Source organism: Olsenella sp. An270 (assembly GCF_002159735.1).
GTDB lineage: Bacteria > Actinomycetota > Coriobacteriia > Coriobacteriales > Atopobiaceae > Thermophilibacter.
In genome coordinates this window covers 1-57671 of record NZ_NFJF01000007.1, presented here as the reverse complement: position 1 = coordinate 57671, position 57671 = coordinate 1, and the positions used below count along the sequence as shown (strand labels likewise).

Below are 57671 nucleotides of genomic sequence, written 5' to 3'. Positions count from 1 at the left end.
GCCTTCTCGGCGGCCTTGGCCTCCTTGGCGGCCTTCTTGGCGGCGGCCTCCTCGGCAGCCTTGGCAGCCTTGGCAGCCTTGGCCTCCTCGGCCTTCTTCAGCTGGGCGGCAGCGGCGCCACCAAACTTGTCGGCGAAGCGCTGGACGCGGCCGCCGGTGTCAACGAGCTTCTGGGTGCCGGTGTAGAACGGGTGGCACTTGTCGCAGAGGTCGACGCGCATCTCGCTCTTGGTGGAGCGGGTGGTCCAGGTGTTGCCGCAGGAGCAGCGAACGTTGCACTCCACGTACTCGGGGTGGATACCTTGCTTCATGGCAGGACTCCTCTTCTTCGGCCCTGGTTTCCGACCAGGGCAGGGGTTCGTCTTGGTTCCGACCAAGACACAATAGCCGTATGACTATATCAGAACGTCCGTGACGCGTCTGTGGAGATTTCCCGTCCGCCGCGCGCTAAGATGGGCGAGAAGAACCGCGGACCGGAGGTGACCCATGTTCCTCGCCATAGACGTCGGCAACACGCAGTCCACGCTCGGCCTCTTTGACGAGGACGGCCGGCTCGTGCGCGGATGGCGCATGTCCACCAACGCCACGGACACCTCCGACATGCTGCACTCGCGCCTCTGGGGCTACTTCGGCAAGGACGGCCTCGACCTCGCCGCCGTCACCGATGCGGGCGTGGCCAGCGTGGTGCCCGCGCTCGAGCGCGCGTGGCGGCGCTGCCTGGAGACGCACCTCGGGCACGACCCGCTCGTCGTGAGCGCCGGGCGCGACTACGGCATGGAGGTCGCCATGCCCGACCCGCGCCAGGTCGGCGCCGACCGCATCGCCAACGCCATCGCGGCGCGCAGCACGTATGGCGCGCCGGTCATCGTGGTGGACTTTGGGACCGCGACGAACATCGACGTGGTTGACGCGACGGGCGCCTACCGTGGCGGCGCCATCTCGCCGGGCCTCATGCTCTCGGCGAACGCGCTCTTCTCGCGCGCGGCCAAGCTCGCGAGCATCCCCGTGGAGGCGCCGGGGCGGGCGCTCGGCGACAGCACCGAGGCGGCGCTGCAGTCGGGCCTCGTGATCGGTGCGGCGGCGCAGGCGGAGGGGCTCGTGGCGCGCATCCGCGCGGAGCTCGGCGCGCCGGGTGCCACCGTCGTGGGGACGGGTGGGCTCGCGCGCACCGTCGCGCGGGCGACGGACCTCTTCGACGCGATCGACCCCGACCTCACCCTGCGCGGCATCCGCGAGATCTGGCTCCGCGAGCGCGACCGCGCATAGCGAGCGCGAGGTTTGGGTTCGCCCGCTGGGAGGCAGGATGCCGACAATTTGCGAATGCGCACGTAAATGGCCATGCCGCAAAATGGGTGCCCACCGTTTGGCAAAACGGTGAACCCAAACCTCGGAAAGGGGTCGTTCAGACGTAGCGCAGGCGCGCCTGCTCGGGGGCGACCTCGAGCTCCTGGGTGCCGTTCGCCAGACGCACCGTGGCGCGCCCCCACACGTCCACGGCCACGAGCGTGCCCTCGCCGATCACGCGGTCGCCGCGCAGGACCTCGACCTGCTCGCCCGTGCCGAGAAGGGCGTCAAAGTAGTCGGAGAGCACCGGCGCGAGCGGCCCGGCCGCGGCACGGCCCTCCGCGACGCCCTGCGCCCATGCGCCGACGGCCTCGCTGGCGGCGCGCTCGAGCACGGCGGCGTCGAAGCCCCGCTCCGCGTCCCATGCAAGGTCGCAGCGGACGAAGACGCCCTCGTCGTCGTAGCCGGCGCGGGCGTCGACGCTCACGAGCGGCTCCCCGCTCGCCGTGACCACCTCGTGCGGCCAGCGCACGCGGGCGCCCAGCTCGCGGGCGACGCCGAGCGCACACACGTGCGGCACGCCCGTCACGTGGCCCATAGGCACCGCCGGGCGCAGCGCGAACGACGTCCCTACTCCCACGCGACCTCCCCCAGGTCGGCCGTCACCTGGCCCACGCGCTCCTCGCGCGGGGTCACGGCCACGCCGGCGTGCGTGAGGAAGCGCTCCGGGTCGTGCATGAGGTCCTCCATCGGCACGATCACGTAGTCGCGCTCGCCGAGGCGGGGGTGCGGCAGCGTGAGGCGGGCGCCGGCATGGGACTCCCCGTCGACCCAGACGAGGTCGCAGTCGATGGTGCGCGGGCCGCTGCCCGGCTTCTTGGCGCCGGCGCGGGAGGCGTCGTCCTTCTCGCCCTTGGGACGGATGCGCCCGAGCTGGTCCTCCACCTCGAGCAGCTTGCCCATGAGCACAAGCGGGTGCAGCTCAGTGCGGATCTCTGCCACGGCGTTGGCCACCGGCGTGGCGATGCCGTAGGCGGGCTCGGTCTCGTAGGCGTGGCTCACGCTGACCACGCAGGTGAGCGGGATCTCATCGATGAGCTGGGCGGCGCGCGCGAGGTTGGCCACGCGGTTGCCCACGTTGGAGCCCAGGCTCACAAAGCCCTGGCGCGCGTCCTTGTGCGAGACGGCCCAGTAGGCGTTCACGGCCTGCGCGACCTCGGCGACGTTGTGGACGCGCAGGATCCGGGCGCCGTTCTCGATCGCGGAGATGCACACGCCCGCCGTGGCCGCGTCGCGCGCCGCAGGGTCGGCCTCGCCGCCGAGCGCGCCCACGAAGCGCTTGCGCGAGACGGCGCACATGAGCGGGTAGCCCATCGACGCCATGGAGCGCGTGGCGCGCTGGATGACCACGTCCTCGTCGGCGTACTTGTCGAAGCCCGCGCCCGGGTCCATGCAGATGCGGTCGCGCGAGACGCCGGCGCGCATGAGGGTGCGCGCCTGGTCGCCCAGAAAGCCCATGACCTGGCGCATGATCGGCGCCTGGTCGGGCAGGGTGAAGCGATGCTGGGACGCCACGGGGCGCGGCTGGGCGGAGCCGCTCGGGCGCGACTCGTCGAGCAGGACCTGACGGCGCGTGGCATGCGTGCCGAGGCCGCCCTGGTTCCAGTGCATGACGACGCAGCCGCAGTCGGTGTCGGCCGCCACCTGCACCATCTCGGGGTCGGTGAAGCCGCTGACGTCGTTGACGATGGAGGCGCCCAGGCGCACGCACATGCGCGCGACGTCGGCGTGGCGCGTGTCGACGGACACCACGGCGCCCGCCTCCACGAGTGCCCGCACCACCGGCACCACGCGCCCGGCCTCCTCCTCGGAGCTCACGGGCGTGTGCCCGGGGCGCGTGGACTCGCCGCCCACGTCGATGATGTCGGCACCCTCGTCGAGCATGGCCAGGCCGCGCGCGACGGCCGCGTCGAGGCTGAGGTTCTCCCCGCCGTCCGAGAAGGAGTCGGGCGTCACGTTGAGGATGCCCATGATGCGCGGTCGCGCGAGGGAGATCTCGTGCGCGCCGCAGCGCCAGGTTGCGTAGTTTTCTCTGAGCATGCTGTCCTCCTCGGGGCGGGCTCTTCTCGTCCCATTGTACCCACGGGGCGCGCCGGCGGGCGAGAAGGACGCGCACGCGGCGCGGAGGCGCCTAGCCCAACGTGATGTAGCCGGTGCCCTGATCGGGGTCGTCGGGCTGGGGCCCGCCGTCGGCCGAGCCGAAGAGGACCTCGCGCAGGTACTGGGCGTGTCCGGCCTCGTAGGCGGCGTTCAGGCGACGCGGGCTGACGGTGGCGTTCTCGACGGGCATCTCGTCGGGGTAGATGACGAGCGCCCGGCCGTCCCTCTCCAGCTCCTCCACGTGGTCGAGCGCCGCGTTGTAGCGCTCCCAGCGCGTGAGCAGCGCCTTTCTGAGATACGGGTAGTCGCGCGCCACGGCCTTGAACATTTGGTTGTCACGCGCGCCGGGCTCCTTCTTGCGGTAGCCGCGCGGGCGGGTGGCCACGAAGACGAAGCGCTCGAAGCCGTCGTCCTCGGCCATGCAGAGCGGGATGCCGGCGCCCGTGCCCAGGCCGCCGTCCATGAGGACGCGGCCGTCGACCTCGATGGGCTTCATCATGCCCGGAAGCGTGGAGCTGGCGCGCACGAGGTCGATCATGCGCATGGGGTCGGTCATGTCCTCGCGGCCAAAGCGCACCGTGCGCCCGGTGTCACGCTCGAAGGCCTGGATGCGCAGGCGCGCGGGGTTGGCCGAGAAGGTGTCCCAGTCAAAGACGAGCGTGCCGTCACGCAGCGCGCCCTCGTAGAGCGAGTCGGCGTCGAAGTAGCCGCGCCCGCGCAGCAGCGAACGCAGGCCCACCAGGCCCTTGGCCACGCCGTCGGTCATGAAGGCCTCGCGCACGCGCTTGCGGTCGCGCGAGAGGTAGTTGACGGAGTTGCTGGCGCCGGCGGAGAGGCCGCAGACGTAGTCGAAGTAGATGCCCTGCTCGAGCAGGACGTTCGCGAACGCGCAGGTGTACGCCGCGCGGTAGCCGCCGCCCTCGAAGACGAGCGCGCAGTCAAGGACGTTGTTTCGCAGGGCCTCCATGTGACGCCTCCCTCTTGCCTGACATAAGCTACCTTGTTCCCAACTGAGCGGGCGCGCAGACGCCTCCGCAGGATTACCATGATAGGAGGTCTTCCGAAGGAGGGCGCATGGGACGTGCGATCACCGATGCCGCCGAGGCGGCGGCCGAGCTCAGGAGCCTCTTCTCGCGGGCGAGAAGGGCGGTGTTCTTTGGCGGTGCCGGCGTCTCCACGGCGAGCGGCATCCCCGACTTCCGCAGCGCCGACGGGCTCTACCACCAGCACTTTGCCTATCCGCCCGAGGAGATGCTCGGGCACGACTTCTTCGTGACGCACACCGAGGAGTTCTACGAGTTCTACCGCGAGCGCATGATCTGCCTCGGGGCGCGACCCAACCGCGCGCACATGAAGCTCGCGGAGCTCGAGGCCGAGGGTCACCTCGCGGCCGTGGTCACGCAGAACATCGACGGCCTGCACCAGGCTGCCGGCTCGCGGACGGTGCACGAGCTGCACGGCTCGGTCCACCGCAACGTCTGCACGCGCTGCGGCGAGACCTACTCCGCCGAGTGGGTGCTCGCGACCGAGGGCGTGCCGCACTGCGAGAGGTGCGGCGGCCTCGTGAAGCCCGACGTCGTGCTGTACGGAGAGCAGCTCGACGAGCGCGTTCTTCTCGCCAGCGTGAGGGCGATCGAGGAGGCGGACCTGCTGGTCATTGGGGGCACGTCGCTCGTGGTGTACCCCGCGGCGGGGCTCGTGAACTACTTCCGCGGGGACGACCTCGTGATCGTCAATCGCGAGCGGACGCCGCAGGACGGCGCCGCCGACCTCGTGTGCGCCTGCGACATCGCGGCGGCCTTCGACTTCTAGCGCGGGGCGAACGGCTACACTGGTTCCAGCCAGACCCCCGTCGAGAGGACTCCTATGCCCCGCGAGCTGCGCCTCGTCTCCTGGAACGTCAACGGCCTGCGTGCCGTCATGAAGAAGGACCCGAGCTTCGTCGACGTGGTCGAGGCCACCGGCGCCGACGTCTTTGCCATCCAGGAGACCAAGCTGCAGGAGGGCCAGATCGAGCTCGACCTGCCCGGATACCACCAGACCTGGAGCTACGCCGAGCGCAAGGGCTACTCCGGCACGGCCGTCTTCTCCCGCGAGGAGCCGCTGCGGGTGATCAACCACATCGGTGCCCCGGCGGCCGACGACGAGGGCCGCGTCTGCGCGCTCGAGTTCCCGAGCTACTGGTTCGTGGACGTCTACACGCCCAACGCGCAGAACGAGCTGGCGCGCATCGACACGCGCCTGGCCTGGGACAGCGCCTACCGCGAGTTCCTGTGCGGCCTCGCCGCCGAGAAGCCCGTGGTGACCTGCGGGGACTTCAACGTGGCCCACAACGAGATCGACCTCAAGAACCCCGGTCCCAACCGCGGCAACGCCGGCTTCTCCGACGAGGAGCGCGAGAGCTTCACGCGCCTGCTCGACGCCGGCTTCACCGACACCTTCCGCGCGCGCCACCCCGACCTCGCCGGCGCCTACAGCTGGTGGAGCTATCGCTTCAACGCGCGCAAGAACAACGCCGGCTGGCGCATCGACTACTTCCTCGTGTCCAACGACATCGCCGACCGCGTGAGGGGCGCGTCGATCCTCTCCGAGGTCTACGGGTCCGACCACTGCCCCGTGGAGCTCACAATCGAGCTGTAGGCGGCGCCGGGCGCAACTAGAGGGCTGGGACCGTGAGGCCGGCTTCGGACATCGCGTCGAGGAACGCCGCGGCGCAGCGCGTGGCGACGAGCTCCTGCGGGAAGCCAATCCCCTCCAGGAGCTCCAGCGCGGCGGGGACACGGCCCACGTCGGTGCAGACGTGGGCGTCGCTGCTCACGATGACGCGGCACCCCAGCTCGGCGCAGGCCTCGGCTATCGAGCGGCAGCTCTGCCAGGTGCGCCCCTCGCGGCGGCGCGCCTCCAGGCTGTGGTTGTTGATCTCCATGAGCTTGCCCAGGCGCGCGGCCTCGCCGACGACCTCGCGGACGTCGAACGGCACGCCGGCCCGACCCGCATGCCCGAGCGCGAGCACCTTGGGCTGAGCGAGGGCGCCGAGGTACATCTCGGTCCCCTGGGAGACGGTGGCCTCGCGGGCGAACTCGCGGTAGTGGACGCTCGCGATGACGTAGTCGCAGCTCGCAACCACGCGGTCGTAGAGCGTGGTCACGGAGCGCAGCGGTCCTCCGGTGATGTCCTCGGCGACGGCGACGTCCTGCCCGAAGAGGCGTCCGTCGAGCGTGCGGATGTCCGCCTCGGCGCCGTGGAGCAGCCTCACGCCCTCCAACGTCCGCGGCCAGGTCGTCGTGTTAATGAAGTACTGGTAATCTCGCAGGTCGGCGTGGGTGAGGTCGGCTCCGGGGAAGAGCATGTCGGAGAAGTGATCCGTTACGCCCAGCAACTCGAGCCCCGCGTCGCGGGCAGCGAGCACGTTCTCGCGCACCGTGGAGTAGGCGTGGCGCGAGAAGAGCGTGTGGGTGTGGACGTCGCAGCGGTTCTGCAGCATGGAACTCCCCTAGCGGTAGCTGGCGGCGAGCTTCTCCCAGGCGGGCATGGAGTTCACGATGGTCTCGCGCGAGACGCAGTAGCCCACGCGCACCCAGCCCGGGCAGCCGAAGGAGTCGGAGGGGACGGGCAGCAGCTCGAGGTCGCGGCAGCGCTCGAAGAACTTCTCGGCGTCCGGCTCGAGCGCCTTGACCCACAGGTAGAACGCCCCCTCGGGCTCGATGAACTCGTAGCCCAGACGCGAGAGGCCCTCAGTGAGCGCGCGGCGGTTCTCGGCATAGGCCTCGACGTCGCTCGGGCAGTCCACGCAGTCGATCAGCACGCGCTGGAAGAGCGCCGGGGCGCAGACGAAGCCCAGCTTGCGACCAGCGCCGGCCACCGCGAGCACGAGGTCGTCGTGGTCGGGGTTGGTGGGCGGCACCAGCACCCAGCCGATGCGCTCGCCCGGCAGCGAGAGGCTCTTGGAGTAGCTGTAGCACACGATCGAGCGGTCGTAGACGGACGGCACCCACGGCACCTCGGCGCCGTAGGTGATCTCGCGGTAGGGCTCGTCGGCGACGAGGTAGATCGCGGTGCCAAGGCGCTCCTCGGCCTCGCGGAGCGCGGAGGCGAGTGCGGCCAGGTTCTCGCGGGAGTAGACAGAGCCCACGGGGTTGTTGGGCGAGTTGATCACCACGGCCTTGGTGCGCGGCGTGATCGCGGCGGCAACGGCGGCCACGTCCACCTGGAACGTGGCGGGATCGGCCATGACCTCCACGCACGCGGCGCCCGCGGTCTCGATCCAGACGCGGTACTCGGGGAAGTACGGCGCGATCACGATGACCTCGTCGCCGGGGTTCACGGTCGCGTGGAACGTGATGGAGAGCGAGGCCGCCGCGCCGCAGGTGAGGTAGAGGTCACCGGCGGAGGCGGCGCCGTCGCCAAAGCGGCGGGAGAGGCTCGCCGCCACCGCCTCGCGGGCGGCGGGCAGGCCGTTGGCGGGCGTGTAGCCGTGGAGCTGCGTCGCCGGCAGCGCGAGGCTGCGCTCGATCGAGGCGCGCACGGCGTCGGGCGCGGGGATCGAGGGGTTGCCCAGCGAGAAGTCAAAGACGTTCTCGGCGCCGATCTCGGCCTTGCGGGCGTTCGCGTACGCGGAAATCTCTCGGATGGAGGACTTCTGTGCGCCGTACGCGCGGCTCTTCTCGTTGATGCTCACTGCTGCTCCCCTCCGGCGGCGTCCGCCGCCCCGTCGTTCTTCTCGGTCGCGACGTACTCGTCCCAGCGGTCGTCGAGAAGGGCGTCAACCGCGGCACCCTCCACGGTCTCGCGCTCCAGGAGCACGCGTGCCATGGTGTCCATCTGGTCGCGCCGGGCGTCCAGCGCCTCGCGGGCGCGGGCGTGGCCGGTGCGCATGATGCGCTCGACCTCGTCGTCGATGCGCTTGGCCGTCTCGGCGGAGTAGTCCTGGTGGTTGGCGTAGTCGCGCCCCAGGAAGACCTCGTGCTGCGCCTCGCCGAAGACCTGCGCGCCCAGCTCGTCGCTCATGCCGTAGCGCGTGACCATCGTGCGCGCGAGCTTGGTCGCCCGCTCGAGGTCGTTGCTCGCGCCGGTTGTGACGTCGTCGCAGAAGAGCTCCTCGGCCGTGCGGCCCGCGAGCAGCACCGCGATCTGGTCGAGCATGCCGTCGCGAGTCTCCAGGAAGTGGTCCTCCTCGGGGATCTGCATGGTGTAGCCGAGCGCCTGGCCGCGGCTCACGATGCTGATCTTGTGGATGGGGTCGGAGTGCGCCAGGACGTGGCCCACGAGGGCGTGGCCGGACTCGTGGTAGGCGATCACGCGACGCTCGCGCTCGGTGATGACGCGGCTCTTGCGCTCGGGGCCGGCCATGACGCGCTCCATGGCCTCCTCGACCTCGTCGGCGCCGATCGTCTCCTTGCGCCGGCGGGCGGCGAGCAGCGCCGCCTCGTTCATGAGGTTGGCGAGGTCGGCGCCCGTGAAGCCCGGCGTCACCTTGGCCAGGCGCGCGAGGTCGACGTCGGCGGCGACGGGCTTGCCCTTGGCGTGCACGGTCAGAATCTTCTCGCGGCCGCCCACGTCGGGACGGTCGACCGTCACGCGGCGGTCGAAGCGGCCGGGGCGCAGCAGCGCCGGGTCGAGGATGTCGGGGCGGTTGGTGGCGGCGATCAGGATGACCGAGGAGTTGTCCTCGAAGCCGTCCATCTCGACGAGCAGCTGGTTGAGGGTCTGCTCGCGCTCGTCGTGCCCGCCGCCGAGGCCGGCGCCGCGCTGGCGGCCGACGGCGTCGATCTCATCGATGAAGACGATGCAGGGGGCGGCCTCCTTGGCCTGCTTGAAGAGGTCGCGCACGCGGGAGGCGCCCACGCCCACGAACATCTCGACGAAGTCGGAGCCGGAGATGGAGAAGAAGGGGACGCCCGCCTCGCCGGCCACGGCCTTGGCGAGCAGCGTCTTGCCGGTGCCCGGCGGGCCCACGAGCAAAAGGCCGCGCGGGATGCGGGCGCCCATCTTGTGGTAGCGCTCGGGGTCGGCGAGGAAGTCGCGGACCTCCTGGAGCTCCTCGACCGCCTCGTCGATGCCCGCGACGTCGGCAAAGGTGACCTTGGGTCGCTCGCCCTCCAGGGTGAGCGCCTTGGTCTTGGAGAAGGACATGGTCTTGTCCTGCTGCTGGGACATGCGGCTCATGTAGAAGACGAAGACGCCCACGAGCAGCAGCGTGGGGACAACCGAGACGATGATCGTCTCCAGCAGGTCGCCGGAGCTCGTGTCGATCCGGTAGGTGACGCGCGGGTGCTCGGCCATGAGCTCTGCCAGCGAGTCGGATCCCACGTAGACGCTCTGATACTCGACGAGCTTGGAGTCGTCGCCGCGGTCCTCCGCGCTGGTCCAGTACGTGCCGGCGACGCTGCCGTCGGAGGTCTTGTAGGTGACCTCGGCGACGCGCCCCTGCTCGACGGCGGTCACGAACTGGTTGGTGGGCAGCACGTCTGCGGAGCGGTCGCGCCCGGAGAGCGCGGAGCCCATCGAGTAGGCCAGGTAGACCACGATGGCAAGGACGAGCAGCCCCGTGATGGTGCCGGAGCGGGAGGGGCCGCCCGGCAGGCCCGGGGACCCACCGCTGTTCTGTCCGTCTCTGTCCCCGCTGTTGTTTGGATCTGGCACGCGCGTCCTCGCTTACTGATAGACCTCGGGCTTGAGGATGCCGATGTAGGGCAGGTTGCGATAGCGCTCCGCGAAGTCAAGGCCGTAACCGACGATGAACTCGTCGGGCACGTGGGTTCCCACGTAGCGCGGCTCGATGGCCGGACGCTTGCCGGCGACGTCCTTCACGAGGAACGCCGCTACCTCGACCGAGGCCGGGCCGCGGCCCTTGAGCAGGTCGATGAGGTAGGAGAGCGTGAGGCCGGAGTCGAGGATGTCCTCGACGATGAGCACGTTGCGACCTTCGATCTTGGTGTCGAGGTCCTTGACGATGCGGACCACGCCGGAGCTCTTGGCCGCCTCGCCGTAGCTGGAGACCGCCATGAAGTCCACCGACATCGGGCAGTCGATGGCGCGCATGAGGTCTGCCGTGAAGACCACGGCGCCGCGCAGCACGGCCACGACCAGCGGATTCTTGTCGGCATAGTCGCGGGTGATCTGCTCGCCCATACGACTCACGATGCCGCGGATGTCCTCCTCGGAAAGCAGGACCTCCTTGACGTCAGGATGCAGTGACTCCATGGCTCTCCCCTTCCTCTGGCATGCGGTGCCATGTTGCTTATGCAAGCATACCGCAGGACAGAGGGCGTGTGCGCACTCGAGCGCAAAGCGACGGCGGCGGGACCGCCGGCGCCCTGTCGGGAGCTTGCTGCATAAAACGTCCACTCGTGCAGCACTAGGCACCTTCCCGTGCATAAAACCGCGATTCGTGTAACGTCTTTTTTGCCCCTGAGACGACTTTGAAGCGGGCGCGCTTGCAAAGTCGCTGGATTCAGAATCAGATTTAGAATCAATTTTCGATTTTGCGGCGAAATCACGCTACACGAGTCGACGTTTTGTTTTGAAAAGCGCGCGAATGTAGCACGAGCGCGGGTTTTATGCACGGCACGCCGCGGAGCGCGCCTACGCCTCCCTGAGGAGGGCGAGCTCGAGCAGCCACCTGGTCGCGGCAGCGCAGCGGGCGCGCTCATCGGGCCGGACGGGGGCGACCCAGACCACCGCGCCGGTGGGCGAGGTGCGCACCACGGGCACCGCCGCCCGGTCGTCGAGGGGGACGCCCGCCTCGCCGAGCAGGTCGGACACCTTCTTGGACTGGCCGTGCATGCCGAGGGGGCACAGGACGTCACCGGGCCGGGGCGCATCGACCCACAGCCGCCCGCCACGAGCGGGGTCCACGCCAGCGGCGACGGCGTCGAGGAGGACCGACTCACCGTCCCACTCCAGCGCGTGCGCGCGGGCGCGTGCCGCGGGGTCCGTGCCAGGCGCGACCTCGACGAGGCGCGCGACGAGCACGCGACCGTCCGCGAGCTCGAGCCGCCCGGGGACCTCGAGCCAGGCGGCGGAGGGCGAGGGGACGCCCGACCGGGCGCGCAGCACGAGCAGGCCATGCTCCACGCGAGCGGAGACACCCATCGGTATGGTGAGCGACCCCTCTCCTGCGGCGACGGCGCGCAGGATGCCCGCGACGTGGCGGGCCTCGAGCCGGGCGCCCGGGCAGACGGCGAGGAGCGCGGCGCGCACCACGCGGCGCGCGACGGCGACCTCGAGTGCGGCCAGGCGGGCCGCGTCCAGCACGACGAGCCCCTCGGCCTCGCGGCGCGTGAGGTCGCGCAGGGCGCGACCAGCAACGGAGGTGAGATAGGCATCCTCGTCGGAGAGGATGTCGCAGGTGGCGGCAAGGTTGGCCACAATACGCGGGTTTCGCTCCCGCACCACGGGCATGACCTCGTGGCGGACGTAGGCGCGCAGGTAGCGGGTGTCGGCGTTGGTGTCGTCCTCGCGCCAGACGATGCCGCGCATGCGCAGCAGGTCGCAGAGCTCCTCGTGCGTTCGGTCCAAAAGCGGCCGGACGATGTGGTTCCGGCGTCGCGGAATCGACGAGAGCCCCGCCGCCCCGGTGCCGCGGATCGCGTTCATGAAGAAGGTCTCCGCGCGGTCGTCGGCGGTGTGGGCGGTGAGGATGCGCGCGGCAGAGCGCGGCGTGCCCGCGCGTTCGGAGAGCTCGTTGGCTAGGCGGGTCGCCTCGGCGTAGCGCAGCTCGCGGCCCGCGTTCTCCACGTTGTCCCCCGCGCCGGCGGCAAGCGCCGCCACGTCGGCACGCCTGATCGTGCAGGGCATGCCGTAGCGGGCGGCGAGGTCGCGAACAAATTCCTCGTCCTCCTCGGCGTCCAGGCCGCGCAGACCGTGGTTGACGTGCAGCACGTGGAGTCGCTCGCGGGCGATGCGCGCGCGGCCGCGTCCGTCGTCGATGTCCAGTGCGGAGGTGGCGGCCAGCACGAGCAGCGCCGTGGAGTCCGCGCCGCCCGAGACCATGAGGACCACGGGCGCGGCGAGCGCCGGGTCGACCTGGCCGCTCGGGCGCTCGAAGCGCTCGCCCGAGGCACCAAATCTGCGAGAGACGCTCGGCATGTGTCACCCCCAACGGGTACCCTGTACTACTGCGGGACGCCATGCCCGCCACCAGAAGTGTACGACAGCGAGAGGACCCCCATGACCCCCGAAATCCACCTGCACGTGCTGGCCAGCGGCTCCAAGGGCAACGCCGCCGTGGTCGAGGGCCCCGGGGGCTCGGTGCTCGTCGACTGCGGCATCTCGCGGCGGGCGCTCCTCGGCCGGGCGGACGAGCTGGGCGTGGACATGGGTCGCGTGGTCGCCGTGATCCTCACCCACGAGCACTCCGACCACGTGGGCGGGCTCACCGTGTTCTGCAACCGCTTCGACGGGCTGCTCCTCGCGACCGCCGGCACCATTGCCGCGCGCCGCTACCTCGCCGAGCTGCCGTTCACGCTCGTTGGCCACTCCGACGAGCTGGAGGTCGCCGGCATGCGCGTGCGGACCTTCCCCACCTCGCACGACGTGGCCGATCCCATCGGCCTGCGCTTCTCCACGGACGACGACGCGCTCGGCTTCTGCACCGACACCGGCGAGCTGGGCGACGAGGCGCTCGAGGCCCTGGCGGGAACGCGCATCCTGGCGCTCGAGTCCAACCACGACGAGCGCATGCTCGCGACGGGCACCTATCCCGCCTACCTCAAGGCCCGTGTGGGCGGGCCGTGCGGCCACCTCTCCAACGCCCAGGCGGCGGCCGCGCTCGGACGCCTGGTGGGGCCGGACACCGAGACCGTGGTCGCCATGCACCTCTCGCAGGAGAACAACCGCCCGAGCCTCTGCGCGCGGGAGCTGGCGGCGGCGGTCAGGGCCGAGGTCGCCCCCGGGGAGGACGGTCGCCCGGAGGCCCGCACGCCCGACGGCCGCCTCACGATCTGCTGCGCCGCGCAGGACTGGCCGCTCTCCGTCTTCTAGCAGGGGACGGACGAGAAGGGCGGGCGTTCGTGAGAGAAATCGCCGCCCTTGTCATTGGCCGTTCTAGAAAACGCGGTTCTTGTCGCTAGCTAATCTAGTAAAAGGCGCTCTTGTCCTGAGGGGCTCTAGAAACTTGGGGCCTTGTACCGCGAGAGGGGATAACGCCCGTACAACGGCGGCGATTCTTAGAGTGGCGGCGGACAAGGACGGCGATTTCTAGACGAGGCCCGGACAAGGGCTGCAATTCCTGGGCCAAAGCAAAAAACGGGCCGGAACCCGTGGGTCCCGACCCGCCGAATCGCTGCGTTTCCCGACGTTAGTCGATCGTAATCTTGGTGACGTTGGCCTTCTCGTCCTGCTTGGGGACGTTCACCGTGAGGATGCCGCCCTCGAGCTTGGCGGTGAGACCGGCCGTGGCCGCGTCCTTGAGGAAGACGCCGCGCGTGGCGCTCCACTCGCCGGACTCCTTGTAGAGGTAGTTCTTGCCCTTCTCCTCGTCGGACTCCTTCTTCTCGACGGAGACGGACAGGCGACCCTCGTTGAGCTCGACGTCGATCTGGTCGCGCGTGACGCCCGGGAGCTCGGCGGTCACGACGTAGGCGGTGCCGGCGTCCTCGACGTTCATCTTGAAGCCGGCGTTGCCCGTGGAGAGCGCGGCGAACGGCGCGTCGAAGATGCGGTCGAACTCGTCAAACGGCCAGCTGCGGAGAGCCCTCGTGTAACGGTCGTACGGAATCATGCTTGCCATGGTGATCACTCCTTCTATCTGTGGTGGGCGCCTCCTTGGGCACCCTGTCGCTCGTTGGTACTTATTCCCCGACGCGGGCGGAATATGCGGTGCGGGCGAGAAATTCTCAGCGACACATACTCATCATATCTAAGCGTCACCAACTTAGATTTTGAACAGGAGACAAGCTGTTGCATAATGTCGCAAACCGAGAAGAGAGCCGGAGGTCCCATGAGCAGCAGCGAGCCCAACAGCGGTGCCGCGGGCAGGCATGCCGCGCCCTATGTGCGTCAGCGCCCGGCGCACCGCAGCGTGGAGCCGATCGACGACCTCGCCCAGGAGCCGGACGAGTCCGGCTATGTCGCGCACGAGTCCGACTACGTCGCGCCCGGCGGGATGATCTCGGGCCGTGCGTACCGCCGCTCCCGCGCCGAGGGCGCTCAGCTGCGCCGCGACCTCCAGTACGGTCAGTACCTGGAGATCCCCAAGGGCCGCCGCGACATCTTCGCCTCGCGCGAGCGCCGCACGCGCATCAAGACCGCGATCGCCCTCTTCGTGGTGCTGGCCGTGCTCGCCGTCGTGGTCTTCTTAGTCTGGGAGTACATGCAGACCAACTGGGGCTCAACCGCCCGCTAGGCGACGTCACGCCCAGGGGTCGGGCTGGAAGAGCGGCTCGGGGTCCGGGCGGCGGTCCGAGTACGGGTCGTACCCGTCGTCGTCCTCGTTCTCCGCGCGGCGAAACTCGTCCTTCTCGGCCTGCTTGTCCTTGTCGTCCATGTGATCACCCCGTGAACAGGTCGACGTACGCCGCGAACTCGCAGACGCTGCCGTCGAACTTGGAGAGGTCCTGCCCTGAGAAGTGGGAGGTCGGCGCCACCATGGCCACGACGCCCGTGGTGGACCCGTGGCCGCCGATGCGCACCACCCACGTGTAGCCGTCCTGCTCGCCGTAGCCGCAGACGAAGTGCCAGTCGCCGGTCGCGCCCACGCGCGCCATGACCTCGTCCTGCGTGCAGATATCGAGAAGGCCCTCGAACCCGCATGCCTCCATCACGGCGCGCACGCCCGCCTCGCTCTCCGAGCCGCCGCCGGACGGTAGCGTGGCCGTGGAGAACGCGTAGCGCACACCGCCCACGCCGGCACCCTGCTCCAGCATGTTGGCGCCGCCGGAGCCGTCGTCGCGGCCGCCCGAGGCCGACTCCGGGTAGTCGCCGATCTGCAGGGACTCGCCCTGCGGCCCGGCGAAGATGGCGTAGGCGTTGCCGCTCGAGGGGTAGGTCGCGCCGTAGCGCAGCGTGAAGCCCTCCTCGGCGAGGTAGCTCGCCAGCGCCTCGGGCTCCAGGTCAAAGTACTCGAGCAGCCGCATGGGCGCGCTCGGGTAGGGGCTCGCGACGCTCAGGGTGACGCTCGCGCCGCCGGCGACCTCGGTGCCGGGTGCGGGGTCGGAGCCCACGACGGTGTTCTTCTGGGCGTCGGACTCCACGTAGGAGACGGTGCCGGTGAGGCCGGCCTCCTCCAGCGCGGCGAGCGCCTCGTCGGCGGCCATGCCCTCGAGGTCGGGCACCGAGAAGGGCTGTGCCACGGTGAGCGTGATCGGGTCGGCCGAGACGAAGGCCGAGCCCTCCGCGGGGTCCACGGCGAGCACCGTGCCCGCCGGCTCGTCCGAGTTCAGGCGCGTGACCTGCACGTTGGCGGCGCCCGCGTCATAGAGCGCCTGCGTGGCCCCCTCCTCGGACAGGCCCACGACGGCGGGCACCGTGCGCTCCCCCGCCACGACCAGCGTGACGCCGGCCGACGGGTCCGCGCGCTGGCCCTCGGCGGGGTCGCACGAGAGGACGGTCCCGTAGTCGCCGTCGCCGGCGCGGTACTCGACCTCCACGGCAAAGCCCGCGCGCTCGAGTTCCGCGCGGGCGTCCTCCTCGGCCATGCCCACGACCTGCGGCACGGTCCTGCCGCCCCAGAGCTCGTTCGCATAGGTGAGGTAGGCGGCGCCCGCCGCCGCGGCGACGGCCAGCACGACGAGAAGGGCCACGGCCCAGCGCGGCATGCGGCGCTTGCGCTTGGGCAGGCTCTCGACCGGCGACTCGATGGCCACGACGGGGCGCGCGGTCGTGAGGTCCTCGGGCGCGGCGGGCGAGAAGTACGGGTCGGACAGCGCGTCGATGCCGTCGCGACCGGTCAGGAGCGTGGTCGGCTCGGCGTCCACGGGCGGGACGCGACGCACCACGCGCGTGGCGTCGACGCGGGTCTCGTCGGGGTCCGGGCCCGCGAGGCGCGTGGCGTCCGGGTCGACGCCGGGCAGGTCCTCGGGCCGCATGCGCACCGTACGGTCGTCCTTCTCGCCCATCTCGCCTCCTCAACCGGTCGTTGCGTCACCTTCATGGTAGCGCCCGACAACAGCGCCGAGACAGAGATTCTGCACAGAATCGGGTGTCTGGAGGGGCGATTCTGTGCCGTTTCTCTGTCTCGGCGGGGTTGGACAGCAGGCGAGAAGGACGTGCCGCCGTTACTCCAGGGCGTCGGGCTCCAGGGGCTCGTCGTCGGCGGGGACGGCGCCGGCGGCGCGGCGGCGGTCGGAGGCGGCGTCGTCGCGCGCGGCGAAGAGCCGGCCGTCGTCGTCAACGTCCACGCGGACCACGTCGCCCTCTCCGAGCTGGCCGTCGATCACGAGGTTGGCCACGCTGTCCACGACCTGGCGCTGGATGAGGCGCTTGAGCGGGCGCGCACCGTAGACCGGGTCGAGGCCGTCGAGGGCGAGCGACTGCTTGGCCGCCGTCGTGAGCTCGAGCTGGATGCGGTCGCGGGACAGGCGCTCGCGGACGTCGCGGAGCTGGATGTCCACGATCTTCTCGATGTCCTCGAGGCCGAGGGCGTGGAAGACCACCACGTCGTCGATGCGGTTCAGGAACTCCGGCTTGAAGGTCTGACGCAGGGCGTCGTTGACCGCGCGCTGGACCTCGTCGGGGTCGCTCGAGGCGCTGGCGCCGGCGATGAACTGGGACCCCACGTTGGACGTCATGATGATGATCGTGTTCTTGAAGCTCACGACGCGGCCCTGGCCGTCGGTGAGGCGGCCGTCGTCGAGGACCTGCAGCAGGATGTTGAAGACGTCGGGGTGCGCCTTCTCCATCTCGTCGAGCAGGATCACGGAGTACGGGCGTCGGCGGACGGCCTCGGTGAGCTGGCCGCCCTCGTCGTAGCCCACGTATCCCGGGGGCGCGCCAATGAGGCGCTGGACGCTGAACTTCTCCATGTACTCGGACATGTCGATGCGCACGAGGGCGCGCTCGTCGTCAAAGAGGCAGTCGGCGAGCGCCTTGGCGAGCTCGGTCTTGCCCACGCCGGTGGGGCCGAGGAAGAAGAAGCTGCCGATCGGGCGGTTGGGGTCGGAGAGGCCCGCGCGGCTGCGGCGCACGGCGGCGGCCACGGCCGAGACGGCCTCGTCCTGGCCGACGACGCGCCTGTGCAGCTCCGCCTCCAGGTTCTTGAGCTTGTCCATCTCGCCCTGCATCATCTTGGACACCGGCACGCCGGTCCAGGCGCTCACGACCTCGGCGATCTCCTCGGTGGTGACCTCCTCCTTGAGGAGCCCGCCGGCCTCCTGCTTGGCGGTGAGAGCGGCCTCGGCCTCCTCGTAGTCGCGCTGGAGCGCGGGGATCGTGGAGTAGCGCAGCTCGGAGGCGCGGGCGAGGTCGCCCTCGCGGGTGGCGCGCTCCATCTCGACGCGCGCGTCCTCGATCTTGGACTTGAGGTCCTGGACGCGGTCGATCGCGCCCTTCTCGTTCTCCCAGTCGGCCTTCATGCCGTCGAGCTTCTCGCGCGTCGTGGCGATCTCGCCGCGCAGCGCCTCGAGACGCTCCTTGCTGGCGGCGTCCTCCTCCTTCATGAGCGCCTGCTCCTCGATCTGCATCTGCGTGAGCTGGCGGTCCACGGCGTCGATGTCGGCCGGCATGGAGTCGAGCTCCATGCGCAGGCGGCTCGCCGCCTCGTCCACGAGGTCGATGGCCTTGTCGGGCAGGAACCGGTCGGAGATGTAGCGGTTGGAGAGGTCGGCGGCGCTGACCAGCGCGGAGTCCGTGATGCGTACGCGGTGATGCTGCTCGTAGCGCTCCTTGAGGCCACGCAGGATGGAGATCGTGTCCTCGACGGTGGGCTCGGAGACCATGACGGTCTGGAAGCGCCGCGCGAGGGCCGCGTCCTTCTCGATGTACTTGCGGTACTCGTCGAGCGTGGTCGCACCGATGGCGTGCAGCTCGCCGCGGGCCAGGGCCGGCTTCAGGATGTTGCCGGCGTCCATGGAGCCCTCGGTGGCGCCCGCGCCCACGATGGTGTGCAGCTCGTCGATGAACAGAATGATGCGGCCGTCGGCCTTCTGGACCTCCTTGAGCACGGACTTCAGGCGGTCCTCGAACTCGCCGCGGTACTTGGCGCCCGCCACCAGGGCGGACATGTCAAGCTCCACGATGTCCTTGTCGCGCAGGGTGGACGGGACGTCGCCGTTGACGATGCGCTGGGCGAGGCCCTCCACGATGGCGGTCTTGCCCACGCCCGGCTCGCCGATGAGCACGGGGTTGTTCTTGGTGCGGCGGGAGAGCACCTGGATGGTGCGGCGGATCTCCTCGACGCGGCCGATGACCGGGTCGAGCTTGCCCTGGCGCGCGAGGTCGGTCACGTTGCGGCCGTACTTCTCGAGCGCCTCGAACTCGGGCTTGGAGTCCTGGCTGGTCACGCGCTCGTCGCCGCGCAGCGAGTTGTACGCCTCCTCGACGCGCTTGCCCGTGACGCCGGCCGCCTTGAGGATGGAGCCGGCCTCGGTCTTGTCGTCGGCGAGCGAGCAGAGCAGGTGCTCGGAGGTGACGTAGGAGTCGCCGAGCTTGGCGGCGAGCTTCTCGGCCTCGTTGCCCACGCGCAGGGCGGCGTCGGACATGGTCATCTGCGCGGTGTCGCCGCTGACCCGCGGCTGGCGCGCGATCGCGTCGTCGACCTGGCCCTCGATGACGGCCGGGTCGGCGCCCACGCGCTCGATGATCGCGCGCAGGTTGCCCTCCCCCGAGCTGAGGAGCGCCTTCAGGATGTGCACGGGCATGAGCTGGCCCGCGCTCGCGTCGGTGGCGATGCCGGCGGCCGCCTGCAGCGCCTCCTGGGCCGTGACGGCCCACTTGTCGAGTCTCATGGTTGCCCCCTTCTGGGTTCGTGGTTAGTCAGAGAGTATTGTTCCCGCGTGAACAGGGGCGTATTCACAAATCTAAGTGTCTACATAGTAGATTTCTTTCAGCGCGGGCGGGCGTTCTTCTCGCCCACCTCCGCGGCGTCCTGAAAATCGAGCCTGCGGCACGCGGGCCTCAGGGCGACCTGCGGATTTTCCGTCCGGCGTCCTTAAAAACGAAGCTGCGGCACACCGGACATGCCGCAGCTTCGATTTTCAGGACGGACCGCACCGCGCGGGCGAGAAGGGCGCGGCGGCCCTACTCGCCGTCCTTCTCGTCCGACGCGCCGTTCAGGAGCAGCCGGCGCATGACCTGCTCCGGCGAGCTCGAGGCGTCGTAGCGGGCGAGCGCGGTGATCTTCTCCTGCATCTTGTACTCGTGGACCTCGTCCTCGAGGTCGCGGACGCGGGCGCGCAGCTCGTCGAGCTCGGCCTCGCGCTCGAGCATCCGCTCGCGCATGTCGAGGATGCGCACCACGCCGGCGAGGTTGATGCCCTCGTCGGTGAGCTTGGAGATGAGGTTCAGCCGCTCGATGTCGGCCTGGCTGTAGAGGCGCGTGTTGCCGCGCGAGCGCCCGGGCGTGACCAGGCCCTTCTGCTCGTAGACGCGCAGGGTCTGCGGGTGCATGCCCGTGAGCTCGGCGGCAACGCTGATCATGTAGAGCGGCTTGTCGCGGTCGCGCCCGCGGTCCCGGGCGTCGCCGTCACTTCGTGGCATAGCGCATGACCTCCTCGCGGTAGTCCCTCGTGTCCGCGTCGCGCAGCGCGGAGAGGGCGTCGCGCTCCTTCTTGGAGAGCATCGTCGGAACCTTCACGCGCACGGTCACGAACAGCGCGCCGCGCGACCCCTTGCGCTTCACGTTGGGCGCGCCCAGGTCGCGGAAGCGGAAGGTCTTGCCGTCCTGGGTGCCTGCGGGCACCTTGAGGCGGACCTCCGTGCCGTCGGGCGTGGGGACGTCCACCGTGGCGCCGAGCGTCGCCTCGAAGATGCTGAGCGGCAGCTCCATGCGCACGTCGGCGCCGTCGCGCTTGAAGACGGGGTGCTCGGCGACGTGGGTGGTGATCACGAGGTCGCCGCGATCGCCGCCGTTGGTTCCGTACTCGCCGCGGCCGCGGTAGCGGAGCTTGCCACCATCCACGGCGCCGGCCGGGATCTTGATCGTGAGCGTCTGCTCCTCGCCCGTGGACGGCACGCGGTAGGTCGCCTTGCGCGTGGCGCCGCGGAAGGCCTCCTCGGCGCTGACGTCGACGGACATCGTGAGGTCTGAGCCCTTGGTCGGGCGGTTCGCGGCGCGGGCGCCGCCGGCCCCGCCAAAGATCGACGAGAAGTCAAACCCGCCGAATCCGCCGTCCCCGCCGCGCACGCTGTTGAAGATGTCGGACCAGTCGCCGCCCACGTTGGTGGTGTAGGTGTAGCGGCCACGACCGCCGGAGCCGCCAAAGTCGGCCCCGGGGATGCCGCCAAACATGAGCATCTGGTCGTACTCGCGACGCTTCTTGGGGTCGGAGAGCGTGGTGTACGCCTCGCTGACCTCCTTGAACTTCTGCTCGTCGCCGCCTGCGTCGGGGTGGTACTTCGCGGCGAGCTTGCGGAACGCCTTCTTGATGTCGTCGTCGGAAGCGTCGCGCTTCACGCCCAGGATGTCGTAGTAGCTCTTGTTGGTTGCCATGTCACACGCGCCTCCTTTCGCGTCTCAGGTGCTGGCGAGAAGAACGGTCTGCTAGGACTCGTCCTTCTCGGCGTCGGCGTTTGCGTCTGCGTCGTCCGCCTGCTCGGCGGGACGCTTGGGGCCGCCGTAGGTCACCGTCACCATGGCGGTGCGGATGACCCTGTCCCCCATGCGGTAGCCCTTCTGGTAGACCTGGGCCACCGTCTCGTCGTAGGCCTCGGCGTCCTCGACGCGGCCCACGGCCTGGTGGGCCAGCGGGTCGAATGCCTCGCCGGCGGGGTCGATGGGCTCGACGCCCTCCTTGGCGAGCACGCCGAGCATCTTGGCGTGCACCGCCGAGACGCCGTCGACGAACTGCTTGAGCTGGGAGTCGTCCTCGGCGGCGCCGGCGTGCTCGATGGCGCGCTCGATGTCGTCGATCACGGGCAGCAGGTTGGTGACCAGGTCCTCGGCGGCACGCTCCTTCTCGGCCAGGCGCTCCGCTGCCGTGCGGCGGCGGTAGTTCTCCCAGTCAGCCTGAAGGCGCAGCATGCGGTCCGTGGCCTCGGAGGCCTCCTTCTTTGCGGCCTCGATCTGGTCCTCCACGTCCGAGAGCTTCTTCTGCAGCTCGTCGCGCTCCTCGCGGAGCTTGCCGGCGTCCGCCGCGAGCTCGCGCTCGGCGGCCTCCTCGCCGGCCCGGATGGCGGCCTCCACGCGGGCGCGCTCCTCGGCGTCCTCGTCGGCCTCCTGCTCGGGGGCGTCGTTCCCCTCGTCGGCCTCGGCGACCTCCTGGGCCTCGACCTCGTCGGGCTCCACGGCCTCGTTCTTCTCGTCCTCAACTTCGACGGGCACTCTCACGTCACCCTCCTCGACAAATCCGAACGGAGGCGGCCGCGAAGCCGTGGCCGCCTCCGAATCCCTTGAACCAGGTACGGCCTACCTGGGGCTAGTTGTTCTTGTCGTCGTCCACGACCTCGTAGTCGGCGTCCACGACGTCATCGGCGCCGCCCTGCGCGCCGGCGCCCGTGCCGGCGGCGGACTCCTCCTGGGTGGTGGAGTAGACGATCTGCGCGAGCTTCTGGGAGGCCTCGGTGAGCTTGTCGCCGGCGGTGCGGATGGCCTCGACGTCAGTGCCCTCGAGCGCCTTCTTGGCGTCGGCGATGGCGGCCTCGACCTCGGACTTCTGGTCGGCCGGAACCTTGTCGCCGAGGTCCTTCAGGGTCTGCTCGGCACCGTAGCACAGCGAGTCGACCTGGTTGCGGACCTCGATCTCGTCCTTGTGCCTCTTGTCCTCCTCGGCGTGGGCCTCGGCGTCCTTGACCATGCGGTCGACCTCGTCGTCGGACAGGGCGGTGGAGCCGGAGATGGTGATCTGCTGGCTCTTGCCGGTGGCCTTGTCCTTGGCGGTGACCTTCACGATGCCGTTGGCGTCGATGTCGAAGGTGACCTCGATCTGCGGGACGCCGCGGCGGGCGGCCGGGATGCCGGTGAGGTTGAACTTGCCGAGGGACTTGTTGTCCGCGGCCATCTCACGCTCGCCCTGCAGGACGTTGATCTCGACGGACGTCTGGTTGTCGGCGGCCGTGGAGTAGATCTCGGTCTTGGAGGTGGGGATCGTGGTGTTGCGGTCGATCATCTTGGTCATGACGCCGCCCATGGTCTCGACGCCGAGGGACAGCGGGGTGACGTCGAGCAGCAGGATGCCCGAGACGTCGCCGGTGAGGACGCCGCCCTGGACGGCCGCGCCGTCGGCCACGACCTCGTCGGGGTTCACGGACATGTTGGGCTGCTTGCCGGTCATCTGCTTGACGAGCTCCTGGACGGCGGGCATGCGGCTGGAGCCGCCCACGAGGATGACCTCGTTGACCTGGGAGATCTGGAGGTTGGCGTCCTGGAGGGCCTTGGTGACGGGGACCTTGCAGCGGTCGAGCAGGTCACGCGTGATGCGCTCGAACTCGGCGCGGGTCAGCGTGTAGTCGAGGTGCTTGGGGCCAGTGGCGTCGGCGGTGATGAAGGGCAGGTTGATCTGGGCCTGCTGAGCGGAGGAGAGCTCCTTCTTGGCGTTCTCCGCGGCCTCCTTCAGGCGCTGCAGGGCCATCGGGTCCTTGCGCAGGTCGATGCCGTTGTCGGCCTGGAACTTGTCGGCCACCCAGTCGATGACGCGCTGGTCCCAGTCGTCGCCGCCGAGATGGTTGTCGCCGTTGGTGGCGAGGACCTCCACGACGCCGTCGGCGAGGTCGAGCAGCGAGACGTCGAAGGTGCCGCCGCCCAGGTCGAAGACCAGGACCTTCTGGTCGACGCCCTTCTTGTCGAGGCCGTAGGCGAGCGCCGCGGCGGTGGGCTCGTTGACGATGCGCTGGACGTTGAGGCCGGCGATCTTGCCGGCGTCCTTGGTGGCCTGGCGCTGAGCGTCGTTGAAGTAGGCCGGGACGGTGATGACGGCGTCGGTGACGGGCTCGCCGAGGTACTTCTCGGCGTCGGCCTTCATCTTGGAGAGGATCATGGCGCTGATCTGCTCGGGGGTGAAGTCCTCGCCGTCGATCTCCACGACCGCGCGGTTGCCGGTGCCGGGCTTGACCTTGTACGGGACGGTCTTGAGCTCGGAGCTGACCTCGTCGTAGCGGCGGCCCATGAAGCGCTTGATCGAGAAGACGGTGTTGGTCGGGTTGGTGACGGCCTGGTTCTTGGCCGCCTTTCCGACGATGCGGTCGCCGTCGGCGCGGAAGCCCACGACGGACGGGGTGGTGCGGTCACCCTCGGCGTTGACGATGATCGTGGGCTCGCCGCCCTCGAGGACCGCCATCGCGGAGTTGGTGGTGCCCAGGTCGATGCCAAGAATCTTGCCCATGGTTGCTCTTCCTTTCCTGCGTGGGGCGGCGCGTGCCGACCCGCTCGCTTGTATCCGTGTGTACGGTTGAGTTTATCCCCTGTGCGTGACGATTCTATACATAATCTAAGTCTCTACACATGAGATTTCTTGAAGCGCAGATTTTAGGGAGAGTTCAGAGCGCGGGGTGCTACAGCAGCCGATGCTCGAAGCGACCGTCCTCGTAGACGCCGTAGCTGGCCGAGCCGTCCTTGGGGATGCCCACGGAGCCGGGGTTGAAGACCCAGACGTCATGCTCGGCGCTCTTCTCGTTGACCTTGATGTGGGTGTGGCCGTAGACCAGCGCCGAGCTGGGCGGCAGCGCGGGCCAGGCGTCCACGCTGTTGTGGTAGCCGGGTCCGTAGACGTGGCCGTGCGTGAGGAAGAGCGTCATGTTGGCTTCGGGGTCCAGCAGGACGTTGTAGCCGGCCATGCAGGGGAAGGCGAGGACCATCTGGTCGACCTCGGCCTCGCAGTTGCCGCGGACGGCGATCACGCGGTCGGCCACGGAGTTGAGCATCTCTATCACGCGCTTGGGCGCGTAGTCGGCGGGAAGGTCGTTGCGCGGGCCGTGGTAGAGCAGGTCGCCCAAAAGGACGATCCGGTCCGGCGACTCCGTCTCGACGGCGGTCATGAGGCGGGCGCAGGCGTCGGCGGCGCCGTGAATGTCCGAGGCGATGACGAGCTTCATGGGAGTTCCTTTCTCGCATGGTCGACGACGAGGGCGCGAATCGCGGGCAGCTCGGCGAGGGAGTGCGGCCAGGTCTGCGCAGAGAGGGTTCGGGCGAGGTCTTCGAGCACGTCGTGGCGGGCGTGATGGCCGAGCGACATCAGGAGCGGGACGACGAGCGCCTCGCGGTGGGAGTGGTCGAGCAGCCGCTCGGGGAGTCGGTCCGGCGAGTCCACGAGGACGTCGCGGCGGCCACGGTCGCGCAGCGCGCGCTCGAGCCGGGCGAACGCCGCCTCGCACTCCGAGCCGCGATGGCCCGCGAGCGCGACGACGCGATCGGGTTGTTCAGGCAGCGCCTCGTCGAGAGCGGCGGCAGTCGCGGCAAAGTCCCCCTCGCTCGCGAGCAGCGGCGACGCAATCCGGAGCTCCTCGAAGCCGGGGGCCGCGGCGCTGACCGCCGCTGCGGCTACACGCTGGAGTCGTCCGTCGGCCACGTGCGTCGTCACCACGAGGGCGCGGCGCGCGCCGCGCCCTCGTAGCTCGCCCAGCACCTCGTGCAGCGGCGCGCCCACGGGGCGGCCACCCGTGCGGGCGCGCAGCGTGGCGCTCGCGCCCACGGCGGCCGAGAGCTCGCGCGCGAGCGCCGCGACGCCCGCGTCGCCCTCCTCGCCGGAGAGACAGCCCGCTATGACCAGGGCGTCGAGCACGCTAGTGGTGGCAGGCGTGCTCCTCGCCCATGACGGGGAGCGTTCCGGCGGCGGCCATCTGCGCGACCTCGCCCACGTTGGGGGTCTGGTTCTCAAAGTAGACGGTGATGCCGGCCTGGGCGAAGCCCATCATCGGGCGCATGCCCATGCCGGCGGCCACGATCGCATCGATGCCGTTCTGGGCAAGCAGCGCGACGGGGCGCATGCAGCCACCCTCCTCGTGGGGAGGGTTGTCGATGATGCTAACGGCACCGACCTCGCCGTTCTCCACGTCGACGACCGTGAAGCAGTCGCAGTGGCCAAAGTGGCCGGACCGCTCGCAGTCCAGGCCTCCGCTGCCGAGGGTCGGGATGGCAACCTTCATGGGGATCTCCTCTCGTCGGGCTCGCGCCCGTTGTCTGACGCTGCCATTCTTGCACAAGCGGGGACGGACAAGCGGATGTTGCGCCCCCCCGGCGCCCCTGCTGCATAAAAGTCGCCTTCGTGTAGCGTTAGAGGTGGTCCCACGCATAAAACGCCGGCTCGTGCAGCGCATTATTTAACCCCAGGGGCCCGGTGGTTAATGTGCAACTGGGCGTTCGTCGCTACGTGCGGAACTGAATCCGCTTGCTGGCCAAAAACCGTGCTACACGAACGGGCTTTTTATGCAGCGCGGCGCGCTAATGCTGCACGAGCGAGTGTTTTATGCACGATTTTGGACTCACGCGCCCCGACCGGCATCGCAATCCATTCAAATGTCTATATACTGCCCGCTCCATCGGTACCAGGGGCAAGCCCGAGGCTCTCGAGAACGCGCGCCACGCCGTCGTGATCGTTGTCGGGCGCGACGAGCGACGCGGCGGCGAGCAGCTCAACAGGGGCGTTGCCCATGAGGTAGCCGCGACCCACGGCCTCGAGCATAGGCAGGTCGTTGTAGTTGTCCCCGAACGCGATGGCATCGGCGGGGTCAAGGTCCCAGAGCTCGCAGAGGGTGCGCACCGCGCCGGCCTTGCTCGATCCCGCAGGCATGACCTCGATGAGCGTCTCCGACGAGACGGCGATGGCAAACTCAGGGAAGCGCTCCTTGAGGCGACGCTCGACCATGGCGGTCTCCCCCTGCGTGCAGAGGCAGAGGATCTTCTGCACCTCGTCGCGCTCAATCGAGGCGATGGTCCCCTCGCGAGCCTCCGCCATGACGATGCGCTCCTCCGCGATGAGACGCGGGTCGCTCGCGTCGGGTGCCACCCAGTCCTCGAAGGAGTAGGCGCTCCAGGTCATGGGCAGGTGCTCGGCCTCGGCAAAGTCCACGACCTCCTGCGCCTGGGCGCGCGTGAGGCCGTGATGGTGAATCACGTTGCGCGCCTCGTCGAGGATGACGCCGCCGCTGTAGGTGACCACGGTACAGGTGATGCCCTGCTGCTCGAGGAGCGGATACGTCCCGGAGATGCCGCGGGCCGTCACGATGACGAAGGGGACGCCCACCCGCTGCACCGCATCGATCGCCGCCCGCGTGCGCGGCGTGACCTGATGCGCGGAGTCGAGCAGCGTTCCGTCGATGTCGCTGAAGATCGCCGTCCTGGGCATGTGGTCCCCCGTTCTTCCTGCCTGCGCCCATGATATGCCACCGAAGGAATACCATGTATGACAACGGGCGCCGCACGAGGCGGCAAAGAAGGAGAGGGGCGCCATGAGGTACCTGATCGTCGGCGGCGTGGCCGCCGGAACCAAGGTCGCGGCCAAGCTCAAGCGCTGCGACCGCTCGGCCGAGGTCGTCGTCGTGACCAAGAGCGAGGACATCAGCTACGCCGGGTGCGGCCTGCCCTACTACATCGGCGGCGACATCCAGACGCGCGACCAGCTCATCGTCAACACGCCGGCCGCCTACGAGGGCCTCACCGGCGTGGAGGTGCGCACGGGCACGGAGGCCGTCGCGCTCGACGCCGCCGCACACGAGGTCACCGTACGCGGAAAGGACGGCTCCGAGTACGTCGAGGCCTACGACAGGCTGGTCATCGCCACCGGCGCGTCGCCGCTCGTGCCCGCGAGCATCCCCGGCACCGATCTGCCCGGCGTCTTCACCGTGCGCACGCCCGATGACGCCGAGGCCATCCGCGACTATGCCGACGCGGGCGCGCGCCGCGCCGTGGTGGTGGGCGCCGGCTTCATCGGCCTTGAGGTGGCCGAGAACCTGCTCGCACGCGGCCTCTCCGTCACCGTGATCGACGCCATGCCGCAGATCCTGCCCAACGTCTTTGACCCCGAGATGGCCGGCTTCGCGCAGCGCCAGCTCAAGGCCGCTGGCATGCGCGTCATGACATCGTGCCCGCTGGCGGCCATCAAGGGCGGCGACAAGGTCGAGGGCGTGGAGACCGGCGCGGGCACGCTTCCGGCCGACCTCGTGATCCTCTCCATCGGCATCCGCCCCAACACCGCGTGGCTCGAGGGCTCCGGCGTGGAGCTCGACCGCGGCTGCGTTGTCGTGAACGAGCTCGGTGCCACCAACCTGCCGGACGTCTACGCCGCCGGCGACTGCGCCGAGGTCACGAACGCCCTCACCGGCAAGCCGATGTGGAGCGCCATGGGCTCGACGGCCAACATCGCCGGCCGCGCTATCGCCCGCACGCTCACGGGCACGCCGACGCCCTACCCCGGCGCGCTCGGCACCGGCGTGGTGCGCCTGCTGCCCACGCTGAACGGCGGCCGCACCGGCCTCACCGAGGCGGCGGCGCGCGAGGCGGGCTTCGACCCGGTGAGCGTGGTCTCCGTGGTGGACGACAAGGCCCACTACTACCCCGGTTCCTCGAGCTTCTTCGTGAAGCTCATCGCAGACCGCAGCTCGCACCAGCTGCTCGGCGTGCAGGTCCTGGGCGCCGGCGCCGTGGACAAGGTCACTGACGTCGTCGTAACCGCGCTCTACCAGAAGGCACGCATGGAGGACCTCGACCTGATGGACCTCTCCTACGCACCGCCCTTCTCGACCGCCATCCACCCGCTGGTCACGACGGCATACATCCTGGAGAACAAGCTCGCGGGCGAGCTCGAGAGCTTCACGCCGGCCGAGTACGCCGCCGGCGCCGCCGCGGACTACCGCGTCATCGACGTGCTGCCCGCCCCCACGATTCCCGGAGCGGAGTGGGTCGACCTCACCAAGATCGGCCCGGACGGGCTGCCCGGTCACAAGAAGGACGAGAAGCTCCTGCTGGTGTGCGCCAAGGGCAAGCGCGGCTACTTTGCGCAGAACCGCCTCAAGGCCGCGGGCTACACGCAGACGCGCGTGCTCGAGGGAGGCGTGACGTTCAACGAGGTCCGCGTGCCGCGCCCGACGGGCAAGAAGCTGCCCGCGGCCGAGGTCAAGCGCCTCAAGGGCCTTGGCTGCCTGCAGGACAAGCGCTTTGACGACGTCTTCAACATCCGCGTGATCACGCGCAACGGCAAGATCACGGTGGACGAGCAGCGCGCCGTGGCCGAGGCCGCCGAGCGCTTTGGCTCCGGCGAGGTCACGATGACCACGCGCCTCACGCTGGAGATTCAGGGCGTGAGGTACGAGAAGATCGACGAGTGCATCGCGTTTCTCCAGGACCACGGCCTGGACGCCGGCGGCACCGGCTCCAAGGTGCGCCCGGTCGTGAGCTGCAAGGGCACCACCTGCCAGTACGGCCTCATCGACACCTTCGACCTCTCCGAGAAGCTGCACGAGCGCTTCTACGTGGGCTATCACGGCGTGGACCTGCCGCACAAGTTCAAGATCGCCGTGGGCGGCTGCCCCAACATGTGCGTCAAGCCCGACCTCAACGACCTGGGCATCGTTGGCCAGCGCGTGCCGCAGATTGACCTCGAGAAGTGCCGCGCGTGCAAGGTCTGCCAGGTCGTGAAGGCGTGCCCGATGGGCGACGCGCAGATCGGGCCGGACGGCAAGATCACGATCGACGGCTCCGCGTGCAACCACTGCGGGCGCTGCGAGCGCGCGTGCCCGTTCGGCGCCGTGACCGAGGGACTTGCGGGCTACAAGGTCTACATCGGCGGGCGCTGGGGCAAGAAGGTCGCGCACGGCCGCGCGCTGGACAAGATCTTCACCAGCGAGGACGAGGTCATGGACCTCGTGGAGCGCGCGATTCTCTTCTTCCGCGACGAGGGGCAGAGCGGCGAGCGCTTCGCCGACACCGTGGCGCGCCTCGGCTTTGACTACGTGCAGGAGAAGCTGCTGACCGCGCCGATCGACAAGGAGGCCATCCTCGGCAAGACCGTCATCGGCGGCGCCACCTGCTAGGACGGCGGGCGAGAAGAACACAGCAATCGGGCGAGCTCGGACACGGTGTCCGGGCCCGCCCGTTCTTGTCGGCGGATCATGGGCGCGCGGGGCGCGCGGCCGGGGAGCCTAGCGATACGTCACGGTCTCCGAGAGCGGCTTGCGGCTCTCGTGGTTGGGCAACGGGCCCGCGCCCTCGGCGGCGTAGCCCAGGTCGAGAAGCATGATAAGCTCCTCGTTCTCGGGCAGGCCGAGGCGCTCCTTGGCGAGATCGGGGTCGAAGCGGTTGAGCCAGCAGCTGTCGACGCGCGCGTCGCAGGCGGCCAGGAGCATGTGCGTGGCCACGATCGAGGCGTCCTCGATGCCGGAGTCGCGCGCGTCGCCGGGGTAGGTGTAGACGTTCGAGGTGTCGAAGGCGACGGCCAGGACCGTGGGCGCGCCGTAGCGGCAGGGCGTGAGCTCGTCCACAATCGCGAGCGACTCCGCGCTCTGCAGCACGTAGACGTGCTGCTCCTGCAGGTTCTTGGCGGTGGGGGCGAGTCGGCCGGCCTCGAGGATGCGCTCGAGGGCCTCGGGCTCCACCTGGCGGGACTCGTCGTACTTCTTGCACGAGTAGCGCTTGGAAACGACGTCTCTGAACTCCATGGCGGGCTCCTGTCTGCGGCGGGGCGGCTGTTGGGGCAATGATACGCCGGGCCGGGCGAAAAAGAGCTTCCTTGAGGATGGGCAGGGGACCCTCACATCTTAGCGTCTGACGGCGCGCGCAAACGGGGATTACCGGTAATCCGGGATTGCGCGCGCTGCAAGCAGCCGAGAAGATCGCGCAAGTAGGGAAACGTGTCCCTTTTGCCGACAATCCCTACTTACGCGCGCTTCTCGGCGTACGTAAGTAGGGATTGCTGGTAATCCGGAGTTACGCGCGTCCTTCTCGCCTAGAACTTGTCCACGTGGCCGGTGGCCGCGGTGGCCCGCGCGCGCAGGTCCGCAATTGCGGCCGGGATCTCGTCCAGGTCGTACGGAGTCATCTGGTAGACCCAGTTGAGCCAGTTGCGGTACAGCAGGTTGGCGTGCGCGCGCCAGGTGAAGAGCGGCTGCCGCTCGGGGTCGTCGTCGGGGAAGTAGTTCTCGGGCACGCGGATGGGCAGGCCCTTGTGGAAGTCGCGCCAGAACTCGTCGGCCAAGGTGTCGCGGCCGTACTCAAAGTGGCCGGTCACGTAGACCTCGTGGAAGTCGCGCGTGGCGAGAAGCGACGGGCCGCTCGTAAAGCCCTCGGAGAGCGTGCAGAGCTCGGGGTGCTTGGCCAGCTCGCCGGTGTCGATCGCGGCGTGGCGGCTGTGCGGCATGTAGTGCACCTCGTCGAAGCCGTTGGTGAGGAAGCTGTACTCGTCACAGAGGCGCTGCTTGAACACGCCAAAGAGCTTGGCTCCAAGCTGGCGCTTGGGAATCTGGTAGAGGTGCCAGAGGGCGCCCAGCGCGCCCCAACAGAGGAACATCGTCGAGAACACGTGCTCCTGGCTCCAGTCCACGATCTCGCAGAACTCGTCCCAGTAGTCCACGTCCTCGTACTCGAGGTGCTCGACGGGCGCGCCGGTGATGATCAGGCCGTCGTAGTTCTTGTCGCGGAAGGAGTCGAACGTGTCGTAGAACTTGACCAGGTGGTCCTGCGAGACGTGCGTGGACTCGTGGGTGGAGACGCGCATGAAGTCGCAGCTCACCTGCAGCGGGGACTTGGAGATGAGGCGCAGGATCTGGGTCTCGGTCTCGATCTTGGTGGGCATGAGGTTGAGGATCGCCACGCGCAGGGGGCGAATCTCCTGGTGGCTGGCCACCTCCTCCTCCAGTGCGAAGATGCGCTCCTGCTGGAGGATGGTCTTGGCGGGCAGGCCGTCGGGGATGTTGATGGGCATGCTCTGGTCTCCGTTTCTGCGGCTTAACCCGTCCAGTATACGGCGCGCGGCGGGCAATTCGGGGGCGTCGACATTGTCTGGGTACTTTTTTGGAGCATCCCCAAGTAGAGAGAACGTATCATGTTGGGTTTCCGCAGGTAGATAAATGCTATCAATTGAGTCGTACTTTGAACGTCTGCGAAAAAGTACCCAGACAATGAAATCGGGCAGTAAGCCGACAAAGGCGCCGGCGACGTCACATGCTCTATACTTAGCCCCATGACTATTACATTTGCCGAGCTCGGGCTTAACGAGCAGATTCTCGCCGGGGTGGACGCCCTCGGCTTCACCACCCCGACCCCCGTCCAGGAGCAGGCCATCCCCGTGGTCCTCACGGGCCGCGACATCGTGGCATCCGCGCAGACGGGCACGGGCAAGACCGCTGCCTTCGCGCTGCCCGCGCTGCAGCTCGTGGCCGGCGCCAAGGGCAAGGGCCCGCACGCGCTCGTGGTCACGCCCACGCGCGAGCTCGCGGCGCAGATCGAGAAGGTCGTCTCCGTGGTCTGCGAGAAGACCGGCCAGCGCGCGGTCATCGTCATGGGCGGCACCAAGTTCGACCGCCAGATCAAGGAGCTCGAGCGCGGCTGCGACCTGCTCGTGGCCACCCCGGGCCGCCTGATCGACCTCATGGAGCACAACCACGTGAGCCTCGCGCAGGTCAAGGTGCTCGTGCTCGACGAGGCCGACCGCATGCTGGACATGGGCTTCTGGCCCAGCGTCCGCCGCATCATGCATGCGCTGCCGGCTAAGCACCAGACGCTGCTCTTCTCGGCCACCATCCCGCCGTCGATCAAGTCCACGATCGACGCGCTGCTCACCGACCCCGCCACCGTGGAGATTGCCCGCGTGGGCGAGACCGCCGACACCGTGGAGGAGCACCTCTGTCCCGTCACCCAGGGACAGAAGACCGAGCTTCTGCGCGCGCTTCTCGCCACCGGCGGCGCCGCGGGCGAGAAGCCCGAGCGCGTGCTGGTCTTCTGCCGTACCAAGCACCGCGTGGACGACGTCTCCAAGACGCTCAAGAACGCGGGCGTGCGCGTTGACGTGATGCACGCCGACCGCCCGCAGAAGGCGCGCGAGCGCGCGCTCGATAAGTTCCGCGAGGGCAAGGTCCAGGTCCTCGTGGCCACCGACGTCATGAGCCGCGGCATCGACGTCTCCGGCATCGACGCCGTAGTCAACTTCGACGTCCCCATGGACCCCGAGGACTACGTGCACCGCATCGGCCGCACGGGGCGCGCGGGCGCGACCGGCCACGCCTACACCTTCGTGGCGCCGGACGAGATCAGCCCCCTGCGCGAGATCGAGTACTTCACCAAGAAGCTCGTGCCCGTGTGGGACCTCGACGGCTTCGCCTACGACTCCGGCCGCATCGTGCCGCAGGCCGACCGCCCGACCAAGCGCTCCACGCGCACCATGTTCGCCGGCTCGCGCAGCCGCGGACGCGGCATCGCCGGCGGTCGCTACGGCCGCCACTACTAGGGCCGGCGAGAAGAACGTGAAGCAGGCACGCCCCTATCCCCGTGTGACGGTAACCCGCAAGGCCGCGCGCTCGCTGGCCGGCGGACACCCGTGGGTCTTCGAGGGCGAGATCATTTCCGCCGAGCCCGCCGAGAACGGCGCAATCGTGGACGTCTTCGAGGAGAACGGCACCTGGCAGGGCGCAGGCCTGCTCTCGCAGGAGTCCAAAATCCGCGTCCGCGTGGTGAGCCGCAACGCCAACGACCGCTTTGACGACGCCTTCTGGTCGCGCCGCGTCGCGTGGGCCTGGCAGCACCGCCGCGTCGCGATGGGCAGTCGCGGCCTGCCCGGTGCCGAGCCGGACACCACCTGCTGCCGCGTGGTCTTCTCCGAGGCCGACGGCCTGCCGGGCCTTGTGGCCGACCGCTACGAGAACGTGCTGGTCACGCAGGTTGGCACCGTGGGTATGGAGCACCTGCGTCCCGTCGTGTATCGCGCACTCGTGGACGCGCTCGCTGCGGACGGCGAGAAGATCGACGCCATCTACGAGCGAAACGACGGAGCCTCGCGCGCCAAGGAGGGCCTGCCGCAGTACAAGGGCTGGTGGGACGGCCTGCCCGCGCCAAAGACCGCGCGCCTCGTGGTGCGCGAGAACGGTCTGCGCTTTGACCTCGACCTCGAGAACAGCCAGAAGACCGGCTTCTTCCTCGACCAGAAGTACAACCGCCGCGCCGTGCGCGAGATCGCGGGCGGCCGTCGCGTGCTCGACTGCTTCTGCCACGTGGGCCCCTTCGGCCTGAACGCGGCCGCAGGTGGCGCCGAGTTCGTGCGCTGCGTCGACGTGAGCGACACCGCCATCGAGCTCGCGCGTGAGAACGCCCGCCTCAACGGCCTGGACGACCGCATGGGCTTCACCTGCGCGAACGTCCTCGACTACCTGCCCGAGCTCGCCCGCGACCGCGCCCGCCTGCGCGAGGAGGGCGGCCCGTTCGACCTCATCGTGCTGGACCCGCCCGCCTTCACCAAGAGCCGCGGCACCGTATCCCACGCCGCGCGCGGCTACCGCGAGATCAACTACCAGGCGCTGCGACTGCTGCCTCGCGGCGGCTACCTGGCCACCTGCAGCTGCTCGCACTTCATGACGCGCGACCTTCTCGCCAAGGCGATCGCCGAGGCCGCGCACCAGGCCAACGTGCAGCTCAAGCAGGTCGAGGAGCGCCAGCAGGCCCCCGACCACCCCATCCTCTGGGGCTTCCCCGAGAGCCACTACCTGGACTTCTTCGTCTTCCAGGTGGTCTAGCCGCGCCGGTGTTATTCTCTAAGAACGAATTAATCGCTTAATTCGTTCTTAGAGATTCTGTGAGCCTGCTAAGAACACGAACGTGTTCTTAGCAGCGCGAGTTATATTCTAAGAACGTTTTAATCCATTAATTCGCTCTTAGGAGAATCCATGCTCGATGCCATCCGCCCCGGGAGGCAGGGAAGCCTTCGCCGCAATCTCTCCGGGGAGCTTGCCTATCTATCTTTTCTCCCCTCCAGCCTTCAGGGCTGCCTGCCCCTATCCCTGAGCGACGGCACTCAGCGCGCGGTCTCTGATTGCCGTGCTCTTCTCGGCGAGATGCAGGGCATGGCGCGTTTCATCCCAAACGTGGGCATGTATCTCACCATGTACGTAAGAAAAGAGGCGCTCCTCTCCTCCCAGATTGAGGGAACCCAGTGCACCTTTGATGATGTTCTCGACCCAGAGAACGAGAAGAACGCAAGCAGGGACCTCGAGGATGTAATCAACTATGTCTCGGCAACAGAGCGAGCTGTTGAGCTCATGGGCTCCATGCCGCTATGCACCCGTCTTCTGCGGGCGGTGCATGAGACCCTGCTCGAGGGCGTCCGCGGATCCGAGAAGCACCCCGGCGAGCTCCGCACCTCGCAGAACTGGATCGGGCCAAACGGATGCACCCTCAACGAGGCCGCCTACGTGCCCCCGAATGTTGACGATATGAGAGACGCCCTGTCTGACCTCGAGGTTTTTCTCAACGAGGAACATACTCTCGACCCCATCGTCAAGGCAGGGCTCGCCCACTATCAGTTTGAGACCATCCACCCCTTCCTTGACGGCAACGGCAGAATCGGTAGGCTTCTCATTACGCTTTCCCTCATGAACGATGGCATTCTTGAGCTGCCCGTGCTCTATCCCTCCTACGAGCTCAAGCGCCGTCGCTCGGAGTACTACGACCGTCTGACCAGTGTGCGCGAGACGGGCGACTACGAAGGATGGATTGCTTTCTTCTGCGACTGCCTACTCGAAAGCGCCCTTGACGCGCGCGACTCTATGCGGGCGCTTGCGGAGCTTCACGCTTCAACGGAGCGCCTTGTGCTCTCGTCGATGGGTCGTGGGTCAGCAAACGCGCTGCGCCTCCTAGAGCTTCTGGAGGGCAGCCCCATTGTGGACACATCGTACGTTGCAGAGCGTCTGGGGCTCAGTGCCTCGGGGGCAAACTCCCTCATTCGAGCGATGACAGAGCTGGGAGTGCTCGTACAGCGTGACAGCTCAAAGAAGCGCTATAGGATCTTTACCTACGAGCCCTATCTCAGGATTCTCAGGTCGGGTAGCGAGCCCCTGCGGTAACGCACCGCGTCGGTGCGCCGGGTTTCTCGCCCGACGGCGCCCTCCCGAGTGATAGATTTAGTGCTTGATTGACCGCACGACCTCGGGAGTCATCGCAATGCTTGAGCTCTTTGGCATGTTCGTCCTCGCCCTCGCCCCCATCATCTGGCTCGTCATCGCCCTGTGCGGCCTGCACATGGAGGCCTACCTCGCGAGCCTCGGCGCGCTCGTCGTGGCCGCCGTCTGCGCCGCGCTCGGCTGGGCGATGACGCCCGTCAACATGGCCACGGCCGCGCTCGAGGGCTTTGCGATGGCGCTCTGGCCCATCGTGATCGTGATCATCGCCGCGGTCTTCACCTACAACCTCACCGTGCACACCGGCGCCATGGAGACGATCAAGCGCATGCTCTGCTCGGTCTCGGCCGACCGCCGCGTCCTCACGCTGCTCATCGGCTGGTGCTTCGGCGGCTTCCTCGAGGGCATGGCCGGCTTTGGCACCGCCGTGGCCATCCCCGCGAGCATGCTCATGGCCCTGGGCATCAGCCCCGTGACGGCCATCCTGGCCTGCCTCATCGCCAACGGCGTGCCCACGATGTTTGGCTCCATCGGCATCCCCACCACCACGCTCGCCTCCATCACGAGCATCGACGTGGTCGAGCTCTCCACGGTCCAGGCCATCCAGGTCTTCCCGTTCGTCGTGGCCTGCCCGATCCTCATGGTCGCCCTCGTGGGCCATGGCCGCAAGGCGCTCAGGGGCATGCTGCCCATCGCGCTCGTCTCCGGCGGCTCGTTCGCCGTGTGCCTGCTGCTCGCCGGCCACTTCATCGGCGGCGAGCTGCCCGACGTGGTGGCCTCCGTGGTCTCGCTCGTTCTCACCTTCGCCTTCGCGCTGCGCATGCACAGGGCCGGCGTCGAGGTCCCCGAGGAGTACCGCCTGCAGACCGCCGGCGACGGCGACGCCCCCAACGAGTCCGTAGCCGACAAGCTGCGCGCCTGGGCGCCGTTCGCCCTGATCTTCGTGGTCCTTCTCGCCACGAGCAAGCTCGTGCCGTTTGTGAACGGCCCGCTCTCGGCCATCAAGAGCACGGTCAACATCTACGCCGGCGACCCCACGGCCACGCTGACCTTCTCGTGGGTGAACACGCCCGGCGTGCTGATCTTCATCTGCGGCATCGTGGGCGGCCTCATCCAGCACTGCCCGCCGCGCGAGATGCTCGGCGTGCTGGGCGCCACGTGCAAGCAGATGAGCAAGACCATCGTGACGATGCTGGGCGTGCTGGCCTGCGCCAAGATCATGGGCTACTCCGGCATGATCGCGAGCATCTCGGACTTCTTTGTGGCAGCGCTCGGCGGCTTCTATCCGCTGGTCGCGCCGCTGCTGGGCGCGCTTGGCACCTTCGTGACCGGCTCGGGCACCTCCAGCGAGGTCCTCTTTGGCAACGTCCAGCTCCACGCCGCGCAGTCCATCGGTGCCAACGAGACCTGGCTCGTCGCGTCCAACTCGCTCGGCGTCTCGGCCGGCAAGATGCTCAGCCCGCAGAACATCGCGATCGGCTGCGCCGCCTGCGGGCTCACCGGCAAGGACGGCGAGATCCTGGGCCGGATCGCCAAGTACGCGTTCGGGTTCGCCGTGGTGATGGCGGTCATCGTCTACGCCGGGTCGCTCGTTCTATAGCGGCGGCACGCGCTTCTCGGTGTGCGCTTCTCGGTGTGCGCTTCTCGGCACGAAATAACACGCAGAATCGGACTTTTCCCAAAATCCCAACTGGGAATATATGTAATGAAAGGTAATTCTGCGTGTTATTGTGCGGCGAGAAGAACGGAGGGGCTCCGCGCCCTAGCGTCGCCGGCGCGCGCGGAAGAACGCGCGCAGGAGCCCCGCCGCCTCGTCGGCGAGCACACCGGGCGTGACCTCGAACTCGTGGTTGAGCCGCTCGTCGTGGCTCACGTCGAAGAGCGTGCCCACCGCGCCTCCCTTGGGGTCGGCCGCGCCGTACACGCAGCGGTCCACGCGCGCGTTGACCATGAGGCCCGCGCACATGAGGCACGGCTCCAGCGTCACGTAGACCGTGCAGCCCGTGAGTCGCCAGCGCCCCAGCTCGCGCGCGGCAGCCACCATGGCCGTGAACTCCGCATGCGCCGACGGGTCGGCGTCGTTCTCGCGCCGGTTGTGCGCCCGCGCGACCACGCGCCCGTCGCAGACCACCACCGCGCCGATGGGCACCTCGCCCTCCTCGGCCGCGGCGCGCGCCTCCTCGAGCGCCATGCGCATGTACCGCTCGTCGTCCCTCTCGCCCACGTGCGCCTCCCGCGCTCGGCAACGTCCCACATGGGGTAGGATACTAGTGCTCGCGCGCTCGGAGGAGTGGCAGAGTGGTTGATTGCAGCGGTCTTGAAAACCGTCGAGCGGGCAACCCCCGTTCCGAGGGTTCGAATCCCTCCTCCTCCGCCATCGCGCGCCCTCCCCTACAGAAAAGGAGCGCAGGTGGATCCCATCGTCGTGATCATGGTCGTGGGCCTGGCGCTCATCGCGGTCGTCATGGTGTACACCCGCACCTACCTCAACATCATGGGCGCGGACGAGAAGTGCCGCACCACCTGGAAGGTCCTCGATGATGCCCTCGCGCGCCGCGGCGAGCTCGTGGCCTCGCTCGAGGCGGCCATGGCGGACCGGGGCGAGCACGGACGCGAGATGCTGGACGCGCTCTCGAGGGGGCGCGCCGCCGTGGACGCGACGGAGCAGCCGGCCGACAAGATCGTCGCCTCGCAGGCCCTCACCCAGACGCTGCGCGAGGTCTTTGCCATGGCCGAGCGCTCGACGGCGCTTATGACCAACCCCGACCTCGTGGCGCTCATGGGCCAGATCGCCCAGGCCGAGAAGGACCTCGAGCAGGCGCGCCGCGCCTACGACGAGGAGGTCCGCGGCTACAACGTCCTGGTCACCAGCTTTCCCGGCAACAAGATCGGCGGGATGCGCTACCGCCCGCGCATGAGCGTCCGGGCGCGCCGTGGCCGCGGCGATACCGACCGCGAGCTCCCCTGGGCGAGGTTCTAGCGCACGTTCCTCTCGCCCGCGCGCCGCGCGCTTGGGCTACAATACAGTCGACAAATCCACCTAGGAGAAAGGTCCGCATGAAACCTCGACCTCACAGTCGATGACCTGCGGCGTGCTCCCGCGAGCGGGCGCGCCAACGCGACGCACGTAAGGAGCACGAATGATCTACCTGTCCCAACTCCTGGGCAACCCCGTTCTTGACGCCGACGGCGAGAAGGTCGGCACGGTCTCCGACCTGGGCATCGCCACGGGCGAGGTCTTCCCCCGCATCACGAGCCTGGCCTTCATGGGCCCCGGCCGCACGCCCATCATGATCTCCTGGCGCAAGTTCGTGGACACCTACGACGAGTCCGAGGTCCGCCTCAAGGTCACGGCCACCGACCTGCGCTTCTCGTACCTCCAGCCGGACGAGGTCCTTCTCGCCCGCGACATCCTCAACAAGCAGATCGTGGACACCCACGGCATGCGCGTCGTGCGCGTGAACGACCTCAAGCTCTCGGACACGAGCTCCACCCAGCTGCGCCTGCTGGGCGCGGAGGTGGGCGCGCGCGGTCTCTTGCGCAGCCTCCACCCCGCCCTCGAGCGCGTGGCGCTGCGCGTGTGCCGCACCTTTGGCCACCCCCTGCCCGAGAAGATCATCGCGTGGAGCTACATGGACCTGGTTGAGCGCGACCTCTCCAACGTCAAGCTCTCCGTCTCCCACAAGACGCTCGACGACATGCACCCCGCCGACATCGCCGACATCATCGAGCGGCTGGACCCGCGCCTGCGCGGCCAGGTCTTCGCGCAGCTCGACGACGAGCAGCGCGCCGGCGCGATGGCCGAGTTCGACGACGACGCGATGGCCGCCGAGCTCATGGGCAACCTCACCGAGACCGACGCCTCGCGCATCCTCTCCGAGATGGACCCGGACGACGCGGCCGAGCTGGTCAGCGAGCTGGACTACGACAAGGCCGAGAAGCTCCTGCGCCTGATGGGCGTCCAGGAGCAGCGCGCGATCCGCCAGCTGCTCGGCTACCGCGAGAACACCGCAGGCCGCATCATGACCTCCGAGGTGGCGACCGTCGCCGAGGACGCCACCGTGGCCGACGCCGTGGAGATGCTGCGCGGCCTGGACGAGGACTTCGAGTCCGTGCGCTACGTCTACCTCGTGGACGAGGAGCGCAGGCTCACCGGCGTCGTCACGCTGAACGCGCTGATCGTGGCCGCGCCCGAGACGCGCCTGGCCGAGCTCGCCACCGCCGACCTCGTGACCGCGAGCCCCGAGGACGACCAGGAGGACGTGGCCGAGGACATCGCCAAGTACAACCTGCTGGCCATGCCCGTCGTGAACGACGAGGGGCGCCTCTTGGGCATCGTCACCGTCGACGACGCGCTCGACGTCCTGGAGGAGGAGCACGCCGAGGACCTGCGCGTCGCCGGCGGCTCCGCAGACGGCGAGGACTCCGGCCACGCGAGCACGCTCATCTGGCTCGTGCGCCGCAACGTGTGGGTGGTCCTGTGGGCGCTCGGCGTGGTGGCGCTGGCGCTGGCCGTGGACGGCCACCTCACGCTGGCCGAGACGCTCACCATAGCGATCCCGCTCGCCGTGGCCCTCGTGCTCGCGGACGACTCCATCTCCTACGTGACCAACTTCTTCCTGGAGAACGACCCCGACGACGAGGACTCCCCCTCCATGCTGGGCTTCACGTTCAAGGGCGTGGGCATGGGGGCGGCGCTGGCGGTCCTTCTCGCCCTGATCGTGATCGCGCTCATGAACGTGATCATGTCGCCCGCGGTCTCGACGGCGGGGTTCTTCGAGGGCAGCCTTGGCGACTCCCTCGTGACCGGCGGCTTCGCCGCGGCGGCGAGCATCTTCGTGTCCTTTGCGCTCACCCCGGTCTACCTGGGCGTCCTTCGCGCGCGCGACGAGGCCAACAAGGAGACGTCGGGCTTCACGCTGTCCGTCGTCGCCATGGTCGTGGCCGTCGCGGTCTTCACGGGCGCGGCGATCGCGCTCGCCGGCCCCGGCGGCATGGTGGGGTCGGGATTCTAGATGTCGCAGGGCGAGAAGAACGCGCGCACGCGGCTTGAGCCGCGCCGCATCCTCGCGGCCATGGGCCCCGGCATGGTGGCCGCGCTCGCGGGAGCGGACGCCGGCGGCGTGGCGACCTACTCCAACGCGGGCGCGCTCTTTGGCTTCATGCAGCTCTGGACCGTGCCGGTGATGTGCTTCCTGCTGATCGTGGCGCAGGAGACCGCGGCGCGCATGGGCTGCGTCACGGGCAAGGGCCTCGCGTCGCTCATCCGCGAGCAGTTTGGCGTGCGGCTCTCCGCGCTGGCCATGGCGGCTCTTCTCGTCTCCAACACCACGGTCACGCTCTCGGAGTTCGCGGGCATCGCGTCGGCGCTCGCGCTCTTTGGCGTACCGGTCCACGTGAGCGTGCCGGTTGCGGCGCTGGCCATCTGGCTGCTCACGATGAGCGGGTCGTACCGCCGCATCGAGAAGGTCCTTCTCGCCATCGCGTGCGTCTTCGTGACCTACATCGTGGCCGGCGTCATGGTGGGCCCCAACTGGGGCGACGCCCTCCTGCACACCGTGGTCCCGCACGTGGAGGCCACGCCGCGTTACCTGTCGCTCTTGGTGGCGAGCGTGGGCACGGCCATCGCACCCTGGATGCTCTTCCTGGCGCAGTCCAACGTGGTCGAGAAGAACGCGCACGCCGAGGACCTCCCCTACCAGCGCGTCGACACCGTGACGGGCGCCGTGGCGGCAAGCGTCATCTCGTGGTTCATCATCCTCACCACGGGCGCCGTGCTGCACCCCGCCGGCGTTGAGGTGAGCGGGGCCGAGGACGCGGCCGCCGCGCTGGCGCCGCTCGTGGGCGACTACGCCGAGCTGCTCTTTGGCGCGGGCCTGGCCGGGGCGTCGCTACTCGCGGCGTGCGTCCTGCCGGGCATCACGTCGAGCGCGATTTGCGAGGCCTTTGGCTGGGAGCGCGGCGCCGACCGCAGCTGGGCCGAGGCGCCGGTGTATCGCGGCATCATCACCGCCGTCATCGCGATCTCTGCCGTGGTGGTCATGCTGCCCAACGTGAACCTCTTTGGCATCATGATGGTCGCCCAGGTCATCAACGGCGTGTTGCTGCCCGTGCTGCTCGTCTTCATGGTGCTCATCGCGAGCGACCGTCACGTGATGGGCCGCTTTGCCAACGGCCGCCTCTGGAACGCGCTCACCTGGTTCACGATCGTGGCCGTGACCGTGCTCACCGCCATCATGTTCGTCATGCAGGCGATGGGTGTGTGACAATGGGGGCATGACGCGCGAGAAGATCATACGGTGGACGTGCGACCGACGCGCCCAGCTCGTGGGCACGCTACCCGTCATCGTGTTCTTCATCGCCCTGTTCTGGGTCGTCCAGCTTGGCTTTGGCGACCAGTACCTGCTTGCGGTCTCGCCGTTCACCACGCTCTTTGAGACGCGGCTCACGAAGTACAACCCGCCGTCGCAGTACGCCCGGTTCTTCCTGGTGAGCGCGCTGGCGCTCGTGGGCGCGCGCGTGGCGGTGACAAACGTCATCCTGTGCGTGGCCGTGAACCTGGCCATGCCGTTCGTGCTGGTGTTCATGCGCTCGTCGCAGCTCAACCCGCGCCGCTACTTCCCCTACACCATGCTCTTCGCGTTCCTGCAGCTGCGCCCCGGCAACCTCGTGGCGTCGTTTGGCACGCAGGCGGCGGTGCTCGCGGCCTGCTGCGTCGTGCTGAGCGCGGGTCTGCTCGTGGCGGGCGCGGTCCGGCACCGCGGGCGCGAGGCGCGCCTGCGCCTGCACGACTGCGTGCGCCGCCTGGCAGACGACCTCGAGCGCGCCGCGGCGGGCGGCATCGACGAGCCGCTGCGCGCCGAGCTGCTCGCCCTGCGCCGGGAGTTCGCGGCCCTCGCCTACTCCGCGCGCGAGGACTCGACCGCGCCGCCGCGCACCGTGAACCTGCTCGACATGATGGCCACGCTCGCGCAGCGCACGGCCTACCTGACCGGCAACTTTGACTGGAGCGACCGCCACCGCGAGCAGCACGCGGCGCTTCTCGGCCAGCTGGCGCACCTCACGCGCGAGCTCGACGCCGTGGTGGACGCCAGTGCGAGCTCGGGCCGGCGCGCCGTGCTCGCCAACCGCACGCGGGCCCTTCTCGCCGGCCTGTCAGTGGACGAGCCGCGCTTCCGGATCTTCTGCCGCGGGTATCTCAACATGCTGCTCCTTATCTTGCGCACTGCCGACGACCCGCAGCAGCGCGTCTGGCACATGTCTGCGCGCGACGCCGCCGGTACGGCGCTCTTCCGCAAGCGCCCCACGCTCGACTCCTTTGAGATGCGCTTCTCGGTGCGCTGTGGCATCGTGCTGGCAGTGAGCTGCAGCGTCAACCTGCTGCTGCCCGTGGACCACCTCTACTGGTACGTGCTGCACGCCTACCTGCTGCTGCAGCCCTTCCCCGACGAGAGCTCGCGCCGCATGCGCACCCGCATGGCCGGCACGGCGCTGGGCTGCGTGTTCGTGCACGCGGTGGCGCTCCTCAACCTGGGCTGGGCCGGCGTGATGGTTCTGGGCATGGTGCTCGTGGCGCCGCTCTACGCCGCGCGGCCGGGTACCGTGACCTCGGCGTTCTTTGCGACGGCGTACGCGGTCACGATGGCGTCGGTCTCCATCGACGACGGCTACGCCACGGCCATGCGCCTGGGCTCGCTCGCGCTGGCGGTCGTCACCGTGGCGCTGGTCAACCGGCTGGTGCTGCCCACCTCCGACCGGCGGCTCTTCGCGGCGGACGTGCGCCAGCTCTTCGCGATGGTTCGACAGGTGTGGTCGCTGGTGCGCACCACGCTCGACGAGCGCGTGGACACGGTGGTCTCCTCCGAGCGGCTGCTCCACTTCCAGATGCTGCACACGCAGGCGAACGCGCTGCTCGACTCGATCTCTGCGGCGGGCGACAAGAACGCCGAGATCGCGGAGGTCGCGCGCTACCGCGACGCGGCGGACCGGATGCTCTTCTGCCTGTGGGAGATCGGCTGCGAGCTGGAGCAGCTCGAGCTGCTGGTGCGGCTGGGCGCCGTGCGGCCGGAGGAGCGCGCGCTGTTTGGGCGCGTGATCGACCTAGCGGAGTCGCGCTGCGACCCGGAGCGCTTTGGGACGGGCGTCGACGAGGCGGAGCCGCTGGTCATGGGCCTTGCCGACGAGGACGTGCGCTACGTGCTGCAGCAGTACGTGGACCGGGCCGGCGAGCTGCGCCTGGCCGTGGACGAGGCGCGCGGCGCCCTCGTGGAGCGGCCGAGCTACCTCGACGAGGTCCGTCGCGCGTAGGGGCGCGGCGCCTCGTGCGCGGCAGGCCCTCGCGCTCAGCAGTTGCCAACGTAGACGTGGGCGAGGTGGCGGCGGGCGACGTCGGCGAGGCGGCGCACGGTGGCCACGGGCGTGGCGGGGACGTCCGCCATGCGCCAGTGCGGGAAGTAGCGCGTCACGTGGTAGACGACGTCGCCGGGCAGGATCGCCAGCCAGCGCGCAATGGCGTCGACCTCGTCCTCCGCGTCGTTCTTGCCGGGGACCACGAGCGTCGTGACCTCGAGGTGGCAGCCCGGCTCCGCGGCGAGGCGCTCCACCGTGGCGCGCACGGCGTCGAGCGAGCCCTGCGCGCCGCCGCACGCCTCGTAGAACGCGGGCGAGAAGCCCTTGAGGTCGATGTTCGCCGCGTCGAGCAGCGGCGCCAGCTCGTCAATGACGCCCAGCTCAGCGCAGCCGTTCGAGACCAGCACAGTCACGAGGCCGCGCTCGCGGGCAAGGCGCGCCGCGTCCGCCACGTACTCCCACGCCACGAGCGGCTCGTTGTAGGTGTGCGCGATGCCGATCACGCGCGGGTCGCGCCGGCGGGCGTCCTCCGCGAGCGCGACCAGGCCCTCCGGGGAGAGCTCGCGCCACGCCACGTCCTTCTCGCCCGCCTGCGAGATCTGGTGGTTCTGGCAGAACGGACACGCGAGGTTACAGCCGTAGCCGCCAACGGACAGCAGATAGGAGCCCGGATGGAAGCGCGCGAGAGGCTTCTTCTCAACCGGGTCGAGCGCGAGCGAGGTCACGCGCCCGTAGGCCTCGGGGACCACCGCACCGTCCACGTTGCGCCGCGCGCGGCAGGCCCCGAGCGCGCCTGGAGCCAGGTGGCAGTGCCGCGGGCACACGTCGCATGTCGCCAGGCCGCTCACAGGTGACGCACCACCTCGAAGCGCTCCAGGCGCACGTCCTTCTCGCCCAGCGAGATGCCTCCCTTGCGTGCGGCGATCTGGAGCTGCTCGTCCACGGTGTCCACGCCGTCGAGCGCCGGCAGCAGCAGGCCGCGCCGGCCGTCGGGCGTGCTCACGATCACGCCGTAGCGCGCCGGGTCCAGCTGGGAGCGGTCCGCCACGGGCTCCGGCTCGCCGAGGACGTCCACGTCGTAGACCAGCTCCGGCAGCTCGTCTGCGGTCACGGGCGAGAAGCGCGGGTCGTGACACCCGGCGGAGACCGCGTTGGCCGCGATCTCCTCCGCGAGGCTCGTGCGCGTGGGCGCGATGGTGCCGATGCAGCCGCGCAGGCGGCCGTCCTTCTTGAGCGAGACGAACGCCCCGGCGCGCCGCCGGGTGAGCTCGGGCGGCAGGTCAGCGGGGAGCTCAAGCTGACGGCCGTCTCTCACGTGGCTCTCCAGCGACGCGCGCGCCAGTTGTACGTAGGCGTCCTCTCGCGAGCGGGTCTCTGCCAGCTGGCGTTCGTGGAGCTCCCGGTACGCTGCCTCAAAGCGACGCGCGGGGTCGGAGCCCTCCGGCCCGCAGGGCGTGAACGCGGCCACGCCGTAGCCCACGCCGAAGGGACCCTCGTGCGAGAGCAGCTCGGCGCGGACGGGCGTCCCGTCGAGCGCGCCGGCCATGATCTGGAACGAGCGCAGGCCGCACTCCGCCGCGCGCTCGCAGAGGCCGGGGTCCATCGCGAGCAGGCTCAGGAAGTCGCCCGTGGAGAGGGCGTCGCAGACCGCCTCGTCAAAGACCGGCCCGTCGGGCACGAAGCCGTAGGGGCCGTCCGCCGCGAGCTTGTGGGAGAGGTCGCCCGAGGCCACGTAGACCACGCGTCGCCCCAGCCTTGCGGCAGTCTGCTGCACGAGGGTGCCCAGCCGGTAGTGCTCGAGCGGCGAGAAGCCCGCAAGGCCCATGCGCACCACCCTGAAGCCTCGGCAGCGCGCCTGGATGAAGTGGAGCGGCACGAGCACGCCCCAGTCAAGCCGGGCGTCGCGCTCGCCGCGAGTCCCCGCCGGGATGCCGACGGCCTCCGCCGCGGACGCGAGCTCGCGGACGAACTCCTCGTCGTAGATGACCTCGGAGCCGTCCGCACGGTCACCAAAGTCCGCGAAGTCGCCGCGCGCGCCGGGCCCCGGCGAGATGTGCAGGTAATCGAGGTAGGAGGTGGTATGCGGGCTGGAGATCACCAGCGTGTCCGGCGCGAGGTCGGCCACACGCCGCGCGACCTCCTCGTAGGCGGCGACGGTCGCGGCGACGTCCCTCTCGCGCCCATGGCCCACCCCCGGCACGATCAGCGGCGGGTGCGGAACGGCAAACGCGGCGACGACGGACATGGCGACCTCCCCTGCGAGCGCGCGGTTCTTCTCGCCATTGTCGCGCCGCCCCCGGGGACAAGCCCGCCCAAACAGAGAAACGGCACAGAATCGGGCGCCAAGAGACGCGATTCTGTGCCGTTTCTCTGTCTCGGCGTGTGTGTCCGCCGGCGCGCTACGCCTCGTAGGCGGCGGGGCCCTCGGGCTTGAGCTCACGGCCCATGAGCAGGCCGGTCGCCTCCTCGGGCGCGATCTTGCCGGAGACGACCAGGTCGACCATCTCGCAGATGGGCATCTCGACGCCGCAGTGCGCGGCGAGCTCCAGCACGGCGGGCAGCGCGTTCAGGCCCTCCACCACGGCGCCGACCTTGGCCACCGCCTCGTCGACGGGCACGCCCTCGCCGAGCATCCTGCCGCAGCGCAGGTTGCGGCTGTGGAGGCTGCCGGCGGTGACCACCAGGTCGCCGGTGCAGGCCAGGCCGAAGAACGTCTCCTGGTCGCAGCCCAGCGCGGTGCCCAGGCGGCGCATCTCGGCCAGGCCACGGGTGATGAGCGCGGCGGAGGAGTTGTCGCCAAAGCCCAGGCCGCGCGCGATGCCGCACGCGAGGGCGATCACGTTCTTGATGGCGCCGCAGAGCTCGACGCCGTGGATGTCGGCGCTGGTGTAGACGCGCAGGACGTCGCCCGAGAAGAGCCGCTGGACGAGAAGGGCCGCCTCCTCGCTGTGGCTGGCCGCGACGATGCACGTGGGCATGTCGAAGGCGACCTCCTCGGCGTGGCTGGGACCGGAGAGCGCAACGGTGACGGGCTCGACGTCGGGGCGCAGGCGGGCGACCTCACCGGCGATGACCTCGGTCATCGTGTCGAAGGTGCCCTCTTCGAGGCCCTTGGTGGCGCACACGAGCACGGTGTCGGGGCGCAGGTACGGCGCCGCGGCGGCCGCCATGGAGCGCACGAAGCGCGACGACGTCACAAAGACGACCACGTCCTTCTCGGCCACCGCCTCCTCCACGCTGGTGGTGAGAGCGATCTTGGCAGGCAGGTCCGGGTCGCCGGGCAGCGGGATGGTGCGCGTGGCCTCCAGGTGCTCGACCACCTGCTCAGACTCGGACCACACGACCACGTCGTGCCCCTCGTTCGAGAAGAGCCGCGCGAGCGCGAGGCCCCACGCGCCGCTCCCCAGGACGCCCACGCGGGCGCACCGAACCGCCTCTGCCACGACTACCTCCTGCAATCGGGTGAATCCGTTCGTAAGATTATGACATGCGCGCGGGGGCGAGAAGGCCGCGCTTTCAGGCGCCACCAAAAACGCGGTCAATCCAATCTGAAGGCCTCCGCGGTCGCTCTTATTTCTACTATTTACGAAATAGTAGAAATAAGAGCATCGGATTTGCGGTATAGTTCTACTCTCTCGACATCGGAGGTAACGGTATGCCTTATCAGTCCCTCGAGAAGCTCTTCCATATGGACGCCGGCAATGAGCGCTTTGAGAACAACGTCTCTCTTGCCGCATCTCGTCGTGAGGCGGAATCCACATTCAAGACGAGCTTTGAAATCGGTGGCGAGGAGCTCTTCCTGGCCACGCCTCGTGAGCTCTCCCTGCTTAACGAGACCATTCTGGGGCGTGAACGGGAAATCGCCGTCGCCCTCTCCAATCTTCCCGCCATCGCCCGTGGGGCCCTTATCCGCAGCCTCGTCATCGATGAGGTTGTCTGTTCGAACGAGCTCGAAGGCGTATACAGCACCAGAAGACAAATCAATGAGCTCCTGGAGACCTTGCCCATAGATTCGAGCAAGCTAAGCCACAGGAGATTTAGGGAACTGGCGCGACTCTATCTCGAGCTGAGCGACAACGCACGCGTTCTTCCCCAGACCCCAGAAGACATCAGGAGCATTTACGACCGCATCATGTCAGGAGAGGAGCTGGGCGAGGATGCGCCGGACGGGACGCTCTTTCGGAAAGGGGAAGTGAGCATCATCGGGGATGGCGGCCGAGTGATACATCAGGGTCTCTCGCCCGAGAGCAGAATCATCTCCGCGCTGTCTCAGATGATCGGCCTTGCATCCTCTCCCGACATTCCTGGAACATATCGTGCCGCAGCGTCGCACTTCATCTTCGAGTACACGCACCCGTTCTACGACGGCAACGGCAGAACGGGTCGCTACCTTCTGGCACTCTATCTCAGCCAGTCCCTCTCGACGCTTACGGCGCTCTCCCTCTCACGTGTCATCGCAGAGAACAGGAGCCCGTACTACAAGGCGTTCCGGGAGGTCGAACACCCGCTCAACCATGGCGAGCTCACGCCATTCGTCATCATGTTGCTCACATATGTTGACGTCGCCCAACAGCGCATCCTCAGCGACCTGGAGATTAGGAGCGGCCAATTCCAAATCGTGCAGAGAGGCCTCGAACGGCTGTCCGAGCAAGCATCCATTCCGGACAAACAGCGTGACCTCCTGTTCATGCTCGCACAGTTTGACCTATTCGGCGCCTTCCCCGACGTGCCAATTGAGGTTATGGAGGAGTATCTCGGCCTCCACCGTGAGATGACGAGAAAGCACGTGAAAGCTCTTGAAGAGATGGGGTTCGCCAAAAAGGTCAGCGGGCGCCCTCTTCGTTTTGCTCTCACCGAGAAGGGCGAGACATTGCTCGGCATCGGAGACGTTTAGAAAAGGCGTTTTACTCGGCTGCGGTGCGCACAGATCGCTAAGCGCGACCTGGTGCGCGGATACCATGCCTCGCACCTCTACCTGTTCTCCAAGCGGGCCGTCTCCGAAGCAACCGCCGAGAAGTGTGCCCACCGAGCTGACGTGCACCTCGTCACGCTCGAAGAGCTCTACGCGCTCTGAGGCACCCCCAAGAAAAGGGGCCCCGGATCACATCCGGAGCCCATTCCACTCAGATATGCCTGCCGAGAAGAACCGCGCTACTGGCCCTGGGCGGCGTACTTGGCCTCGGTGGCCTCCTTGGCCGGGCGCCACCAGGCCTCGTTGTCGCGATACCACGCGATCGTGGCTGCAAGGCCGCTCGCGAAGTCGGTGTGGCGCGGCCGCCAGCCTAGCTCGCGGCGGAGCTTGGTGGAGTCGATCGCGTAGCGGCGGTCGTGGCCGGGGCGGTCGCGGACCCAGTCGAAGGCGTCCTCGGGCTGGCCCATCGCGCGCAGGATCTCGCGCAGGACGGTGATGTTGTCCTTCTCGCCGTCCGCGCCGATGAGGTAGGTCTCGCCGTAGCGGCCGCGCGTGAGGATCTCCCACACCGCGGAGCTGTGGTCCTCGGTGTGAATCCAGTCGCGGACGTTCTTCCCGTCGCCGTAGAGCTTGGGGCGGATGCCGCACAGGATGTTGGTGATCTGGCGCGGGATGAACTTCTCCACATGCTGGTAGGGACCGTAGTTGTTGGAGCAGTTGGAGATCGTGGTGCGCAGGCCGTAGGTGCGGGTCCAGGCGCGGACGAGCATGTCGGAGCTGGCCTTGGTGGAGCTGTAGGGGCTGCTCGGGTGGTACGGCGTCTCCTCGGTGAAGCGCGCCGGATCGTCCAGGGCCAGGTCGCCATAGACCTCGTCGGTGGAGACGTGGTGGTAGCGCACGTCGTACTTGCGGCAGGCCTCGAGCAGGCGGTAGGTGCCCACCACGTTGGTCTGGACGAAGGGCTCCGGGTCGGCGATGGAGTTGTCGTTGTGGGACTCCGCCGCGTAGTGGACGATCGCGTCGTGGCCGGGGACGATGCGGTCCAAGAGTTCGGCGTCGCAGATGTCGCCCACGACGAGCTCCACGCGGTCCTCGGGTAGGCCGGCGATGTTCTCGGGGTTGCCGGCGTAGGTGAGCTTGTCCAGCACCGTCACGTGCACGCCGGGGTGGTTGTTGACCACGTAGTGCACGAAGTTGGAGCCGATGAAACCGCACCCGCCTGTGACGATGATGTTGGTGGGCTGGAAGGTGTCGGACATGCTAAGCCTCCTCAAGGTTGAAAAGATACTCCCGCAGCTCGTCCTCCCAATCACGGGGCGAGAAGCCCACCGCGTGAATCTTGGAGAGGTCGAGGTCGGAGTGGACAGGACGCGGCGACACCGGGCCGGCGGCGCTCGCATAGTACTCGGCGGTGGTCACGGGCGTGACGGCGTCGCCGTTGCCGCACGTGAGCTCGAAGACCTCGCGGGCGATCTGGGCCCAGGAGGCCACGCGGCCGGAGCCGGTGAGGTTGTAGGTGCCGTACGGGGCATGGCCGTCGAGAAGGGCGAAGATGCCCTCGGCCATCTGGTCGGTGAAGGTGAGACGGCCCAGCTGGTCGTCCACCACGGTCACGCGCTCCAGACCGTCCGCGGGATCGGCGCAGCGCCGCGCGAGGCCGGCCATCGTGCGGACGAAGTTCTTCCCGTCGCCGATGACCCAGCTCGAGCGCACCACGTAGTGCGCGGGGCAGCCAGCCACGGCCAGGTCGCCGGCGGCCTTGGTCTGCCCGTAGACGCCCAGCGGCGAGAGGTCCTCACCCTCGCCGTGGTTCTCGGCCGTGCCGTCGAAGACGTAGTCCGAGCTCACGTGCACGAGCATGATGCCGTGCTCCGCGCAGGTGCGGGCGAGCAGCGCGGGGCCCGTGGCGTTGGCGCGCCAGCAGGCGGCGCGGCCCTCGGGGGTCTCCGCGCGGTCGACGGCGGTGTAGGCGCCGCAGTTGATCACGGTGCCGTAGAGCGACCAGTCGTAGCGGTCGTACTGGGCGGGATCCGAGAAGTCAAACTCGTCGATGTCGCAGAAGTCAAAGCTGCCGAGAAGCCCGCGCTCCTCCGCCAGCGCGCGCACGGCGCGGCCGAGCTGGCCGTTGCAGCCCGTGACGAGCGTGCGCTCGGGCGCCATGGGGATGGCGCCTGCGAGCATGGGGTGGTTCTTGTCGGCCTCGGAGAGCGTACATTCAGAAAGCGGGATGGGCCACTCGATGGCGAGCTCGGGGTCGGCCAGGTTCACGAAGGTGTAGGTCTTCTTGAGCTCGGCTGACCAGTGCGCGTCAACGAGGTAGGTGTAGGCGGTGCCGTCCTCGAGAGCCTGGAAGGAGTTGCCCACGCCGCGCGGGACGTAGATCGCGCGGGACGGGTCGAGCGTGCAGGTGAAGACGCGGCCGAAGGTCTTGCCGGGGCGCAGGTCAACCCACGCGCCAAAGACCGAGCCCGCGGCGACCGAGATGAACTTGTTCCAGGGCTCGGCGTGGATGCCGCGCGTGACGCCGCGCTCGGCGTTGAAGGAGACGTTGTTCTGCACCGGACGGAAGTCTGCGGGCATACCGGCTGCCACCATCTTGGCGCGCTGCCAGTTCTCCTTGAACCAGCCGCGTGCGTCTCCGTGCACGGGAAGGTCAAAGACAAGAAGCCCGGGAATTCCGGTCTCCTCCGCGCGCAGGTCCTTCTCGAACTCCATGGGGGTGCGCCCCTCCTTCGACTAGATTGCCTTCTTAGCAGTATACCCGGCGCTATAGCAGTCCGGGCCGCTCAGCCGGAATGAGCAACCGTCTCCATGCTCAGTTCAGAGCGATGAGCATCGAGGTAGTCGGCCATATAGGGAATCGCGAACTCCACCTTGCCCCACGCGCTTGCCTCAATCACGTCCTCGCGAATCAGACGCGCGCGATAGGAGCTCACCTGCTGCAGAGTCTTCCCCATCCGAGCGGCGACCCGCCCGCTCTCGCTCGGTGCGCCGCCGTCCTCCGCCATGCAAAGCAGATACTCGATGAGCATGCCGGGAAGACGTTGCAGGACTGGCTCAATGACCGTCCGGTCAAAGCGGTCGCGCGCAAGCGCGATGCCCTCGCGCACCATCGCCTCGTCGATCAGCTCCGCGCCGGCCCTGTGGGCGATCTGCCATACGTGATAGCCCACAAGCTGAATCATGAACGGATAGCCTCGCGTGGCGTCGGCGAGAAGAGCCGCGAGCTTGGCAGGCAGCCCGATGCCGGAACCCGCCATGGTTCTCCCAAGCGAGAGCGCTACCTCCGTCACGCTGACGGGCCCCAGCTCCATGGGAACGGCGCGCCTGAGAAACGTGAGGGTCTTGCCGTTTACCACGCTCTCGATCATCGACGGAAGACCGGCAAAGACAAACGCGATATTCCCGTCGTCCCTAATCACATGCTGAATCGCAACGGCCAGGGCCTGAACCTCCTCAAGGGAGGCATCCTGCACCTCATCCAACGTGATGAGAAGCCCGTCACCCTTCTTTGAGGTTAAGCTTTCGAGTGCCTCGCGCAGGGACAGGGCCGCACGCTCGATCTCTACGCTACCCAGAGACATGCCCAGAATGGAAGGTCCCGCGGTCACGCTTCTGACACGCGCATCCGGTTTGGTGGACGCAAGAATCCTGTCGCAGAAGCCCGGACTTGCCGTCTCATCGATGACGGACCAGCCCATCTCTCGCGCGCGAAGCCCGATTTCGTTGAGCATCACCGTTTTGCCCATGCCTCGCATCCCGGTTATGCGCATGAGCCTGCCCGGGGCACCAGGGCCGTTTTCGATTCCCTCGGCGAACTCCGCAATCACGGAATCCCTGCCGATAAGGGTGGGCGGATTCTTGCCGGCCGTTGGCTTGAAAGGATTCTGCATCATTGCCCCTCCACCAATTTATAGCAAAGTATAGTGAAGTATAGCAGAGTATAGCAGAAAATACGAACGTACGTTCCTTTACTCCAACATCCTCGAGTCGCGCGCTCAGCAGCTGGTCAGCGGGCCCCCTACCACTCCCTCTTCTGGTGGACTACCTTGCCCTCGGCAACGCGACGCAGGTGGGCGCCGTAGACGCTCTTGCCGTAGGCGTCCGCGGCGGACAGCAGCGCGTCGACGCCGATCCAGCCGTTCTCGAACGCGATCTCCTCGAGCACCGCCACCGGCGTGTCCTGCGCGCGCTCGACGGCGCGGACGAACTCGCTCGCCTCGTAGAGGCTCTCCATGGTGCCGGTGTCCAGCCACGCGTAGCCGCGGCCGAGCGTGACCACGTTGAGCGAGCCGTCCTCCAGGTACATCTGGTTGAGCGTGGTGATCTCCAGCTCGCCACGCGCGGAGGGCCTGACCCGCTTGGCCAGCTCACAGACGCGGGAGTCGTAGAAGTAGAGGCCGGTCACGGCGTAGGAGCTCTTGGGGCGCTCGGGCTTCTCCTCGATGGAGAGCGCGCGGCCCTCGGCGTCGAACTCCACGACGCCGAAGCGCTCCGGGTCGTCCACGTGATAGCCGAAGACGGTGGCGCCGCCCTCGGCCTCGGCGTGCTCGACGGCGCGGCGCAGGTGGCGGGAGAGCCCGTTGCCGTAGAAGATGTTGTCGCCCAGGACGAGCGCGCAGGGCTCGCCCGCGATGAACTCCTCGCCGATGATGAAGGCCTGCGCGAGGCCGTCGGGCGAGGGCTGCTCAGCGTAGGAGAGGCTGACGCCGAACTGCGAGCCGTCGCCGAGCAGCCGCTCGAAGTTGGGCAGGTCGGTGGGGGTGGAGATGATCAGGATGTCGCGGATGCCCGCCATCATGAGGACCGAGAGCGGGTAGTAGACCATCGGCTTGTCGTAGACGGGCAGCAGCTGCTTGCTCGTCACGAGGGTGAGCGGATAGAGGCGGGTGCCGGATCCGCCGGCGAGGATGATGCCCTTCATGCGCGGTCCTTTCGCGTGGTCGCAGTTGGGACAAGTATAGCCGGAGCCTGGACGTCATAGTATCTGCTTCAATGCCGTCATCAAACTGGGACACTCGTCTCAGCTTCTTCGCAGACGCGCGGGCATCCACTCCCTGAGAATGGGAATAATCATGAACAGATGTCCTGCCGTGCGACATTCCTGCCCCGTAGCTCTCCCGCAAAAGGAGTTGCCGATGTCCACTCAAGTTCTCTGCTTAAACCCACGAGACTGTCCCATCAAAGCAACCGATGAGATTGTCGTCATGCCTTTTGACCGGGCCCAGGCGTTTGACATGTTCGACCTTGTAGTAGTCAACCTCCAGCAGAAAGATCTGTGGAGATGCTCGAGGGACAACCGTCAATCCATAGACTCTATGGCACATTTTGACACGTTAGCGAGCATGATTGGCGATTCGAAGTCAAGCGAAGTGCTCATACTCCTGCCCCAGAACTATACATTTAACTATGACTATCGCGGGGGTGGCTACAACAGCCGTGCGGGATATTACAAACACACTCCGCTCAAAGATATGCTAGAAGCACTGAGACATGCGCTCCTTCTCCCCTTGCTGCACGAAGATTTACCTCTCGCCTTTGGCTGTTCTGTAACCAAATGTGGGAGCAGAGAATTCTCCTCAGATTTTCACCTCATGAAAGAGGCCAGCAGCGGATTCGAAGAGTTTGCCGAATCGAAGGCGGGCGGTATCACCTGCTTCTCCATTTCAGAACGGGTTACCGCGACAACCCTGCTCGTCGAAGATTCTGCCGCCCTGATTGATCTCTGCCAAGGGCTGAAGCTTCTCCCCGCGGAGCGGCGCTCTTTTCCCTCTTGGCTCGAAGAGGTTCCTTTCCTCGACGAAAAGAGTCTGCGCAAGCGCCGACAGACCATTCTTGATGAGATGACTCAACTAGAAAACGAGAAGGGAGAAATCGATACGCGCCTCTCTGAGTATCGCGAAAAGAAGGCCGTTCTCTGCACAAAGGACTTCGATCTGGAACATCGTGTGAGGGAGATGCTCGCAAAGATTCTCGATGTTAGCAGCGATTTCGAAGATGCTCGCGAGGAAGACTTCCGCTATGAAACGGACGATTGCGTCTATGTCTTCGAAATCAAGGGTTCGGTCAAAGGCCTAAAGCGTGAACAGGTATCGAAGACGGAGGATCACGTTCAAATCTGCGCTGATAAACTGGAGGAGATGTGTTCGAGCCAAAGGGTTAAGGGCATCCTGATCTTTTCATCGCAGATAGAAGTCCCGCCGTCAGAGAAAGACTCTTATCCACAGAAACAACTTGAGATTGCCGCACGCTATGGGGTAGCAGTCATGTCCGCGGAGACCCTTCTTCGATATTACGAAGCAAGCGAGCGTGGCAACCTAGGTCCAGATGATTTTATCGAGATACTTGACTCTTCCTCTGGGTTCGTCGAACCTCCAAGCTTTTCGTAGCTTACCGAAGTGCCCGTCAAGTATTCACCCATATTATTATTTCTGGGCCTTGGCAGTGCCCATCTGCAGCCAAAAGTACAAACCGACAGCGTGGCCTACCACCAGCTGCATCCGCCCCCCATTGCTTCTGCTAAAGAGGCCCGCCCCATTTTTTTCCTGCCAGAGTATCGGGCAACAACCCACATCCCTTGCATCGTGTCACGAGCCCAAGCTAGATTAGCGGCGCGCGGCGCTATGCAAGCTTACCTTTGAGAACGTTCGCTGGAACCACCTTAAAAACGCACAGAGCGGAGGGGCGGCACAGGCAAAGCCAACAGCGACCGAAAGCCCCGCGAGTAGGAGGACCCCGCCAGGAAGCACACGCAAACTGCTCAACACTCCCATTTTGCCTAATATGGTTAAGATAGGAGAGTGAAACACATAGATTGATAGCGATCGTCTTCCAAACCACGCCAATGGCCGGCAGCTGAGGCTGCAAATCGCCCCAAAACACAGCGCTAGCCCAGTAAAGACCACGACATACCACACGAATCGCTCTGTCGCGCCACAGCCCTCCGCAAGAATAAGCTCGGAGGCATTCCTCCCGGTTAGCATTCCCCGATATGAATAGGAATATTGAATGTGCTCATGGATAACGTAAAGGATCGCGTCGCGAAATGTGGTGTAAGGGAGACCTGAATTAGGAACGGCCCCCGTCCTAGAGTCTCTTTCGACCAAGAGAGGGGTTCGGGGGAACGGAGACCGCAATGGACGCTGTGCCGCAAGACGCGTTCGCGACGCTCGGGCTCGCCGAGGAGGGCGGCGAGGGGCTCGCGGGCCTCGCCAGGGCCCCGCTCGAGGCGGGCGTCGACGAGATGATGGCCGCCCGGGCCGACGCCGCCCGCGAGGCGGCCGGCACGACGAGGAGCGGGTTCCGGGAGAGGCGTCTCGAGACGCGGGTCGGGACCATCACGCTCGGGATGCCGAGGCTGCGCCGGGGCACCTACTTCCCGGACGGCCCGGTCGAGAGGTGGGGCGGGGTCGACCGCGCCGCGGTCTGCGCGGCGGCCGAGACGTGCGCGCTCGGCGCCTCGACGAGAAAGGCGGGGAGGGTCCTCGAGCGCATGGGCGCCGACCGGCTGTCCAGGGACGCCGTGTCGCGCATCTGCGCGGCGCTCGACGCCGAGGTGGCGGGGCTGCGCCCGCGCCGGCTTCCGCCCATGCGACTCCCCCGCCTCTGGGTCGACGCGACCTACGTGCCCTGCCGCCGGAACGGCCACGGCGCCACGGCCGCGGTGGTCGCGGCCATCGCCGTCGGCGAGGACGGCGTGCGCAGGGTCGTCGGCCCGGCGTGCGCCGGCGCGGGGTCCTGCGCGAGCCGGGAGGGCTTCCTGCGCGGCCTCCGCGAGCGCGGGCTCTCCGGCGTGCAGCGCGTGACCTCCGACGCCCGCGGCGGCATCGCCCGGGCGGCGCGCGAGACCTTCCCGGGCGCGGCCTGGCAGCGCTGCGTCGTCCACCTCGAGCGGGACGTGATCGACGCGTGCCCGACGCGCGCGAAGAGGGCCGCCGCCGGGAGGGTGCTCCACGCCGTGTTCGACGGGGACGGCCCGGCGGGGGCCCGGGCCCTCTACCGGGCCGCGCGCGGCGTCATCCCGTCGCTGTCGGCCGACGCCGGGAGGATCATGGAGGGGGCGAAGGCCGACGCCCTGGCCCACCTCGACTTCCCCGAGGCCCACCGCCGCCGCATCGGGACCAACGACGTGCAGGGGCGCCGCGACCGGGAGATAGGGCGCCGCGCGCGGGTGGTCCGGAGCTTCCCGTCGGAGGGGGCGCTGGTCCGCCTGGTGGGGGCGGTGTGCTGCGAGGCGTCCGAGGGCTGGTCCGGCCGCAGGCACATGGAGCCGTCCGCGATCGAGGGCCTGTGGGAGCGCGAGCTCTCGCCCGTCCCGGAGCCGACCGAGGGGCGGGTCGCGAGGGCTCGCTCGAGAATCGCGGCGCTCTCGGGGATTGACGAGGGGGCGATGGCGGCGTAGGTTCGGCTCACCAGGGATTCCGGGCGGAGGCCCCTACACCACTTTTCGCGACACTACCCAACATTCCTCGGGAATGCCGTTCGGGAACGTAAATCCACACTCTCTCGAGGATACGTAAGTCCCTAGACGACTGGACTCGTAAATCGCATGGCCGAGGGGCTCTTGCAGGACGCCGTTCGTGACATGGCGCTCATAGCCCTCCTCGTCCAAGCCTCTCCAGATGTGCAGTAACGTCAGGCCACCGTCAACCGTGAGGTCAGAAGCCTTGATGGTTGCCGCACTCAGAGCCCCGACAATATTGCGTTCAAGCTGGGTCAGGCACTCCGGCGTAATAATGTGTTTAGTCAAGTAGTTTTGAGCAGAATGTGCATCGGGAATTGAGCAGTATGAGCTCGCGGCCTGAGCGGTGGTTTTTGAGCACCTACCCGTCCTGCATGAGCGCGT

The 57671-nt window shown here is 68.0% G+C and carries 48 protein-coding genes and 1 tRNA gene (1 of these 49 running past the window's edge); 18 read left to right on the top strand and 31 right to left on the bottom strand.

What is annotated here, in order from left to right:
* On the bottom strand, positions 1–311 hold the 5' portion of the coding sequence (gene rpmE / locus B5F73_RS08200) for a 50S ribosomal protein L31 (protein WP_087227760.1). It extends 112 nt beyond the left edge of the window; 311 of the gene's 423 nt are visible here — the first part of the coding sequence; its start codon is at positions 309–311; the stop codon falls past the left edge of the window.
* 175 nt (positions 312–486) lie between these two features.
* Here rpmE and B5F73_RS08195 point away from each other — a divergent pair, with 175 nt between their 5' ends.
* Positions 487–1266 carry a type III pantothenate kinase gene (locus B5F73_RS08195; protein ID WP_087227759.1) on the top strand — a complete coding sequence of 260 codons (780 nt, stop codon included), beginning with the start codon at positions 487–489 and terminating at the stop codon, positions 1264–1266.
* 136 nt (positions 1267–1402) lie between these two features.
* On the opposite strand, the gene B5F73_RS08190 is transcribed toward B5F73_RS08195, so the two are convergent.
* The 3 genes from B5F73_RS08190 to B5F73_RS08180 form a co-directional block, all read right to left on the bottom strand.
* Positions 1403–1924, bottom strand: coding sequence for a hypothetical protein (locus B5F73_RS08190; protein ID WP_143803171.1), 522 nt, complete (start codon positions 1922–1924; stop codon positions 1403–1405).
* Positions 1915–3384: a dihydropteroate synthase gene (folP, locus tag B5F73_RS08185; protein ID WP_087227757.1), complete on the bottom strand. Its 1470-nt coding sequence runs from the start codon at positions 3382–3384 to the stop codon at positions 1915–1917. The genes B5F73_RS08190 and folP overlap by 10 nt, the downstream gene beginning before the upstream one ends.
* Before the next feature lie 91 nt (positions 3385–3475).
* Positions 3476–4411, bottom strand: a complete 936-nt coding sequence (locus tag B5F73_RS08180) for a patatin family protein (protein ID WP_087227756.1) — start codon at positions 4409–4411, stop codon at positions 3476–3478.
* A gap of 107 nt (positions 4412–4518) precedes the next feature.
* Here B5F73_RS08180 and B5F73_RS08175 point away from each other — a divergent pair, with 107 nt between their 5' ends.
* Both B5F73_RS08175 and B5F73_RS08170 read left to right on the top strand, forming a co-directional pair.
* Positions 4519–5256, top strand: coding sequence for an NAD-dependent protein deacylase (locus B5F73_RS08175; RefSeq protein ID WP_087227755.1), 738 nt, complete (start codon positions 4519–4521; stop codon positions 5254–5256).
* A 54-nt stretch (positions 5257–5310) separates the two neighbouring features.
* Positions 5311–6084 (top strand): exodeoxyribonuclease III, encoded by a 774-nt coding sequence (locus B5F73_RS08170; RefSeq protein WP_087227754.1) that lies wholly within the window; start codon positions 5311–5313, stop codon positions 6082–6084.
* 16 nt (positions 6085–6100) lie between these two features.
* Here B5F73_RS08170 and B5F73_RS08165 read toward each other — a convergent pair whose 3' ends face one another.
* The 5 genes from B5F73_RS08165 to tilS all read right to left on the bottom strand — a co-directional run bounded on the left by B5F73_RS08165 (position 6101) and on the right by tilS (position 12534).
* On the bottom strand, positions 6101–6928 hold the full coding sequence (locus B5F73_RS08165) for a phosphatase (protein WP_204206296.1): 828 nt from the start codon (positions 6926–6928) through the stop codon (positions 6101–6103).
* Positions 6929–6937: 9 nt separating this feature from the next.
* Complete coding sequence (locus B5F73_RS08160) at positions 6938–8122, bottom strand: pyridoxal phosphate-dependent aminotransferase (RefSeq protein WP_087227753.1); 1185 nt, start codon at positions 8120–8122, stop codon at positions 6938–6940.
* A complete protein-coding gene (gene ftsH / locus B5F73_RS08155; RefSeq protein WP_343225020.1) occupies positions 8119–9972 on the bottom strand; it encodes an ATP-dependent zinc metalloprotease FtsH in 1854 nt (617 codons plus the stop codon). Before ftsH ends, B5F73_RS08160 begins: the two co-directional genes overlap by 4 nt.
* Positions 9973–10098: 126 nt before the next feature.
* Positions 10099–10647: a hypoxanthine phosphoribosyltransferase gene (gene hpt, locus B5F73_RS08150; protein ID WP_087227752.1), complete on the bottom strand. Its 549-nt coding sequence runs from the start codon at positions 10645–10647 to the stop codon at positions 10099–10101.
* 381 nt (positions 10648–11028) lie between these two features.
* Positions 11029–12534, bottom strand: a complete 1506-nt coding sequence (tilS, locus tag B5F73_RS08145; RefSeq protein WP_204206295.1) for a tRNA lysidine(34) synthetase TilS — start codon at positions 12532–12534, stop codon at positions 11029–11031.
* 81 nt (positions 12535–12615) lie between these two features.
* Between tilS and B5F73_RS08140 the strand changes: the two genes are divergently transcribed.
* On the top strand, positions 12616–13428 hold the full coding sequence (locus tag B5F73_RS08140) for an MBL fold metallo-hydrolase (RefSeq protein ID WP_087227751.1): 813 nt from the start codon (positions 12616–12618) through the stop codon (positions 13426–13428).
* A gap of 316 nt (positions 13429–13744) precedes the next feature.
* On the opposite strand, the gene B5F73_RS08135 is transcribed toward B5F73_RS08140, so the two are convergent.
* Positions 13745–14176, bottom strand: a complete 432-nt coding sequence (locus B5F73_RS08135) for an Hsp20/alpha crystallin family protein (protein ID WP_087227750.1) — start codon at positions 14174–14176, stop codon at positions 13745–13747.
* Positions 14177–14386: 210 nt separating this feature from the next.
* Between B5F73_RS08135 and B5F73_RS08130 the strand changes: the two genes are divergently transcribed.
* A complete protein-coding gene (locus B5F73_RS08130; protein WP_087227749.1) occupies positions 14387–14791 on the top strand; it encodes a hypothetical protein in 405 nt (134 codons plus the stop codon).
* 6 nt (positions 14792–14797) lie between these two features.
* On the opposite strand, the gene B5F73_RS09545 is transcribed toward B5F73_RS08130, so the two are convergent.
* The 11 genes from B5F73_RS09545 to B5F73_RS08080 all read right to left on the bottom strand — a co-directional run bounded on the left by B5F73_RS09545 (position 14798) and on the right by B5F73_RS08080 (position 26816).
* On the bottom strand, positions 14798–14932 hold the full coding sequence (locus B5F73_RS09545) for a hypothetical protein (protein ID WP_255376244.1): 135 nt from the start codon (positions 14930–14932) through the stop codon (positions 14798–14800).
* A gap of 4 nt (positions 14933–14936) precedes the next feature.
* Positions 14937–16502, bottom strand: a complete 1566-nt coding sequence (locus B5F73_RS08125; protein WP_087227748.1) for a PASTA domain-containing protein — start codon at positions 16500–16502, stop codon at positions 14937–14939.
* Between the two features lie 159 nt (positions 16503–16661).
* Positions 16662–19328, bottom strand: a complete 2667-nt coding sequence (clpB, locus tag B5F73_RS08120) for an ATP-dependent chaperone ClpB (RefSeq protein ID WP_087227747.1) — start codon at positions 19326–19328, stop codon at positions 16662–16664.
* Between the two features lie 292 nt (positions 19329–19620).
* Entirely contained in the window at positions 19621–20079 is a 459-nt protein-coding gene (locus B5F73_RS08115; protein WP_087227746.1) for a helix-turn-helix transcriptional regulator, read from the bottom strand.
* Positions 20066–21031, bottom strand: coding sequence for a DnaJ C-terminal domain-containing protein (locus B5F73_RS08110; RefSeq protein ID WP_087227745.1), 966 nt, complete (start codon positions 21029–21031; stop codon positions 20066–20068). The genes B5F73_RS08115 and B5F73_RS08110 overlap by 14 nt, the downstream gene beginning before the upstream one ends.
* A 51-nt stretch (positions 21032–21082) precedes the next feature.
* The gene (gene grpE / locus B5F73_RS08105; RefSeq protein WP_087227744.1) at positions 21083–21868 is read right to left on the bottom strand and encodes a nucleotide exchange factor GrpE; all 786 of its coding nucleotides are present in this window, start codon (positions 21866–21868) and stop codon (positions 21083–21085) included.
* Between the two features lie 88 nt (positions 21869–21956).
* On the bottom strand, positions 21957–23858 hold the full coding sequence (gene dnaK / locus B5F73_RS08100; RefSeq protein WP_087227743.1) for a molecular chaperone DnaK: 1902 nt from the start codon (positions 23856–23858) through the stop codon (positions 21957–21959).
* A gap of 169 nt (positions 23859–24027) precedes the next feature.
* Entirely contained in the window at positions 24028–24567 is a 540-nt protein-coding gene (gene yfcE / locus B5F73_RS08095) for a phosphodiesterase (RefSeq protein ID WP_087227742.1), read from the bottom strand.
* Entirely contained in the window at positions 24564–25253 is a 690-nt protein-coding gene (locus B5F73_RS08090) for a sirohydrochlorin cobaltochelatase (protein ID WP_158094789.1), read from the bottom strand. Before B5F73_RS08090 ends, yfcE begins: the two co-directional genes overlap by 4 nt.
* Position 25254: 1 nt before the next feature.
* Positions 25255–25617, bottom strand: a complete 363-nt coding sequence (locus B5F73_RS08085; RefSeq protein ID WP_087227740.1) for a NifB/NifX family molybdenum-iron cluster-binding protein — start codon at positions 25615–25617, stop codon at positions 25255–25257.
* A 374-nt stretch (positions 25618–25991) separates the two neighbouring features.
* Entirely contained in the window at positions 25992–26816 is an 825-nt protein-coding gene (locus B5F73_RS08080) for a Cof-type HAD-IIB family hydrolase (RefSeq protein WP_158094788.1), read from the bottom strand.
* A gap of 103 nt (positions 26817–26919) precedes the next feature.
* On the opposite strand from B5F73_RS08080, the gene B5F73_RS08075 reads away from it, so the two are divergent.
* On the top strand, positions 26920–29499 hold the full coding sequence (locus B5F73_RS08075) for an FAD-dependent oxidoreductase (protein ID WP_087227738.1): 2580 nt from the start codon (positions 26920–26922) through the stop codon (positions 29497–29499).
* A 108-nt stretch (positions 29500–29607) separates the two neighbouring features.
* On the opposite strand, the gene B5F73_RS08070 is transcribed toward B5F73_RS08075, so the two are convergent.
* Together B5F73_RS08070 and metA are read right to left on the bottom strand one after the other, a co-directional pair.
* The gene (locus B5F73_RS08070; protein ID WP_087227737.1) at positions 29608–30123 is read right to left on the bottom strand and encodes a nitroreductase family protein; all 516 of its coding nucleotides are present in this window, start codon (positions 30121–30123) and stop codon (positions 29608–29610) included.
* Between the two features lie 287 nt (positions 30124–30410).
* A complete protein-coding gene (gene metA / locus B5F73_RS08065) occupies positions 30411–31385 on the bottom strand; it encodes a homoserine O-succinyltransferase (RefSeq protein ID WP_087227736.1) in 975 nt (324 codons plus the stop codon).
* A 258-nt stretch (positions 31386–31643) separates the two neighbouring features.
* Between metA and B5F73_RS08060 the strand changes: the two genes are divergently transcribed.
* The 4 genes from B5F73_RS08060 (at position 31644) to B5F73_RS08045 (ending at position 37165) form a co-directional block, all read left to right on the top strand.
* Positions 31644–32906, top strand: a complete 1263-nt coding sequence (locus B5F73_RS08060; RefSeq protein ID WP_087227735.1) for a DEAD/DEAH box helicase — start codon at positions 31644–31646, stop codon at positions 32904–32906.
* Positions 32907–32922: 16 nt separating this feature from the next.
* Positions 32923–34185 (top strand): class I SAM-dependent rRNA methyltransferase, encoded by a 1263-nt coding sequence (locus B5F73_RS08055; RefSeq protein ID WP_087227734.1) that lies wholly within the window; start codon positions 32923–32925, stop codon positions 34183–34185.
* A 150-nt stretch (positions 34186–34335) separates the two neighbouring features.
* Positions 34336–35511 (top strand): Fic/DOC family N-terminal domain-containing protein, encoded by a 1176-nt coding sequence (locus tag B5F73_RS08050; RefSeq protein ID WP_087227733.1) that lies wholly within the window; start codon positions 34336–34338, stop codon positions 35509–35511.
* 97 nt (positions 35512–35608) lie between these two features.
* Positions 35609–37165 (top strand): L-lactate permease, encoded by a 1557-nt coding sequence (locus B5F73_RS08045; RefSeq protein ID WP_087227732.1) that lies wholly within the window; start codon positions 35609–35611, stop codon positions 37163–37165.
* Between the two features lie 162 nt (positions 37166–37327).
* Here B5F73_RS08045 and tadA read toward each other — a convergent pair whose 3' ends face one another.
* Positions 37328–37789 carry a tRNA adenosine(34) deaminase TadA gene (gene tadA / locus B5F73_RS08040; protein WP_255376243.1) on the bottom strand — a complete coding sequence of 154 codons (462 nt, stop codon included), beginning with the start codon at positions 37787–37789 and terminating at the stop codon, positions 37328–37330.
* Between the two features lie 60 nt (positions 37790–37849).
* Here tadA and B5F73_RS08035 point away from each other — a divergent pair.
* From B5F73_RS08035 to B5F73_RS08015, 5 genes are all read left to right on the top strand, one after another.
* Positions 37850–37942, top strand: a tRNA-Ser gene (locus B5F73_RS08035).
* Between the two features lie 33 nt (positions 37943–37975).
* Positions 37976–38545 carry a LemA family protein gene (locus B5F73_RS08030; RefSeq protein WP_087227731.1) on the top strand — a complete coding sequence of 190 codons (570 nt, stop codon included), beginning with the start codon at positions 37976–37978 and terminating at the stop codon, positions 38543–38545.
* 160 nt (positions 38546–38705) lie between these two features.
* The gene (locus B5F73_RS08025; RefSeq protein ID WP_087227730.1) at positions 38706–40580 is read left to right on the top strand and encodes a CBS domain-containing protein; all 1875 of its coding nucleotides are present in this window, start codon (positions 38706–38708) and stop codon (positions 40578–40580) included.
* Complete coding sequence (locus B5F73_RS08020; protein ID WP_087227729.1) at positions 40581–41831, top strand: Nramp family divalent metal transporter; 1251 nt, start codon at positions 40581–40583, stop codon at positions 41829–41831.
* A gap of 10 nt (positions 41832–41841) precedes the next feature.
* Entirely contained in the window at positions 41842–43872 is a 2031-nt protein-coding gene (locus tag B5F73_RS08015; protein WP_087227728.1) for an FUSC family protein, read from the top strand.
* Positions 43873–43907: 35 nt separating this feature from the next.
* On the opposite strand, the gene amrS is transcribed toward B5F73_RS08015, so the two are convergent.
* From amrS to B5F73_RS08000, 3 genes are all read right to left on the bottom strand, one after another.
* Entirely contained in the window at positions 43908–44762 is an 855-nt protein-coding gene (gene amrS / locus B5F73_RS08010; RefSeq protein WP_087227727.1) for an AmmeMemoRadiSam system radical SAM enzyme, read from the bottom strand.
* Positions 44759–46159, bottom strand: a complete 1401-nt coding sequence (gene amrA, locus B5F73_RS08005; RefSeq protein ID WP_087227726.1) for an AmmeMemoRadiSam system protein A — start codon at positions 46157–46159, stop codon at positions 44759–44761. Before amrA ends, amrS begins: the two co-directional genes overlap by 4 nt.
* Before the next feature lie 154 nt (positions 46160–46313).
* On the bottom strand, positions 46314–47357 hold the full coding sequence (locus tag B5F73_RS08000; protein ID WP_204206294.1) for an NAD(P)H-dependent glycerol-3-phosphate dehydrogenase: 1044 nt from the start codon (positions 47355–47357) through the stop codon (positions 46314–46316).
* Between the two features lie 212 nt (positions 47358–47569).
* Between B5F73_RS08000 and B5F73_RS07995 the strand changes: the two genes are divergently transcribed.
* The gene (locus tag B5F73_RS07995; protein ID WP_087227775.1) at positions 47570–48808 is read left to right on the top strand and encodes a Fic family protein; all 1239 of its coding nucleotides are present in this window, start codon (positions 47570–47572) and stop codon (positions 48806–48808) included.
* Between the two features lie 257 nt (positions 48809–49065).
* Here the strand turns inward: B5F73_RS07995 and rfbB are convergent, their stop codons facing one another.
* The 4 genes from rfbB to rfbA all read right to left on the bottom strand — a co-directional run bounded on the left by rfbB (position 49066) and on the right by rfbA (position 53750).
* Positions 49066–50085, bottom strand: coding sequence for a dTDP-glucose 4,6-dehydratase (gene rfbB, locus B5F73_RS07990; RefSeq protein WP_087227725.1), 1020 nt, complete (start codon positions 50083–50085; stop codon positions 49066–49068).
* Position 50086: 1 nt separating this feature from the next.
* Positions 50087–51541, bottom strand: coding sequence for a sugar nucleotide-binding protein (locus B5F73_RS07985; protein WP_087227724.1), 1455 nt, complete (start codon positions 51539–51541; stop codon positions 50087–50089).
* 71 nt (positions 51542–51612) lie between these two features.
* Positions 51613–52722, bottom strand: a complete 1110-nt coding sequence (locus tag B5F73_RS07980) for an ATP-binding protein (protein ID WP_087227723.1) — start codon at positions 52720–52722, stop codon at positions 51613–51615.
* Between the two features lie 125 nt (positions 52723–52847).
* Entirely contained in the window at positions 52848–53750 is a 903-nt protein-coding gene (rfbA, locus tag B5F73_RS07975) for a glucose-1-phosphate thymidylyltransferase RfbA (RefSeq protein WP_087227722.1), read from the bottom strand.
* 214 nt (positions 53751–53964) lie between these two features.
* Between rfbA and B5F73_RS07970 the strand changes: the two genes are divergently transcribed.
* Entirely contained in the window at positions 53965–55215 is a 1251-nt protein-coding gene (locus B5F73_RS07970) for a hypothetical protein (RefSeq protein ID WP_087227721.1), read from the top strand.
* A 746-nt stretch (positions 55216–55961) separates the two neighbouring features.
* The gene (locus tag B5F73_RS07965) at positions 55962–57227 is read left to right on the top strand and encodes an IS256 family transposase (RefSeq protein WP_087227720.1); all 1266 of its coding nucleotides are present in this window, start codon (positions 55962–55964) and stop codon (positions 57225–57227) included.
* Positions 57228–57671 lie beyond the last annotated feature (444 nt).

Excerpts from the sequence above, each read along its gene's own strand:
- B5F73_RS07980 (WP_087227723.1), bottom strand. The coding sequence starts at position 52,722 with ATGATGCAGAATCCTTTCAAGCCAACGGCCGGCAAGAATCCGCCCACC.
- clpB (WP_087227747.1), bottom strand. The coding sequence starts at position 19,328 with ATGAGACTCGACAAGTGGGCCGTCACGGCCCAGGAGGCGCTGCAGGCG.
- B5F73_RS08170 (WP_087227754.1), top strand. The coding sequence starts at position 5,311 with ATGCCCCGCGAGCTGCGCCTCGTCTCCTGGAACGTCAACGGCCTGCGT.
- folP (WP_087227757.1), bottom strand. The coding sequence starts at position 3,384 with ATGCTCAGAGAAAACTACGCAACCTGGCGCTGCGGCGCGCACGAGATC.
- B5F73_RS08175 (WP_087227755.1), top strand. The coding sequence starts at position 4,519 with ATGGGACGTGCGATCACCGATGCCGCCGAGGCGGCGGCCGAGCTCAGG.
- amrA (WP_087227726.1), bottom strand. The coding sequence starts at position 46,159 with ATGTCCGTCGTCGCCGCGTTTGCCGTTCCGCACCCGCCGCTGATCGTG.
- B5F73_RS08165 (WP_204206296.1), bottom strand. The coding sequence starts at position 6,928 with ATGCTGCAGAACCGCTGCGACGTCCACACCCACACGCTCTTCTCGCGC.
- hpt (WP_087227752.1), bottom strand. The coding sequence starts at position 10,647 with ATGGAGTCACTGCATCCTGACGTCAAGGAGGTCCTGCTTTCCGAGGAG.
- B5F73_RS08015 (WP_087227728.1), top strand. The coding sequence starts at position 41,842 with ATGACGCGCGAGAAGATCATACGGTGGACGTGCGACCGACGCGCCCAG.
- B5F73_RS08140 (WP_087227751.1), top strand. The coding sequence starts at position 12,616 with ATGACCCCCGAAATCCACCTGCACGTGCTGGCCAGCGGCTCCAAGGGC.
- B5F73_RS08045 (WP_087227732.1), top strand. The coding sequence starts at position 35,609 with ATGCTTGAGCTCTTTGGCATGTTCGTCCTCGCCCTCGCCCCCATCATC.
- dnaK (WP_087227743.1), bottom strand. The coding sequence starts at position 23,858 with ATGGGCAAGATTCTTGGCATCGACCTGGGCACCACCAACTCCGCGATG.
- B5F73_RS08070 (WP_087227737.1), bottom strand. The coding sequence starts at position 30,123 with ATGGAGTTCAGAGACGTCGTTTCCAAGCGCTACTCGTGCAAGAAGTAC.
- B5F73_RS08025 (WP_087227730.1), top strand. The coding sequence starts at position 38,706 with ATGATCTACCTGTCCCAACTCCTGGGCAACCCCGTTCTTGACGCCGAC.
- B5F73_RS08085 (WP_087227740.1), bottom strand. The coding sequence starts at position 25,617 with ATGAAGGTTGCCATCCCGACCCTCGGCAGCGGAGGCCTGGACTGCGAG.
- B5F73_RS08115 (WP_087227746.1), bottom strand. The coding sequence starts at position 20,079 with ATGCCACGAAGTGACGGCGACGCCCGGGACCGCGGGCGCGACCGCGAC.
- B5F73_RS08135 (WP_087227750.1), bottom strand. The coding sequence starts at position 14,176 with ATGGCAAGCATGATTCCGTACGACCGTTACACGAGGGCTCTCCGCAGC.
- B5F73_RS08075 (WP_087227738.1), top strand. The coding sequence starts at position 26,920 with ATGAGGTACCTGATCGTCGGCGGCGTGGCCGCCGGAACCAAGGTCGCG.
- B5F73_RS08130 (WP_087227749.1), top strand. The coding sequence starts at position 14,387 with ATGAGCAGCAGCGAGCCCAACAGCGGTGCCGCGGGCAGGCATGCCGCG.
- B5F73_RS08020 (WP_087227729.1), top strand. The coding sequence starts at position 40,581 with ATGTCGCAGGGCGAGAAGAACGCGCGCACGCGGCTTGAGCCGCGCCGC.
- B5F73_RS08080 (WP_158094788.1), bottom strand. The coding sequence starts at position 26,816 with ATGCCCAGGACGGCGATCTTCAGCGACATCGACGGAACGCTGCTCGAC.
- B5F73_RS08060 (WP_087227735.1), top strand. The coding sequence starts at position 31,644 with ATGACTATTACATTTGCCGAGCTCGGGCTTAACGAGCAGATTCTCGCC.
- B5F73_RS08110 (WP_087227745.1), bottom strand. The coding sequence starts at position 21,031 with ATGGCAACCAACAAGAGCTACTACGACATCCTGGGCGTGAAGCGCGAC.
- B5F73_RS07965 (WP_087227720.1), top strand. The coding sequence starts at position 55,962 with ATGGACGCTGTGCCGCAAGACGCGTTCGCGACGCTCGGGCTCGCCGAG.
- yfcE (WP_087227742.1), bottom strand. The coding sequence starts at position 24,567 with ATGAAGCTCGTCATCGCCTCGGACATTCACGGCGCCGCCGACGCCTGC.
- B5F73_RS08180 (WP_087227756.1), bottom strand. The coding sequence starts at position 4,411 with ATGGAGGCCCTGCGAAACAACGTCCTTGACTGCGCGCTCGTCTTCGAG.
- B5F73_RS07970 (WP_087227721.1), top strand. The coding sequence starts at position 53,965 with ATGTCCACTCAAGTTCTCTGCTTAAACCCACGAGACTGTCCCATCAAA.
- B5F73_RS08195 (WP_087227759.1), top strand. The coding sequence starts at position 487 with ATGTTCCTCGCCATAGACGTCGGCAACACGCAGTCCACGCTCGGCCTC.
- B5F73_RS08125 (WP_087227748.1), bottom strand. The coding sequence starts at position 16,502 with ATGGGCGAGAAGGACGACCGTACGGTGCGCATGCGGCCCGAGGACCTG.
- metA (WP_087227736.1), bottom strand. The coding sequence starts at position 31,385 with ATGCCCATCAACATCCCCGACGGCCTGCCCGCCAAGACCATCCTCCAG.
- B5F73_RS09545 (WP_255376244.1), bottom strand. The coding sequence starts at position 14,932 with ATGGACGACAAGGACAAGCAGGCCGAGAAGGACGAGTTTCGCCGCGCG.
- rfbA (WP_087227722.1), bottom strand. The coding sequence starts at position 53,750 with ATGAAGGGCATCATCCTCGCCGGCGGATCCGGCACCCGCCTCTATCCG.
- B5F73_RS07985 (WP_087227724.1), bottom strand. The coding sequence starts at position 51,541 with ATGGAGTTCGAGAAGGACCTGCGCGCGGAGGAGACCGGAATTCCCGGG.
- B5F73_RS08050 (WP_087227733.1), top strand. The coding sequence starts at position 34,336 with ATGCTCGATGCCATCCGCCCCGGGAGGCAGGGAAGCCTTCGCCGCAAT.
- B5F73_RS07995 (WP_087227775.1), top strand. The coding sequence starts at position 47,570 with ATGCCTTATCAGTCCCTCGAGAAGCTCTTCCATATGGACGCCGGCAAT.
- rfbB (WP_087227725.1), bottom strand. The coding sequence starts at position 50,085 with ATGTCCGACACCTTCCAGCCCACCAACATCATCGTCACAGGCGGGTGC.
- tilS (WP_204206295.1), bottom strand. The coding sequence starts at position 12,534 with ATGCCGAGCGTCTCTCGCAGATTTGGTGCCTCGGGCGAGCGCTTCGAG.